We start from the raw sequence: 56,992 nt of genomic DNA on the forward strand, positions 1-56,992 counted from the left end.
GCGTGTGGTGACGAACGCTCGCACGCGCGGCGACACATTCCATGCGGGTTGCACGACATCGGCGAAGCTCAGTTCCGGCAGGCTCGGGCTCATGCGCGATCGTCCTCGTCGGGGTTATCGTGGTCAGCGTCGTGGTCAGCGGCCGCATCAGCTGCGTCGTCGTGACCGGGCGTGCCGTCTTCGTGCGCATCCTCGTCGAGCGATGCGTCGTAGTCATCGTCCTCATAGTACGTCTCGTCGAACTCGCCCGCAGCGTCGCGCCCAAGACCGAGCGCCGCCGACAGCACCTCGATGTCTTGCGGCACATCAGCGCGCCATTGCATCGTGCGGCCGGTTTGCGGATGAATCAGTCCGAGCCGCCACGCATGCAGCGCCTGACGCGCGAACCCGTCGGGCAGCGGCGTGACCGAGCGCTTGCCGCGAGCGCGTCCATACACGGGATCGCCGAGCAGCGGATGGCCGATGTGCGCGCAATGCACGCGAATCTGATGGGTGCGGCCGGTTTCCAGATCGCAGTGAATCGCCGTCACCGGCTGACGCTGCCAGATCGCCGAATCGACCCGGCGGAAATGCGTGCGCGCCGGCTTGCCCGAGGCGCCCGTCACCACCGCCATGCGCGTGCGTTCGCGCGGATCGCGGCCGATCGGCGCGTCGATCGTGCCTTCCTCGGGCATGTTGCCCCACACCAGCGCGAGGTAACGGCGCTTCACGGTGCGCGCCTGCAATTGCCGCACGAGGTCGGTCTGCGCCTCTAGCGTGCGCGCCACCACCATCAGGCCGGAGGTTTCCTTGTCGAGCCGGTGCACGATGCCCGCACGCGGCAGGCCGGCTGCGGCGTCGCCATAGCGGTACAGCAAGCCGTTGAGCACAGTGCCGCTCCAGTTGCCGGCCGCCGGATGCACCACCATGCCGGCCGGCTTGTTGATCACCACCAGCGTGTCGTCCTCATAGACGATCTCGAGCGGCACCGGCTCAGGCGTGAACGCGAGCTGCTCCGGCAGCAGATCGGGCACGAGCTCGATGGTCGCGCCAAGCGGCACTGGCTGACGAATCTTCGCCGGCTTGCCGTCGATGCGCACCCGCTCGGCTTCGATCCAGCTTTGCAGGCGGTTGCGCGAGAATTCGGGAAACACCCGCGCGAGCACCTTGTCGAGGCGCTCGCCCGCCAGCTCGTCGGGCACCACCGCGCTGCGCGGACTTTCGTCCGCCACCCGGCTCGCCACGCTCGGCACCATGGCCGGCGTGGCAGCGGCAAGAGCGTCGCTGGCGAGATCGTCGTCGATGGAATCGACGCCCAACGCGTCGGAGGGATCGGCGCTTACGCTATAATCTTCGTTGCTATTCCCGGTACCGGTTGCGGCGCCTGGAGTATTTGAGCTGGTCATTGAATCTGGGTCACCTGGACGTAAAGCTAGACTGGAAAATGCGAGCCTTGAACACCATCACTGAAGCGGCGATCAATTTGGCGGCCATCAAGAAGGCGGCCCGGAAAGTGGCCGGATACATTGCGTGTGCCGCGGCCGTCGTCGCTGTTGCGGCTTGCCACGGCCTGCCGGAAAAGACCGACGAAACGGCAACGTGGAATAACAACAAATTATATACGGAGGCAAACGACGCCTTGAGCGGTGGTGACTTCGGCAAATGCGCGAAGTATTTCGAAATGCTCGAGGGCCGCGACCCATTCGGCCATTTCGCGCAGCAGGCGCAGATCAACGTCGCGTACTGCAACTGGAAAGACAATGAAAACGCCGCCGCCGACCAGGCGATCGACCGCTTCATCCAGTTGCATCCGGATCATCCGGACATCGCTTATGCGTATTACCTGAAGGGCATGATCCACTTCAACGACGATCTCGGTCTGTTCGGCCGCTTTTCCGGCCAGGACATGAGCGAGCGCGATCCGAAGTCGCTGCGCGAGTCGTACGACGCGTTCAAGGTGGTGGTCGACCGCTACCCGAACAGCAAGTACGCACCGGACGCCGCGCAACGCATGCGCTATATCGTGAACGCGCTGGCGTCACACGAAGTCCACGCGGCGGACTACTACTACCGCCGTGGCGCCTATGTGGCCGCGATCAACCGCGCGCAACTGGCGTTGCGCGAGTACAAGAACGCCCCGGCGATCGAAGACGCGCTGCACATCATGATGCTGTCGTATGAAAAGCTGGGCCAGCAGCAACTGGCCGACGACACCAAGCGCGTGCTGGCCGGCACCTTCCCCGACAGCCCGTACATTACGGGTCATGCAAGGCCCGGTGCGCAGAAGTCGTGGTGGCAGTTCTAACGCGCGCCACGCACTGACGTTCAGTTGAAAAAAACGCCACGACTTTCATTCGGTCGTGGCGTTTTTGTTTGTGCGGACCCTGGGCCTTCGTCCGTTACTTTGTCGGCAAGAGACGGCTGAGCGCAACGGCCAGCCGCTTTGCCGCGTCGAAGTGCGCGCTCAGTCCCGCTCGAACAACGCGATCGACTCCACATGCGACGTGTGCGGGAACATGTTCACGACCCCCGCGCCGACCAGCCGATAGCCGGCCTCATGCACGAGCAGGCCTGCATCGCGAGCGAGCGTCGCCGGATTGCACGACACATAGACGATCCGCTTCGGCAGCGGCCCGGCGCCGCTCTGCGCGATCTCCGCCAGCGCCTTGGCAATGGCCAGCGCGCCTTCGCGCGGCGGGTCGACGAGGAATTTATCGAAGTGGCCGAGCGCGCGCAGGTCGTCGGCCGTGACTTCGAACAGATTGCGGCACGCGAACGACGTATGCGCCGCCACGCCGTTCAGCTCCGCATTGGCCAGCGCACGCGAGGTCAGCACTTCACTGCCTTCGATGCCGACCACTTCCTTCGCGATCCGCGCGAGCGGCAGCGTGAAGTTGCCGATCCCGCAGAACAGATCGAGCACGCGATCCGTGCGCGCCGGCGCCAGCAGCCGCAACGCGCGGCTGACCAGCACTCGGTTGATCTCGTGATTCACCTGGGTGAAGTCGGTCGGCTTGAACGGCATGCGGATGTTGTATTCCGGCAGCGTGTAGTCCAGTTGCACGTCGAGCGGATAGAACGGCGTGACCGTGTCCGGGCCGCCCGGCTGCAGCCAGAATTGCACCTTGTGCTCGTCGGCGAAATCACGCAGCACCTGTTCGTCGGCGGCATTGATCGGTTCGAGGTTGCGCAGCACCAGCGCCGTGACCGACGAGCCGACCGCCAGCTCGAGCTGCGGCATGCGGTCGTAGATCGACAGTTTGCGGACCATGAAACGCAGCGGCATCAGCATCGCCGACACATGCGGCGGCAGCACTTCGCAGGTTTTCATGTCGGCGATGTAGCTGCTCTTCTTCTCGTGAAAGCCGATCCGCATGCCGCCCTTTTCCGGCAGATAGCGCACAGTCAGGCGCGCCCGATAGCGATAACCCCAGGCCGGCCCGTGAATCGGCCGGAATACCGTTTCCGGGCGCAGCTTCGCCAGATGCTGCAGGTTGTCCTCGAGCACGCGCTGCTTGACGGCGACCTGGGCGCGGATGTCGAGATGCTGCATCGAACAGCCGCCGCAGATATCGAAGTAGCTGCATTTCGGCTTGGTGCGCATCACGCTTTCGCGGAACACCTGGACGACTTCGGCCTGCTCGAATTTCGGCTTGCTGCGATGCGTCGAGTAGCTGACGCGCTCGCCGGGCAATGCGCCTTCGACGAAAATCACCTTGCCGGGCGTGCCATCCTCGCTCACGGTGCGGCCAACGCCGCGCGCTTCCATATCGAGCGAGACGATCTCGATGACCGGTTCGTCGCCGGTGACGACGAGCGCTGGCGTGGGACGGGGCGCCTTGTGGTGCTTCGGGTGCTTCGGGTGCTTCGGGTGCTTCGGGTGCTTCGGCGGGCGACGATGGGGGGCAGTTCGGGACACCTGCGACTTCCTGACAAACTTGGGGGAAAGGCGAGATTGTAGACGAAGCACGGCGCTGGCCGACGATCCGGCGCGGCGCTTCGTCAGCGGCGGCAGCAGCGGGCCTGACAGCGGGCCAACGATGGACGGCTACTGATCGAACGCCGCCAGATACTCTGCCCATTGCGGCGCGGTTTCGAGCGCCAGCGCATTCTTGACGAGGTTGATCTCGTCAGCATACTCGGACGGCGAAAAGCCGCCTCGCATCAGCTGGAAGCGGCAATACAGCAGGTAAGTGTTGACGACGTCGGTCTCGCAATAGTTGCGGATTTCCTCGATACGGCCTTGCTGGTACGCCTGCCACACCTGACTGCCGTCCATGCCCATCTTGCCGGGAAAGCCGCACATCTTCGCGAGCGCGTCGAGCGGCGCGTTGGCGCGCGCCTGATACATCGCGAGCACGTCCATCAGATCCGTGTGACGCGCGTGATAGCGGCTGATGTAGTTGTTCCACTTGAACTCGCGGTCGTCCTCGCCGAGATCCCAGAAGCGATAAGCGGGAATGCCATTGACGAGCGCACGGTAGTTCAGCACCGGCAGGTCGAAGCCGCCGCCATTCCACGACACGAGCTGCGGCGTGTACTTCTCGATCACGCGATAGAACGATTGCACCAGCGCTGCCTCACCGTCTTCCAGCGTGCCGAGCGAGCGCACCCGGAAACCGTTGTTGTCGCGGAACACGCAGGAAATCGCCGCGATTCGCTGCAGGTGATGCGGCAGGAAATCGCTGCCGGTTTTTTCGCGACGCGCCGCGAACGCGTGCTCGGCGACTTCGGCGTCGGTGAGCGTGGCAGGCAAATCGTCGAGGCGGCGAATGCCGGCGACATCGGGAATCGTCTCGATGTCGAATACAAGAATCGGTGTCATCAGGTTATAGAACGGCGTCCTTGCGCACACCGTTTGAGGCGAAGAAGCGCTTGAGCCGCACCAGCGCTTCCTGTTGGATCTGGCGCACGCGCTCGCGCGTGAGGCCCATTTCATCGGCCAGCTCTTCGAGCGTGGCGGGCTCGATGTGATTCAGTCCGAAGCGGCGCTCAATCACATGACGATGCTTGTCCGACAGGCGCGCGAGCCACGCGCGGGTCAGCGTCTCCAGCTCGCGATGCTGCACCTCGGCATCCGGCGACTGGCTCTGATCGTCGGATAGCAGATCGAGCAGACTGCTCGCCGGATCGAGATCGAGCGGCGCGTCGAGCGACGCGGTGTGCTCGTTCAGCGCGAGAATGTCGGTGACTTCGTCGGTGGTCTTGCCGGTCAGATAGGCGATGTCGTCGATGCTGGCGTCGCGCCGCTCGGCCGCTTCGCCGGAATTCATCGAATTCTTTTCCAGATGGCGCTTCGCGCGCAGCACCTGATTGAGCTCACGAATCACGTGCACTGGCAAACGCACGGTGCGCGCCTGATTCATGATCGCGCGCTCGATACTCTGGCGGATCCACCACGTGGCGTAAGTCGAAAACCGGAAGCCGCGCGTCGGATCGAACTTTTCGATCGCGTGCATCAGGCCGAGGTTGCCCTCTTCGATCAGATCCAGCAACGGCACGCCGCGATTCAGATAACCCTTGGCAATGCTGACGACGAGCCGCAGATTGCGCTCGATCATCACCTGCCGCGCGTCGAACTCGCCGGCCTTGGCAAGACGCGAATACTTCTGCTCCTCGTCGACGGTGAGAAGCGGCTTCACGCTGATGCGGTTCAGGTAATGCTGAATGGTGTCGGCCGTCAGCTCGGCTTGCAACAGTGCGCGGAAGTCGTCCGCGTCCGGCGCGGCTTCGCCCGCGCCTTCGCGGACATCGCCGCCTTCATCCACGCCGCCCTGGCGCTCCTCGAGATCGCGCTCGTCCGCGATCTCGTCTTCCACTTCCGAAGCGCCGGTTTCGTCCACCGCGCCGGACGTGGCTTGGCTGATCGTCTCAGACTCGGCTTGCGGCGGGCGGCGCTTCGATTTCGGCATGGTCGTATCGCTTGGCTTATTGCGGCGGCAAATACTTCAGTGGGTCGACAGGCTTACCCTGCCGGCGAACTTCGAAATGCAACATCACACGGTCTGAATCGCTATTGCCCATCTCAGCGATCTTCTGCCCTTTCGTGACCGCGTCCCCCTCTTTTACCATCAAAGCGCGGTTGTGTGCATACGCGGTGAGATAAGTTGCGTCATGCTTGATGATAATGAGATTGCCGTAACCACGCAGCCCATTTCCAGCATAAACGACACGACCATCGGCAGAAGCCTTGACTGGATCGCCCGCGGCGCCGCCGATATTGACGCCCTTGTTGCTCGAATCGTTGAAGGTGCCAAGCAACGGTCCACGCACCGGCCACGAAAACGCCACGTTGCCCGATGCGTTGGCGCTCGAGTCGGTGACGGCGCCCGCATTGGCCGGCGGTGTCGGCGCCGCGTTGTTCACCGAGCCATACAACGGCGGTGCCGTCATGCCGCCCGTGGCCGGCGTGCCGCCGAGCGGCGCGCTTTGCACGCCAGCACCGCCGCCAATCGGCGCAGTCGACACGCCTGGTGTCAACGCCGCCGTGTTCGCACCCGGCGGCACCACGCGCAGCAACTGGTCGACCTCGATCTGATTCGGGTTGGTCAGATTGTTCCACGCCGAGATATCGCGGTAGTTCTGACCATTCTCCAATGCAATCCGGTACAGCGTATCGCCCGGCTTCACGCGATAGTAGCCCGGCGGCGGCGGTCCGAGCGGCGCAGCCGGCTGCGCGGCTTGCGTGCTGAGCACGCCGCCGCCCGAGCGGTCGACCACAGGCGCCTGGTCGAGTCGGGATGCACAGGCCGTCATCAACAGGGACAAGGCGAGCACGCACACGCTGCGCTGGGTTACGGACAGGGGGACATTCAAGCGGGTTCTTCGCATCGCGCGCAACATACTCATCGGTGTCAAATCACTCCGGATTTTAAAGGTACAAAGAAAACGCGATCAAGGCGCGACTCGCGCCACTGCGCGGGCCCGAGGCGCTCGACCAGCGTCAGCACCTGGTTCTGGCCGTCCTGCGAACCGACCGGCGCAACCAGACGGCCACCGATCGCGAGTTGTTCAAGCAAGGCTTGCGGAACGTCGAGCCCGGCGGCGGCGATCACGATCGCATCGAACGGCGCCGCCGATGGCAGGCCGAGACGGCCATCGCCGTAATGCAGCCGGATGTTCGGAATACGCAGCGGCCGCAGATTCGTCTTCGCGCGTTCGGACAAGGGCTTGATGCGTTCGATCGAATAGACTTCGCGCGCAACCTGGCTTAGCACTGCCGCCTGGTAGCCGCAGCCGGTACCGATTTCAAGCACGTTATTGAGCGCGCGGCCGGCCGCCGCCAGCTCGATCATCCGCGCTACCACCGAGGGCTTGGAGATCGTCTGGTGATGGCCGATCGGCAGCGCCGCATCTTCGTAGGCCTGGGCGGCGAGGCCCGGATCGACGAACATGTGGCGCGGCACCACCGACATCGCGTTCAACACGCGCTGATCGGCCACACCGTTCGCACGCAGGCGTTCGACCATGCGTTCGCGAACCCGTTCCGAAGTCAACGCCAACGCGCCATTCAACGCGACGTTCGGCGCGCCCGTACGGTCGCTCGCGCGGGCGGCTGGTTTGGCCGGTGAGGTCGATGACGGTGCGGTGCGCGCGCTCGGACCCGCCGTGTGCGTCACGGGTTTGGCCGACGCCTTGGGCAACGGCGCGGCTTGCGGCTTGGGCGGCGTGATTGCCTTGGGCTGGGCCTGGGGTTTAGCGTGATGTTTGATTTGCGGCGCGGCCTGCGGGCGCGCTTGCGTCTGGGTCTGCGCCTGGGTCTGCGCTTGGGTCTGGGCATTACCCGGCGTCTGCGCTTGCGGTTTGGCCGCCGCGCCGCTCGGCGCATGCTTCGCCGGCTGCTGACGCGCATTCAGTGCCGCGCTCGCGGCCAGTGCCGCCGCCCGCACTTCGCCTGGGCGCCCTTCGGGCCGGCGCGGTTCGCGCACCAGATCCTCGAGGCCGAGCGGGAAGCGCCTCGCGCGCTCGCTGGTCATGAAGCGCCGCTGCCGGCGCGCGCCCACTCGCGCGCCGCTGGCAGCATCTGCGTGTGGGTCAGGTCGAGCTGCAGCGGCGTGATCGACACGCGCCCATTCGCAACGGCGTGAAAATCGGTGCCTTCACTGGCGTCGCGTGCACCGCCCGACGGACCGATCCAGTAGATCGGCTCGCCGCGCGGATTGGTCTGGCGGATCACCGGCTGCGACGGATGCCGCTTGCCCAGACGCGTGATTTGCCAGCCGTCGAGTTGCTCGTACGGCAGGTTCGGAATATTGACGTTCAGCAATGGACGTCCGGGCAGCGGCTGCGCGAGGTAATGCGCGACGATTTCGGCGGCCACGCGGGCCGCGTCTTCGAGATGCACCCAGTCCTTGTCGACCAGCGAGAAGGCGATCGCCGGCAAGCCGAACATGATGCCTTCGGTGGCGGCTGCGACCGTGCCCGAATACAGCGTGTCGTCGCCCATGTTCTGACCGTTGTTGATGCCCGACACCACCAGGTCCGGCGTATGGTCGAGCATGCCCGTCAGCGCGATGTGCACCGAGTCGGTCGGCGTGCCGTTCACATAGTAGAAACCGTTGGCCGAGCGCAGGACCGAAAGCGGCCGCCACAGCGTCAGGGAATTCGACGCGGCGCTGCAATTCTGTTCGGGGGCCACCACGGTCACGTCTGCGATCGGCTTGAGCGCTTCGTAAAGCGCGGCAAGGCCCGGCGCCAGATAACCGTCGTCATTGCTGAGTAGGATTCGCATCTGGCGATTGTAACCGAGGAAAGATGGCACGCGAACGACACGGCGGCCGTGCGCGCGCCATGCGTAAAGCGCATGCGCCGGTTCGACGGCGCACGCGGCCCGGCTCGCGCGGCACCGATTCGCAAGATGCAAATCACGGATTGAAAACGCACGATCGTGCTGATTGCTTTACACTCAGCATGCTTGCGAACCCTGATCGATATGGAGACACGATGCGCGCGATTCGCTGTAATCAATACGGGCCGCCGGAGAGCCTCGCGGTCGAAAACCTGCCTGAGCTCGAGCCGTCGCCCGGCCACGTCGTGATCGACGTCAAAGCCGCAGCCGTCAACTTCCCCGACGTGCTGATCATCGAAAACAAATACCAGTTCAAACCACCGCTGCCCTTTACCCCTGGCTCGGAAGTCGCGGGGGTCGTGCGCGCGGTCGGCGCCGGTGTCACGCAATTCAAGGCCGGCGCACGCGTGGTCGCGTACACCGGTTCGGGCGGCTTTGCCGAGCAGGCGCTGGCGCCGGCCGCGGCATGCGTGCCATTGGCGGACGGCGTCGAATTCGACGTGGCGGCGGCATTCACACTGGCGTACGGCACCTCGCATCACGCGGTGGTCGACCGTGGCGCATTGCAGGCCGGCGAGACCATGTTGGTACTCGGTGCGGCCGGCGGCGTCGGACTGGCGGCGGTCGAGATCGGCAAGGCGCTCGGCGCACGGGTGATCGCGGCGGCGTCGAGCGACGCAAAGCTCGCCACCTGCGTGAGCCACGGCGCGGATGCCACCATCAACTACAGCACCGAAGACCTGCGCGAGCGCATCAAGGCGCTCACCGACGGCAAAGGCCCCGATGTGATCTACGATCCCGTCGGCGGCGTTTATGCGGAGCCGGCGTTTCGCAGCATCGGCTGGCGCGGCCGTTATCTGGTGGTCGGTTTCGCGAACGGAGAAATTCCGAAGTTGCCGCTCAATCTGGCGCTGCTCAAGGGCGCGAGTCTGGTCGGCGTATTCTGGGGCGATTTCGCAAAGCGCGAGCCGCAGCGCAATCACGCCGCATTCGAGCAGATGACCCGGTGGATCGGCGAAGGCAAGCTCAAGCCATACGTGTCCGCCCGCTATGCGCTCGAAGACACCGGCCGCGCATTGCGCGACATGGCCGAGCGTCGCGTGATCGGCAAAGTGGTCATTACCCCTTAGACGTTGCACAAAGTGCAAACGGCGTGCGGTTCGAAAAACCGCACGCCGTTTGCCTTTGATGAACTCGGGGTTCGCAGCACCTACAGCTTCTCGGTATCGGCTGTCCTCGGCTGCCACTTCATCAAGCGCCGCTCACCGATGCCGACAATCGCATCGAGAATCAATGCGAACGCGGTCAACACCAGAATCCCGGCGAACACCGTGTTGATATCGAACGTGCCCTCGGCTTGCAGGATCAGATAGCCGACGCCGCGCGCCGAGCCGAGATACTCGCCCACCACCGAGCCGACGAACGCGAGCCCCACCGACGTGTGCAAGCTGGAGAACACCCAGCTCATCGCGCTCGGCAGATAGACGAAGCGCAGCAACTGCTTGCGGTTCGCGCCGAGCATCCGCGCGTTCGCGAGCACGACCGGGCTGACTTCCTTCACGCCCTGATAGACATTGAAGAACACGATAAAGAACACCAGCGTGACGCCGAGAGCCACCTTCGACCAGATGCCGAGGCCGAACCACACGCCGAAGATCGGCGCGAGAATCACACGCGGCATCGAGTTGGCGGCCTTCACATACGGATCGAACAACGCGCTCGCGAGCGGCGCCAGCGCAAGCCACAGGCCGACGCCGAGTCCAATCGCCGTACCGAGCACGAACGCGAGCACGGTCTCGACCAGCGTGATCCACAGATGCAGATAGATCTCGCCGCTCGTGAACCACTCCCAGATTCGTTGCAGCACTTTCTGCGGCTCGCCGAAGAAGAACGCGGCCTTGTTCGGATCGTCGAAATAGAACGCCGGCAGCAGCGTCGGGCTGGTCAGCACGTACCAGAGCACGAAGCACAGCACGAGCAGCAGCCATTGCCAGATCACCAGATTCGCCCGCCTCGGGCGCAACGTTTTCCACATGACTCGGTTTGCCTTGGACAATCGACGCACGCGCTCGCTGACCGCGAATACGCGACACGACGCAATACGGTTAAACAGCGCGGTTAAACAACACGGTTAAACAGCGCAATCAAACGGCGCGATCAAACGGCGGTTAGCTGCTGCTGGTAGCCCTTGAGCACTTCATCGCGCAGCACGCTCCAGATCTGCGCGTGCAACTCGACGAAGCGCGGATGCGAGCGAATCTCCGCAACATCGCGCGGCCGCGGCAGATCGATCGTGAATTCGCCGATCGGACGCGTGCCCGGTCCCGCCGACAACACCACCACGCGGTCGGACATCGCGATCGCTTCATCGAGATCGTGCGTGATGAACAACACCGCTTTGCGCTTCGCGGCCCACAGATCGAGCAACTCGTTTTCCATCAACTGACGCGTCTGGATGTCGAGCGCCGAAAACGGCTCGTCCATCAGGATGATGTCGGGATCGAGAATCAGCGTCTGCGCCATCGCGACGCGCTTGCGCATGCCGCCCGATAGCTGATGCGGATAGCGATCGCCGAAGCCGCCGAGGCCGACGCGCTTCAGCCACTCGTCCGCCTTGAGGCGGGCAACGGCGGCCGGTACGCCGCGAAACGAAAGGCCGGCCATCACGTTATCGATGGCCGAGCGCCACGGCATCAATGCGTCCGCCTGGAACATGTAGCCGGCGCTCTGGTTGAGGCCGTCGAGCGTTTCGCCGAACACGCTGACCGTACCGGCCGACGGCGCCAGCAATCCGGCGCCGACGTTCAGCAGCGTGGACTTGCCGCAGCCGGTCGGGCCGACCACCGAGACGAACTCACCCGGTGCGATGCGCAACGTGGTGTCCTTGACCGCCGTGTAGCGCTGCGCGCGGTTCTCGCGCGCAGCGAACGTGCAGGTGATGTTTTCGAGTGCCAGGGCAGCAACGGTCATCGTTCGGCTCGCTTCGAAGATCGGGTTCGGGGTGGAAGGTCGTGACGGTGGCGGTCGGTGGCGTGAAAGCGGTCCGCACCGCCCTCACCTGAGCACGCCCGCGCTTTATGCCTTGACGGTGCTCAACGCTTTCTTGACGAAGTCGTTGGTCCACGCCTTCGACAAATCGATCGGCTTGCCCTGCATCTGTGGATCGAACGCCTGCAACGTTTTCAGCGAGGTCGCGGGACCGTCCGCGGGCATCAGGCCGTCGGGCGACATCGCTTCCCTCACATGCTGCCACGCGTCCAGATACACCGCGCGGTCGCCCAGCAGATAGCTTTCCGGCACCGTCTTGATCAGCTCGCTGCCGCTCGCCGCCTGCAACCACTTGAGCGCGCGCACCATCGCGTTGGTCAGCGCCTGTGTCGTATTCGGATTCTTCGCGATGAAGCTTTGCGATGCGTACAGGCAGCCTGCCGGCATATCGCCGCCGAATACGCCGCGCGTATCGGCGAGCGTGCGCGTGTCCGACACGACGCGAATCTCGCCCGTGCGTTCGAGCCTCGTGATGACCGGATCGAGATTGGCGATCGCGTCGATCTGCCCCGACTGCAGCGCGGCGATTGCACCGGCGCCCGCACCCACGCCGATGAACGCGACGTCTTTCGCGCTCAGTCCGGCCTTCGCCAGCACGAAGCTCGCCATGATCGAGGTCGACGAACCCGGTGCGGTCACGCCGATCTTCTTGCCCTTCAGATCGGCAATCGACTTGTAGTCCGGCACGGTCTTCTTCGACACCGCGAGCACGATCTGCGGCGCGCGTCCCTGCAGCACGAATTCGCGGAACATCTGCTTCTGCGCCTGCAACAGCAAGGTGTGTTCGAATGCGCCAGAGACCACGTCGGCGCTGCCGCCGACTGCCGCCTTCAAGGCTTGCGAGCCGCCGGCGAAATCGGAGATTTCGACCTCGAGCCCTTCGTCCTTGAAGTAGTTGCGGCGCTCGGCGATCGTGAGCGGCAGATAGTAGAACAGGTTCTTGCCGCCGACTGCGATTGCCACCTTGGTGGTCTCGGGTTTGCCCTGCGCGAAAGCAAGCGGTGTGGCCGCGAGCGTCGCGCCCGCGAGCGCGGCGCTACCGGCGAGAAAGGTTCTGCGTTGCATGGTTTGTCGGCTCCAATCTTTTGTTGTGCGGTCCTTTTGCAGCGGTCCTTTGCAGCGGTCCTTTGCAGCGGCCCTTTGCAGCGGTCCTTTTGCAGCAGCGCTAGCGCTGCTCTGTTGCTTGCCGCGATGCTCGTGGGTGCCGCGTTCGCATGCCGGTGCGCGTGACGGCTTGCGCCGCGATGTGCATACTGCACCGCGCGTTGCCTGCCTCAGACGATCTGTTGCGCGCGCAACCTTGCGATGTCGTCAGCATCATAACCTAGCGATTGCAGGACTTCATCGGTATGTTCACCCAGTTCAGGGCCGAGCCAGCGCGTCTCGCCTGGCGTCGCCGAGAGCTTCGGCGTGACCGACGGCAGGGTGATTTCCTGGCCGTCCCGCCACTTGAAGCGCTGGATCATCTGACGGGCGATGAACTGCGGATCGGTGAACATATCCGCCACGCTGTAGATGCGGCCCACCGGCACATCGGCCGCATTCAGCACGGCAAGGGCTTCGTCGATGGTGCGCGTGGCGAGCCATGCGGCGATCGCGCCGTCGATTTCCTGGGTGCGCGGCACACGGCCGTCGTTATGCGCGAGCGCCGGATCGTTCGCGAGATCGTCGCGTTCAATCGCCACCATCAGGCGCTTGAAGATCGGATCGCTATTGCCGCCGATCACGATGCTGCCGTCGCGACACGGATAGGTGTTCGACGGCACGATGCCCGGCAGCGACGCGCCGGTGCGCTCGCGCACCATGCCATACACGCCGTACTCGGGCACTACGCTTTCCATCATGTTGAAGACCGCCTCGTACAGCGCGACGTCGACGACCTGCCCCTTGCCGCCGTTCACCTGCTTGTGATGCAGCGCCATCAACGCGCCGATCACGCCATGCAGCGCGGCGATCGAATCACCGATCGAAATGCCGATGCGCGGCGGCGGCAAATCCGGATAGCCGGTGATATGCCGCAGGCCGCCCATCGATTCGGCGATCGCGCCGAAGCCGGGCCGGTCGCGATAGGGTCCGGTCTGGCCATAGCCGGACAGACGCACCATCACGAGACCAGGGTTTTCCGCGCACAGCACGTCGTAACCGAGGCCGAGCTTCTCCAGCAACCCGGGCCGGAAATTTTCGACGACGATGTCCGCCTCTTTGGCCAGACGCCGCACGATCTGCTTGCCCTCTTCGGCCTTCAGATTGATCGTCACGGACTTCTTGTTGCGCGCCTGCACGGCCCACCACAGCGACGTGCCGCCGACTTCCGGATAGAGCTTGCGCCATTTGCGCAGCGGGTCGCCGCCTTTGGGATCTTCGATCTTGATCACGTCGGCGCCGAACTCACCGAGAAAACGCGCGGCGAACGGGCCGGCGATCAGCGTGCCGAGTTCCAGCACCTTGACGCCGGCGAGCGGGCCGCGTTGATCGCGTTGATCGCGTTGACCTTCGGGCGCGGCGCTCGCGCCTGATTCAGGGGTGGCGCTCATGGGTCTCCTTTGTTCTGGTCCTGACGTACGCACTCGGGGTGCGCGGTCCTGAGGTAGGTCGCGGCATCGCGAGCCGGCGGCGTCCCTGGCCTAACCGTTGCCGCCGTGACGCGGGCAGCGCCGCGCGCTACATGGAACGGCGGTCGAGCATCGCGCGCGCGATCGTGCCGGCGTCGACATACTCGAGTTCGCCGCCCACCGGCACGCCGCGAGCGAGACGCGTGACGGCAAGGCCGCGCGCCTTGAGCGTCTGCCCGAGGTAATGCGCGGTGGCCTCGCCTTCGTTGGTGAAATTGGTCGCGAGCACGACTTCCTTGACGATCCCGTCCGACGCGCGCCTGACCAGCCGGTCGAAATGGATCTCCTTCGGGCCGATGCCGTCGAGCGGACTGAGCCGCCCCATCAACACGAAATAAAGACCGCGATAGGTCATGGTCTGCTCGAGCATGATCTGGTCGGCTGGCGTTTCGACGACGCACAGCAGCGTGGGATCGCGCTCTTCGTCGAGGCAGACCTCGCAGATCTGCGCTTCGGTAAAGGTGTTGCACTTCTCGCAGTGGCGCAGATGCTCGGTCGCGAACAGCAGCGAGCGGCCGAGCTTCTCGGCGCCATCACGGTCGTGCTGCATCAGGTGATACGCGATGCGTTGGGCCGACTTCGGCCCGACACCGGGTAGCGCGCGCAGCGCTTCGACGAGCGCCGACAAGGCGGAAGGTTGTTTCATGCGAATCGGCGTCGAAGTAGCTAGTGCCGTGTAGGCAGAAGGTGGTGCAGCGGGTTCGGTCGAGCTTCGGTGCAACTTCGGTAAAGCGTCTTTCAGTGCGACTGCGGCGCAACTGCATGCGCCTGATGGAAAGCTCGAACGAACTCGCGCGAACCGGAACGTATGGGATGCAGATGCAAGTGGCCCGCTGCATACAAGCCGCGCACCACTCGCGCTCTGGGCCGCGCGTTCCGGCGCGTTTGGGCACATTCCCGCGCGCTGCGTTCACGTCGCGGCAATCGCAGCCGCGGGGCCCGGCCGCATCAGGGCGCCATTACGGCGGCGTGGTTCAGAACGGCAGCTTGAAGCCCGGCGGCAGCGGCAGGCCCGAGGTCATGCCGCCCATCTTTTCCTGGGCGGTGGCTTCGGCCTTGCGCACGGCGTCGTTAAACGCGGCGGCGACGAGGTCTTCCAGCATGTCCTTGTCGTCGGCGAGCAGGCTCGGATCGATCGACACGCGACGGACGTCGTTCTTGCAGGTCATCGTCACCTTCACGAGACCGGCGCCCGACTGCCCCTCGACTTCGATCTGCGCGAGTTGCTCCTGCATCTTCTTCATGTTTTCCTGCATCTGCTGGGCTTGCTTCATCAGCCCGGCGAGTTGACCTTTCATCATGGACCTGCTCCTTCTAGATAGCGTGAAATCTGGAAATCGGGCGCGTGAGCGCGCGACGAATCAGTGGACCGAGTGGACCGACGACGCGCCGTTCGAGGCGGCGTCCGGGGTAATCGGGCGAATCGAGCCGGGCACGATGCTCGCGCCGAACTCGCGAATCAGCGACTGCACGAAAGGATCGGCGCCAATCTCGCGCTCCGCTTCGTGCTGACGCTGTGCGCGCATCGCAGCGTCGTGCGCGGCGGCGGTGCGGCGTGCCGGTCCGACTTCGACCAGCACGTCGACGCTCTGGCCGAGCCGCTCGGCGAGCGCGCTCTTCAGTTTAGCGACCTGCGACGCCTCCGCGTACTGCGGCACCGGCACATTCAGTTTGAGCGTGTTGCCTTCGAGCGCCATCAGTTCGCTGTTGAATGCAAGCTGATACGAAATGCCCTTGAGCGGCAGGTCGACGGCGAGCGCCGGCCAGTCACCCTTGAAACCGAGCGGGTCGAGCGGCACGGCGGGCGGCAGCGGACGCGAATCGATCACCGGCGCGGGCATCGGCTCGGCGGATCCGGCGCTCATGCGCAGCTCATCGGGACCGCGGTCGAACACGGGCATGTAGTTGTCGTCCGGCGGAGCGAAATAACCGTCGTCCGCTGCGGAGACCGGCAAGTAGTCGTCGGGCGGCATGTCGTCCCACGGCGGGAGCGACGAGCTATTTGGCTCCGTGGCGCCACGCTGCACCGCCGACGATGCCGCCTGCGAGCCTGGGGCGGCGTCCTGCTGCGACGCGCGGCGCGGCGCATCCGGCGTCGGCACCGGCACAACCACACGGGGCGCGGCCGGTTTCGGCATGGCCGGCGCGGCAGGCTTCGCTGCCGCCGCAGCAGTGGCGCGGCCACGCTCCGACGATACTTTCAGGCCGGCGCTGCGCAACACGTCGAGTGCAGCGCTCGCACCGCCTGCGCGACGCGGCGCGACCGCGTCCGCCGGCGGCGGCTCTTGCGACGTGACGACCGTTGCGGCCTGCGCGGCTTGCTCCGTGCGTGCCGGCGCGGCAGTGGCGGGCGCCGTGTGCGAAGAAGCAGGTACCGCGCCGCTCACAGGAGGCGTGGTGGAGATTTCGTTGGCAACCGGCTCGTTGTGGGCAATGTTGACGCTGACCGGGTCGGCGGGCGCGTCGTCCCAAGGGGCCAACGCGGGTGCCGGGTTTGCCGTGTCGAGCGTGGGCGCCGCAGCGGCAGGCATTGGAGCGGATGGCGTGTCATCGCCAACAGACGCACACGCGGACACCGAATTGATTGCGTCGACAACCGGTGCCGGCCTGTCCGCCGCGGACTCCGCTGGCGCAGACTGCGCAGCGCTTGCATCGGCGATTCGCTCGCTGGCAGGCATCGTGGGCTCGACAACCCCGCCGGCGCTCGCCGCTTCGCGCGAGTCTGCCGGCGTGGCCATCGAAGCAGCCGCCGCAGTACCCGCCGCGGGCGAACCCGACAACGCGCGCAACGCGGCCACCGTCGGCGTAGCCGCGCGCTTCGCAGCGCCCGCACCCGCCTGCCCAGCCGGACGCGTCGCGCCCGCCGCGCCGCCACCGCCGCCCGTCGGCGCCGGTTCGAACGCCAGCATCCGCAGCAGCGTCATCGTGAAGCCGGAGTATTCGTCCGGTGCAAGACCCAGTTCGCTTCGGCCGATCGTCGCGATCTGATAGAACAATTGCACCTGCTCGGCACTCAGCGCGTCGGCAAAGCGGCGCAGATCGCCAGCCTCCGGCCACTCGTCCAGCACCGACGACGGCGCGAACTGCGCCCACGCGACGCGATGCAGCAAGCTCGCCAGATCCTGCAAGGCCGTCGAAAACGACAGGCTGCGCAACGCCATCTCGTCGGCCACCGCCAGTACCGCGGCGCCATCGCCGTCGGCGAGCGCATCGAGCAGCCGGATCAGGTAGCTCTGATCGAGGGCGCCGAGCATGCCGCGCACTGCCTCTTCATTGACCTGATTGGCCGAATAGGCAATCGCCTGATCGGTCAACGACAGCGCGTCGCGCATCGAGCCGTCCGCTGCACGCGCGAGCAGGCGCAGCGCCTGGGCGTCGTAGGGCACCTGCTCCTCGCCGAGGATGCGCTCGAGGTGCGAGACGATATGGCCGGCCGGCATCTGCTTCAGATTGAACTGCAGACAGCGCGACAGCACCGTGACGGGAATCTTCTGCGGATCGGTCGTGGCGAGAATGAACTTGACGTGCGACGGCGGCTCTTCCAGCGTCTTCAACATCGCATTGAAGGCGTGGTTGGTCAGCATGTGCACTTCGTCGATCATGTAGACCTTGAAGCGCGCGTCCACCGGTGCATAGACCGCGCGCTCCAGCAGCGCCGCCATTTCGTCGACGCCGCGATTGCTCGCCGCGTCCATTTCCACATAGTCGACGAAACGCCCTTCGTCGATTTCACGGCACGCACGACAGACGCCGCACGGCGTGGACGTCACGCCGCTTTCGCAATTCAGCGCCTTCGCGAAGATGCGCGACAGCGTGGTCTTACCCACGCCGCGCGTACCGGTAAACAGATAGGCATGGTGCAGACGGCCGCCGTCGAGCGCGTGTGTGAGCGCGCGCACCACGTGCTCCTGTCCGACGAGCGAAGCGAAATCCTTCGGCCGCCATTTGCGTGCGAGAACTTGATAGGTCATGCGGAAATTGTATCAGTAACAATGGCGGTCAAAACCGAATCGGGACGGCACGCGCACGCGTCTCACCGTTTCATTGAAACAGACTAACGGACCGACAGAAAAAAATGCTGAAGCGCGCGAAATGCGACTGCAACGGAACCGCATTCACCAGAGACGGCGACGCCAAGGGTAAAACACGAGTTGGGAGAATGTGCGGCGCAGGCCGCAAAGAAACAGAAACGCGGAGAAAACGGAGAAAGGAAGGTGACGAGCCCGACCCTCGGCACTGGTGGAAAACGGCTGTGGCTGCTTCGTTCCCGACCTGACCAGGTTGACCATCCCTCCATGCGAGGAGGCCCGTCACGAAGCATTCTATCATCGCTCGGGCCATCGCGCGACTGTTAGTACGAGCAAAGCGATATCGACGCACCGAATCAGACTCTGCGCACCACTCTGCGCACCATATAGCCGGTACCCCGCGAGTGGGCGCAGCGGGGACTTGTGTTCATGGCGCCCGCCTCCAGATAAGCGCTGTCGCGGTGATCGAAACAGAGTGGCGGGCTCACCGGCAGTCATTGGCCCCACTGCCGGCCCCACAGCCTTGACGAGTACTATCGCCCCCGGCAACGCATAGCGAATTAAGCTAAACTGGCATTCGGACGACCCGCAAACGCGAGCCTTGCGCACCTTCCGGATAAGTCATTCACTTCTCCGGGCGTGTCGGCAAGACTTCGGATGCGGCAAAGCGAACGGAAGTTTCCTTAGGTTTTGACGTATCGTGGCGAGCAATTCAGGCGGGCCTCGAACCGATAGAGGTATTCATACAATGAGCGAACAAATCAAGCATATTAGCGACGCATCGTTCGAACAGGACGTCGTGAAATCCGATAAACCCGTGCTGCTCGATTTCTGGGCCGAATGGTGCGGTCCGTGCAAGATGATCGCGCCGATCCTCGACGAGGTCGCGAAGGATTACGCCGATCGTCTGCAAATCGCGAAGATCAATGTCGACGAGCATCAATCGACGCCGGTCAAGTTTGGCGTGCGCGGCATCCCCACGCTGATCCTGTTCAAGAACGGCGCCGTCGCCGCGCAGAAGGTCGGCGCATTGTCGAAGTCGCAACTCACCGCGTTCCTCGACGGCAACCTGTAAAGCAGCACGCTGTGAGCCTTCGGGGCGCGCAGCGCGTAGCACGAGCGTGTTGTCAGCCGGCAACACGCTCGACAAGAAAGATGACACGCCCCCGCACTGGCGGAAATTGGCGTGTGCTATGCTAGAATCCGCAAAACGTCGAAAAGACGTGTAAGTCCTTGAGCGGTTCCGCTCACTCTCCTCCCAGATTTCATTTCGTCGCACCTTCTCCTGCGGGTTTCTCCGTATGCATTTATCCGAGCTTAAGACTCTGCACGTGTCCGAATTGATCGAGATGGCCAATGGCCTCGAGATCGAAAGTGCGAACCGCCTGCGCAAGCAGGAACTGATGTTCGCCATTCTAAAAAAACGAGCCAAAACGGGCGACACGATCTTCGGCGACGGCACGCTCGAAGTGCTGCCAGATGGCTTCGGCTTCCTGCGTTCGCCGGAAACCTCGTACCTCGCCAGCACGGATGACATCTATATCAGCCCGTCGCAAATCCGCCGCTTCAACCTGCATACGGGCGACTCGATCGAAGGCGAAGTGCGTACACCGAAAGACGGCGAACGCTATTTCGCGCTGGTGAAGGTGGACAAGGTCAACGGCCAGCCGCCGGAGGCCTCGAAGCACAAGATCATGTTCGAAAACCTGACGCCGCTGCACCCGAACAAGGTGCTGCTGCTCGAACGTGAAATGCGCGGCGAAGAGAACGTCACGGGCCGCATCATCGACATGATCGCGCCGATCGGCAAAGGCCAGCGCGGACTGCTGGTCGCCTCGCCGAAGTCGGGCAAGACCGTGATGCTTCAGCACATCGCCCACGCGATCAAGCAGAACCATCCCGACGTCGTGCTGTTCGTGCTGCTGATCGACGAACGCCCGGAAGAAGTGACCGAAATGCAGCGCTCGGTGGCTGGCGAAGTGATCGCCTCCACGTTCGACGAACCGGCCGCGCGTCACGTGCAGGTCGCCGAAATGGTGATCGAAAAAGCCAAGCGCCTCGTCGAAATGAAGAACGACGTGGTGATCCTGCTCGACTCGATCACGCGTCTCGCACGCGCCTATAACACCGTCGTGCCGGCCTCGGGCAAGGTGCTGACGGGCGGTGTCGACGCCAATGCGCTGCAACGTCCGAAGCGCTTCTTCGGCGCGGCACGCAATATCGAAGAAGGCGGCTCGCTGACCATCATCGGCACCGCGCTGATCGAAACCGGCAGCCGCATGGACGACGTCATCTACGAAGAATTCAAGGGCACCGGCAACATGGAAGTGCACCTGGAGCGTCGCCTTGCGGAGAAGCGCGTCTACCCGTCGATCAACCTGAACAAGTCCGGCACGCGCCGCGAAGAACTGCTGATCAAGCCCGAAGTTCTGCAAAAGATCTGGGTGCTGCGCAAGTTCATCCACGACATGGACGAAGTCGAGTCGATGGAATTCCTGCTCGACAAAATCCGCCAGACGAAGAGCAATTCCGAGTTCTTCGACATGATGCGCCGGGGCGGTGGCGGCTAAGTCCTCGCGCTAGCGCAAGCGCATCAGCCGTATCGCACGCAAAACCGCTCGTCATCCACGAGCGGTTTTTTTTCGTCCGTTGAGTGTGCTGCGCTCCTTGCGTGGGCTGCGCTCCGAATCCGGCGGCATCTGCCCGCAGCACATCAGGAAGTCCGCTAACCTGCACGTGAACGTACACGTTGCAGTACAATCCAACTGGTCCATTTGTGTGCCACCGCTTATGTCGAAGAACTCACCCACCCTGCTGACCGTGCGTGACGCCGCCGAACGCCTCGGCGTCACGCCGCGCACGCTGAAGTACTACGAGGAACGCGGCCTTGTCTCGCCCACGCGCAGCGAAGGCCGCTATCGGCTCTACGACGAAGACGACCTGAAGCGCTTCGGGCGCATCCTGCGTTTGCGCTCGCTCGGCTTTTCCCTGCAGGGCATCACTGAAATGCTGAAGCGGCCGCTCGAACCTGTCGGCGGTCGTCATCGCTTCTCGACCGAGTCGCTGCAGCAGATCCGCGACGCGATCGCGCAGCAGGTCGAGGCGCTTGACGCCCGCATCGCAACGATGCGCCGCGAACTCAAGGAAGCGCAGAAGTTGCGCGCCGAACTGAGCCCCGACCTCGACTACCTCGAACGACGCCTCGCCGGCGAGAATGCCGACGCGCTGCTCGAACAACGCCGTAACGCGCTGGCCGCGACGGCCGCCCCGCCGCTGGCCAAACGCCACCGGAAAACCCGCACGACCAAGCCCGGCGAATCGTCGCCCGGCGAATCGTCATGATCACTGCGTCGTCTCGCACCGCATGGCTCAGCGTCGAAAGGCTGCGCGGCGATTTTTTTCCCTGGGTGCTGGCGGCCATCACCGGCCTCGACTATTTCGACAATTCGATCTTCTCGTTCTTCGCGAGCTACATCGCCGGCGGCATCAACGCATCGCCCGACGAACTGGTGTGGGCCTCGAGCGCCTACGCGGTGGCGGCGGTGCTCGGCATCCTGCAACAGCAATGGTGGATCGAACGCTTCGGCTACCGGCGCTATGTGGCCGGTAGCATGCTGCTCTATTGCGTCGGCGCCGTGGCCGCCGCGCTATCCGGATCGTCGCTCGAACTCGCGCTGGCGCGCGGCTTCCAGGGCTACTTCATCGGCCCGATGATGGGCACCTGCCGCATCCTGATCCAGATGAGCTTCACGCCGCAGCGGCGGCCGGCGGCCACGCGCGCGTTCTTGCTGCTGATCGTTCTGAGCAGCGCGCTCGCGCCTCTGATCGGTGGTCAACTGGTCGCGCATTTCGACTGGCGCGCATTATTTGCGTGCACCGCGCCGGTGGGTGTGCTGTTTGCGGCGCTGGCGCTGCTCGCGTTGCCCGAAACCGGCAACCGCTTGCCCGAGGAGCGCGGATCGGCGCATTTCTGGCCGTACCTCGTCTTCGCGTTCGCTCAAGGCGCGCTGCAAATCGTGATGCAGCAGGTGCGCTTCCAGCTGTTCAGCGCATCGCCGGGGCTGATTCTGCTGACGGTCGCCGGCCTCGTCACGCTGGGCTGGTTCATCTACCAGCAGTGGCACCATCCCGCGCCGCTCATGCGCCTGCATGCGCTGCGCGAGAAAGTCTTCCAGGCCGGGCTCGTGCTGTACATGTTCTACTACTTCATCTCGACCGTGTTCAGCTATCTGATCTCGCGCTTTCTCGAGAGCGGCCTCGGCTTTCCGGTTGAGAACACCGGACGGCTGGTCGGCGTGACGTCGCTGATTTCCGCGAGCGCGCTGTTCGTCTATCTGCGTTATGCGAAGTTGCTGCCGCGCAAGAAGTGGATCATCGTGCCGGGCTTTGCGGTGGCCGCGTTCGCCGCGGCATGGATGACACGCATGTCGCCGGGCGTCGGTGAAGCGGCGCTGATCGTGCCGTTGCTGTTACGCGGACTGCTGTTACTGTTCATCGTGTTGCCAGTCGCCAATCTGACCTTCAGAATCTTTCCCATCGAAGAGTTCGCGCACGGTTACCGGCTGAAAAACATCGTGCGGCAGTTGACGATCTCGTTCGCCACGGCCTCGGTGATCATCGTGGAGCAGCATCGGCAGGCGCTGCATCAAACGCGCCTCGCGGAGTTCGTGAATCCGTACAATCCGGTGTTCCAGAACTCGCTCGCCACGCTGACGCATGGCTTTGTAGCCGCGGGCCGCACGGCATCCGACGCGCATTCGCTGGCGATCGTCGAGATCAGCAGGACAGTCGCGCAGCAGGCCAGCTTTCTGGCTTCGCTGGACGGCTTCTATTTTCTGATCGGCATCGCGATATGCGGCGGGCTGTTTGCCGCGTGGCAAAAACAGATCGACTAGGGGTTTCATCAGGTCATGCTCTCGAAACTCACTCAATGGCTGGGCGCGCGCCGCCGCCAGCGCGCGCTGCGCGACTACCCGATCGACGACGCGCTGTGGCAGGCCACGCTCGCCGGCCTGCCGTTTTTCGCGCACCTCGACGCGCCGGACCTTGCGCGTCTGCGCGAACTGACCAGCCTGTTCATCGCGCAAAAGGAGTTTTCGACCGCTCACGATCTCGAACTGACCGATGCGATGACCGTCGCGATTGCCGCACAGGCGTGTCTGCCGGTGCTGAACCTGAGTCTCGACCTGTATCGCGGCTGGGTCGGCGTGATCGTCTATCCGGGCGAATTCGTGATCCGCAAGACCGTCGAGGACGAAGACGGCGTCGTGCACGAGGTCGAACACGACGCCAGCGGCGAAGCATGGGAAGGCGGGCCGGTGGTGCTGTCGTGGGAAGACGCGCAGATGACCGACGGCACCGACGCCTATAACGTCGTGATTCACGAGTTCGCGCACAAGATCGACATGCTGAACGGCGAAGCGGACGGCCACCCGCCGCTGATCCGCCGCTGGCATGCGCCGCTCGACTCGCGCGCATGGGCCGACGTGTTCGATCAGGCATACGACCAATTCTGCGCCCGGGTCGACGCGGTTGCGCAGCGCCGCTGGGCGCGTTTCGAACGCGAATCGCTGATCGATCCGTACGCGGCGGATCATCCTTCGGAATTTTTTGCTGTGTGCAGCGAGGCGCTGTTCGTCAAGCCACACGCGTTCGAGGCGCAGTATCCGGAGCTGTATCGGTTGCTGGCGCGCTACTACCGCCAGGATCCGGCTCGCGTCGGGTTGACGTTCACGCCCGCCTGACACACACGCCCGGTGCTCCGCACTGCTGGCAAAAAGCTGGCGGAAAATTCGTCAAGCGACTGATTTTCTGGCATAATCGCGTTTTTTCGACCATAGGCAAGTGGCTCGCGCCTAGATGCGGTCCGTCCATCGCGGCCGCACGCGGGTTGGCTACCGCCAGATTAAAGGAAAGACCATGAAAGAAGGCATTCACCCGGATTACCGCGAAGTCCTGTTCGTCGATATGTCGAACGACTTCAAGTTCGTGACGCGCTCGACCATCCAGACGCGCGAAACGGCCGAATTCAACGGCAAGACCTACCCGCTCGCGAAGATCGAAGTCTCGTCGGAATCGCATCCGTTCTACACCGGCCAGCAAAAGATCATGGACACCGCAGGCCGCGTCGAGAAGTTCAACAAGAAGTTCGGTGCGCGCGCTACCGGCAAGGCAGCAGCGAAGTAATACCTGCGGCGTCGCTGGCCGAGGCCAGCAGCGAAGCAGCAAACAAGGGCAGCGCGAGCTGCCCTTTTTTGTCGCCGCACGCGGTATCGACGGCATGGCCGCGAACCGTGCCGCGAGCGCGCCGCGCGGTGTCGCGCGGTGTCGTATTGCAAGCTTTCGCAAACACGTTGCAGGCCGTTACCGGCCGTGACGTGCGTCACACGGCATGACTACAATGCCGGATGCTCAAGAAGAGCCATTGCGGCCGGACATGTCGTCCGGTCCCGGCTGCACCGCTTATCCAATTTCCACATACCGCATGAGACCTGTCGTTCGCCTCACTGCCTCAGCGACCAGTGCGTTGCCGCGCTGGCTGCTGCTCACCATCTGTATCGTCTACGCATCGTTCGGGCTATTTGGCCGCGACCCGTGGAAGAACGAGGACGCAGCCGGCTTCGGTGTGATGTGGACCATGGCGAACGGCGGCGTCCACGACTGGCTGCTGCCCAATCTGGTCGGCAAATACGTGACCGAAGACGGCCCGCTCGGCTACTGGCTCGGCGCCAGCGCGATCCGCGCGCTCGCGCCGTGGGTCGATGCGAGCAACGCGTCGCGCGTGTTCACCGGCCTGCTCTTTTGCGCGGGCTGCGCGTTCGTCTGGTATGCCGCCTATCTGCTCGGCCGGCGCGCCGAAGTGCAACCGTTCAAATATGCGTTCGGCGGCGAGCCGGAGCCGCGCGACTACGGCCGCACGCTTGCCGACGGTGCGTTGCTGATCCTGCTCGCCTGCTTCGGTCTCGCCGAACGCGGCCACGAAACCACGCCGCAACTGGCGCAGTTCGTCTGCATCGCGATGCTCGTGTACGGGCTCGTGCGCATGATCGACAAGCCGATCCAGGGCGCGCTGATCTGGGGCCTCGCGCTTGGCCTCGTCACGCTGGCGAGCAGCCCGGTGCTGGTCGGCGCGCTGCTGCTCGGCACGCTGGCGATGGCGTTGATCGTGCGCGAAACGCGCTCGCGCTGGCTGCTGCTGGCGGGCCTGCCGGTGGCGCTCGCGCTCGCGGTGTCGTGGCCGATCGCCGCGCTCGCCGTGTTTCCCGACGACGCCGTCTGGTACCTGAATCAATGGGTGCGCGTCAGCCTGAGTGCGTTCGCGGGGCCGCCCAGCTCGGTCGCGGCGTACGCGCTGAAAAACCTGCCGCTCTTCACGTGGCCGGCGTGGCCGCTGGCGGTCTGGGCGTGGTTCAGCTGGTCGGGTCTGCGGCGCGCGCCGCACGTGGCCATTCCGCTGTCGGTGATCGGGCCGCTGCTGGTGCTGGTGATCCTGCAGAGCCATCAGTCGAACCGGCTTTACATGCTGTTGCTGCCGCCGCTCGCGGTGCTGGCCACCTTCGCGCTGCCGACGCTCAAACGCGGCGCGATCAACGCGATCGACTGGTTCGCTCTGCTGAGCTTCACGATCCTCGGCAGCTTCGTCTGGCTGGTGTATGTGGCCGGCTTGACCGGCTTCCCGCATCCACTCGCGCGCAACCTCGCGCGGCTCGCACCGGGCTTCGCGCCGCAGTTCAAGATCCTGTCGTTCGTGTGCGCGGTCGCCGTGACGGTGTGCTGGTTCATGCTGGTGCGCTGGCGTCTCGCGCGCCATCCAAAAGTGCTGTGGCGCAGCGTGGTGCTTTCGAGCGCCGGCACGACGCTGATGTGGGTGCTGCTGATGACGCTGTGGTTGCCGGTCGTCAACTACAGCCGGACCTACAAGGACGTCGCCCAGCAGATCGCGAGCCATCTGCCTGACGACTACACGTGCATTTCGCCGGTACGGCTTGGGAATGCGCAGATCGCGACCTTCGCGTATTTCGGCGACATGCGCTTCTCGTTCGACGAAGACTGCGACGTGATCCTGCGCCAGGACACGCAGGAGTATGGCGCGCCGAGCGCGATGCCGGACTACATCTGGAAGCTGGTGTGGGAAGGCCGCCGCGCGGCCGACCGCGACGAACGCTTCCGCCTCTACGAGCGCATCGATCGTCCCAAGCCGCCGGCCGTCAAACGCCGCGGCTGGCACAAGAAGCTCGACTGACCATGTTCGCCGATGTACGGAAGATCGCCGCGCTCGCATGGCCCGTATTGATCGGCCAACTGGCGATCATCGCTTTCGGTGTGATCGACACCGCGATGGTCGGCCGCTATTCGGCCATCGATCTGGCTGCGCTCGGGCTCGGCTCATCGATCTATATTTCGGTCTACATCGGTCTGACCGGCATTCTGACCGCGCTGCAACCGATCACCGCGCAGCTCTACGGCGCGGGCCGCTACACGCAGATCGGCGAGGAAGTTCGCCAGGCATTGTGGCTCGCACTGGCGCTGACCGTGATCGGCTTCCTGATCCTGTTCTTTCCGGGGCCCGCGCTGCACCTCGCACGCGTGCCCGAGGCGCTGCACGAGCGCACGGTCGCGTACCTGCGGATTCTGGCCTTCGGCCTGCCGGCCGGGCTCGCTTTCCGGGTTTATGGCTCGGTCACGAATGCCGTCGGTCAACCTCGGCTCGTGATGATCCTGCAGATCGGCGCGCTGCTGCTCAAGTTTCCGCTCAACACGTGGTTCATCTTCGGCGGGCTCGGCATGCCCGCGCTCGGCGGTCCCGGTTGCGCGCTCGCCAGCACGGCGATCAACTGGGGGCTTGCCGTGCTCGGCATGCTGCTGTTGACGCGCGTCGACGTATTCAAGCCGTTCGCGATCTTCGCGCACTTCTGCTGGCCGGTCTGGCGGCGCCAGGTCGCGCAGTTGCGGCTGGGCATTCCGATGGGCCTGTCGTATCTGATCGAAGTCACGTCCTACACGTTCATGGCGCTCTTCATCGCGCGCTTCGGCACGACCACGCTCGCCGGCCATCAGATCGCCGGCAATATCGGCGCGGTGCTGTACATGACGCCGCTGTCGATCGGCATCGCCGCGTCGACGCTGGTGGCCCAGGCGCTCGGCGCGCATCGTCCGGAAGCGGCGCGCACGCTGTCGCGTCACGGCATCGTAATGGCCGTCGCGATCGCCTGCTGTTATGGCGCGATCGTGCTGACGCTGCGGCCGTACATCATCAAAGGCTACACACCGGATGCGCAGGTCGTCGCGGCGGCGCTGCCGCTGGTGTTGATCGTCGCGTGCTACCACCTGTTCGACGCATTGCAGATCACCACCGCGTTCGTGCTGCGGGCGTACAAGGTGGCAGTCGTGCCGACCGCCATCTACGCGGTTGCGTTGTGGGGCGTGGGGCTCGGCGGCGGCTACCTGCTCGGCTTCAATGTGACCGGCGTGACGCCGGTATGGCTGACCGGCGCGCGTGGATTCTGGGTCGCCAATACGGCGAGCCTCGCGATCGCCGGTGCCGGGCTGCTGATGTACTGGAAGACGGTGAGCCAGCGGTATCTGCGCGCCGACGCGGCGGTGCCGGTGGATTCGGCGGCTTGAACGAGGTCAGCTGGCCGCACGACTGCGACGTGGCCGACTTGCTTGCTGAACCCGGTGTTAGATGCCCGATCACTGACGGGTTGTCGAAGCCTTGGCAAATGCTTGACCGTTAGTTGCATTCGAACCGGAGAGAAAAGCGGCACCGCGAGGCGACCGCTTGCGTTGTCCTGCCAGCGCGGATCTCAAGCCGCGACCACTTCCTGCGCCACCTCGACTCCCCTCGTCCGCTGCGCCGAGTCAGCCGCCTGATCATGCCGCTCGAAAATCTCGCGGGCGGTAAACAGCGCGTTCAGCGCGGCCGGGAAGCCCGCATAGAGCGCCATCTGCATGAACACCTCGACGATCTCCTCGCGCGTGCAGCCGACGTTCAACGCCGCTTCGATGTGCACCTTCAGTTGCGGCTGCGCGCAGCCGAGTGTCGCGAGCGAAGCGATCGTCGCGATTTCGCGCGTGCGCAGATCGAGCTGCGGCCGGCTGTAAATATCGCCGAAGCCGAATTCGATCAGCAGCCGGCCGAAATCCGGCGCGATCGGTGCGAGCGCGGCAATCACCTGCTCGCCGGCCGAGCCGTCGATCTCCTTCAGTTTGTCCCAGCCCCGCGTGTAACGGTCTGTGTGTGCGTAGTCCATGGTGAGTCCTCGTCCGAATGTGAAGAAGGGGTTGTGTCGCTCTGTCGTGCCGGATGGTCCGCGGCGGTGTTCTGCCCCGCCGCTTCGTAGTACGCGATCTTGTCGACGATCGCGCCGAGATTGCTCTGCAACCCGGCGATCCGCGCCAGCACCGCATCCCGATGCGCGACCAGCAAGTCGCGGCGCGCACCCATCGTCGGCTCGCCTTGCGCGCGCAGCGCCGCGAACGCCTGCATCCCGGCGATCGGCATGCCGGTCGCCTTCAGACGCATCACGAACTGCAGCCAGTCGAGATCGGCCGGCGAATACAGGCGATGCCCCGCCTGCGTGCGCCCGACCGACCGGATCAGGCCAGCCTGTTCGTAGTAACGCAGCGTATGCGTGGAGACGCCGATCGCTTCGGCGACCTGCCCGATGGTGAGTGCGGTTGAGATTTTCGACATGACGGACTCAGGTTAGGACTTCGAGTGCACTCTAAGTCAAGCGCCTGTCGCTGTCATTTATCCACATGCTGATTTTCCATGGCGCGCGACATGGATAGATAAACTCGCAAGAACCTGATACCAATGCAAAAGAATCAAACAAAAAGATTTAAATATTGTTCATGCTGATTTACTTGTCATGAATCGATCGGTATAAATCGTCCGCATTCGCAAATGGGGCGCACGAATTGTTCTATCCTTAAGCGCAGCGCTGGCCACAGGATGCGCCATGCGTTCCCGGCTTGATTGCTTTGCCCTCGATGGAGTGCTTGCCATGCTGAAGAAGCTTTTGATGCTTTGCGTTGCCTTGGCGCTGTCGCTGTCGGCCGCATTTGCGGCGGCCGTCGAAGTGAATTCCGCCGATCAGGCGGCGCTCGAATCGGTCAAGGGTATCGGACCGGTGCATGCAAAGGCGATCATCGACGAACGCACCAAAAATGGCCCGTTCAAGGACGCCGATGATCTCGCCGCACGCGTCAAGGGGCTCGGCAGCGCCGCCGACCGGCGCCAAGACTGCCACGAAGTCCAGCAGCACGGCAGGCACCAAGGCGGCGCCCGCAGCCGCGCCTGCCGCAACCACCGCGCCGGCCACGACCGCGGCCACGACGCCAGCGGCGCCTGCCGAAGCGGCCAGCGCGAAAGCGTCGCAGTCGAAGAAGAAGAGCAAGGCCGCGGCGTCCGAAGCAGCAGCTTCTGCGCCGGCCGAAGCATCCGGCACCAAGGCCTCGAAGAAGAAGGCGAAAAAGAGCAAGGCTGCTTCGGACGCCGCCTCTGGCGCGTAACGACGCGCCTCGATGTGTAGCAATGCCCGCAGGGGTGGGTGACGGCATCGCGAGAACCCCGTGCTACGCGCATGATCCATGTGTCATGCACATAGCGAGGCCGCCCCGCCGCCCGCCTTCTTTCCCATTGCGCCGCGCAACCGTGCGGCGTGTTCACCCCGCCGACCCGTCGAGCACGTGTCAGCATTCAAGAGAGAGCATCATGAGCCTACTCGATACTATCGGTTCCCTGTTCGGCAAATCCCCAGAAAGCGGCAGCCAGCAAGCGCTGGTCGCAGCCGCTCTCGAGTTCGTCAATAACCAGCCGGGCGGCCTGAACGGCCTGATCGACCGCTTCAAGGAAAAGGGCCTCGGCGATGTGGTGTCGTCGTGGGTCAGCAACGGCGAGAACCAGCCGATCACGCCCGATGCGCTGCACAGCGTGCTCGGCTCGGAAGCCGTCACCAACCTCGCGGCGAAGGCCGGCGTGCAACCGGACCAGGTCACGGGGCTGCTGTCGCAGATTCTGCCGCATGTGGTCAACGCCGCGACGCCCGACGGTGAAGTGCCGGCCGAAGGCAAGCTGAACCCCACCACCGTGCTCGGCGCGCTCGGCGGCCTGTCGGCGCTGCTCGGCAATAAGGGCAACGCGTAAAGACGCGGGCAGCCCCATTCCGGCGAATTGGCCGGCGCGACAAAAAAAGCGGCAACGAAGCTGACTTCGTTGCCGCTTTTCAATTTCTGGCGGAACGGCTCGACCACCGCCGCTCCCCACCGCATGGAACGCGCTGCGCTCAATGCACGACGCGGTCGAACACCAGATTGCCGTCTTCCATTTCCACCGGAATCACATCCTTCGGACCGAACTTGCCGGCCAGAATCAGCTTGGCGATCGGGTTCTCGATCTCCTGCTGGATCGCACGCTTCAACGGCCGCGCACCGAACAGCGGATCGTAGCCAACCTTGCCGATGTGCTCGAGCGCCGCGTCCGACACCACCAGTTGCATGTCGAGCTTCGCGAGCCGCTCATGCAGACGCTGCAGCTGGATTCGCGCGATCGACTGGATGTTCGAACGGTCGAGCGCATGGAACACCACGACGTCGTCGATCCGGTTCAGGAACTCGGGCCGGAAGTGCAGCTTCACCTCCTCCCAGACCGCGTCCTTGACCGCTTCCTGCGGCTCGCCGACCATCGACTGGATCACCTGCGACCCAAGGTTCGAGGTCATTACGATCACCGTGTTCTTGAAGTCCACGGTACGCCCCTGGCCGTCGGTCATGCGGCCGTCGTCGAGCACTTGCAGCAGCACGTTGAACACGTCAGGATGCGCCTTCTCGATTTCGTCGAGCAGGATCACGCTATACGGCTTGCGGCGTACGGCTTCGGTCAGGTAACCGCCCTCTTCGTAGCCGACATAGCCCGGCGGCGCGCCGATCAGACGCGCGACGCTGTGCTTCTCCATGAATTCGCTCATGTCGATACGGATCAGATGATCTTCCGAATCGAACAGGAACGCCGCCAGCGCCTTGCAGAGCTCGGTCTTGCCCACGCCGGTCGGTCCGAGGAACAGGAACGAACCGTACGGACGGTTGGGATCCGACAAACCCGCACGCGAGCGGCGAATCGCATCGGCCACCGCGTTGATCGCTTCGTCCTGACCGACCACGCGGTCGTGCAGTTTGGCCTCGATCTGCAGCAGCTTTTCGCGTTCGCCCTGCATCATCCGCGAGACCGGAATGCCGGTGGAACGCGACACGACTTCCGCGATTTCTTCCGCGCCGACCTGGGTGCGCAACAGACGCGGACGCTTCGGACTGTTCTGCTCCTCGGCCTCGGCCCGGGTCACTTCCTTCAGTTGCGCCTCGAGTCCCGGCAGTTTGCCGTATTGCAACTCGGCGACCTTCTCGAGCTTGCCTTCACGCTGCAGGCGCGTGATTTCCGCACGCGTTTTCTCGATCTCTTCCTTCAGCTGCGCGCTGCCCTGCACCGCGGCTTTTTCGGCGGTCCAGATTTCCTCCAGGTCCGAATATTCGCGATTGAGCCGATCGATTTCTTCCTCGATCAGTTGCAGACGTTTTTGCGACGCTTCGTCCTTCTCTTTCTTCACGGCTTCGCGTTCGATCTTCAACTGGATCAAACGGCGGTCGAGCCGGTCCATCGCTTCGGGCTTCGAATCGATTTCCATCTTGATCTTCGACGCGGCTTCGTCGATCAGGTCGATCGCCTTGTCCGGCAGGAAACGATCCGTGATGTAGCGATGCGATAGTTCAGCCGCCGCGACGATGGCCGGGTCGGTGATGTCCACGCCATGATGCAGTTCATACCTTTCCTGCAAGCCGCGCAGGATTGCGATCGTCGCATCCACCGACGGTTCGTCGACCTGCACCTTCTGGAAACGGCGTTCGAGCGCGGCGTCCTTTTCGATGTACTTGCGATATTCGTCGAGCGTGGTGGCGCCGACGCAATGCAGTTCGCCGCGCGAGAGCGCCGGCTTGAGCATGTTGCCCGCGTCCATCGCGCCTTCGGCCTTGCCGGCGCCGACCATCGTGTGGATTTCATCGATGAAGACGATGGTCTGCCCTTCGTCTTTGGCGATATCGTTCAGCACGGCCTTCAGCCGCTCTTCGAACTCGCCGCGATATTTGGCGCCGGCCAAGAGCGCGGCCATGTCGAGCGACAGCACGCGCTTGCCCTTCAGCGTTTCCGGCACTTCGCCGTTGACGATGCGCTGCGCGAGCCCTTCGACGATCGCGGTCTTGCCCACGCCCGGCTCGCCGATCAGCACCGGATTGTTCTTGGTACGGCGTTGCAGGATCTGGATCGAACGACGGATTTCGTCGTCGCGGCCGATCACCGGGTCGAGCTTGCCGGCCCGCGCACGCTCGGTCAGGTCGACCGTGTACTTCTTCAGCGCTTCGCGCTGGCTCTCGGCGTCCTGGCTATGCACCTGCGAGCCGCCGCGCACCGCCGCGATCGCGCTTTCCAGCGACTTGCGCGACAGGCCGTGCTGGCGCGCGAGACGCCCGGCCTCGCCCTTGTCGTCCGCGACCGCGAGCAGGAACATCTCGCTCGCGATGAACGTGTCGTTGAGGTTTTGCGCTTCCTTGTCCGCCTGATTCAGCAAGCCGGTCAGTTCGCGGCCGATCTGCACGTTGCCGTCAGTGCCCTGCACTTGCGGCAAGCGCGTCATCGCATCGCCGAGCGCCGTTTGCAGTGCCTGGACGTGCACGCCTGCGCGCGACAGCAACGAGCGCGCCGAGCCATCCTGCTGGGCGACGAGCGCGGACAGCACATGCACCGGTTCAATGTATTGATTGTCGTGGCCGACGGCCAGACTCTGCGCATCCGCCAGCGCTTCCTGGAATTTAGTGGTGAGTTTGTCGATTCTCATCAAGAGACCTCCAATTTCGATTACCACCAAAATGAGGAGCTTTAAGCGGGTTTCAAGCCTCTTTTTGTACTCAACGGCAACTATTTAACATTTGAGCGAAACGAGCGTCCCGGCCCGAATTTACTGGACCGGCACGCCATCGCCGGCGGTTGGCGCGGTCGCGACCGGTACGATCGGAATCACGCCGTCCAGTCCCAGCAGCGCGGCCAGCGGGCCGTGCGGCGTCGCGACGTCGCCGATGGTGTACCGGTCGAGTTCGGCAAGGAACGCGTCGCGCGCCGCCTCCAGTGCGACGCGCAGGCGGCACTGCGCCGTGATCACGCAGGAGCGGCTCTGGCCATGCCGGTCAGGCAGGCAAGCGACCAGCGCGAAATCGCTTTCCGTCACCCGCACGACCTCGCCCACGGTCAGCGTGCGGGTTTGCTCGGCGATTCGAAGGCCGCCATTGCGCCCGCGCACGGTTTCGACCCAGCCGCGCTCGCCGAGTTGTTGGACCACTTTCATCAAATGATTGCGGGAGATGCCGTAAGCGTGCGAGATATCCTGGATCGTCGACAATCCCTTGCCTCGCACAGTCAGGTACACCAGAACGCGTAGTGAGTAATCGGTGTAATCGGTGAGTCTCATGGATGCAGGTGTCACGATGAGCGCAGGCCGCGATCCAGGAGAAAACCGCGTCGATGCAAGGGTTGCCGAGGGCCGCCGCTTCGCCATAAGATGCAGGCTTGACGCATGTTTGTCCATATTGCGTCGTCAAGCCAGGCGGCAGATGTCTTCCGGTAGCAATGGTAACGTTTCCCGCATAGGCCATTCTTACGAAAAGCAGGGTATTTGTGGCCCTCCTCCTTTTGTATACCTGCGATTCGAGGTCATTTCCGCTGCCACGGCACCATTTGGCCGGCCGCGATCCAACGCTGCATTTTTATGGAATCTGCATGAATCCCTCCTTTCCTGCCGCGCCGGTGGTCGAGCGCGCCGCCGAGCCGACCGAGGCCAATGTTCGTGACCTCGTGTACGCGTTTTACGATCGCGTGCGCGCCGATCCGCTGCTCGGCCCGGTCTTCGAAGCGACGCTTGCGGGCCGCTGGGACGACCATCTGCCGAAGATGTGCACGTTCTGGGGCAGCCTCGTGCTCGGCGCGAAGCAGTACCGCGGCAATGTGCAGCAGGCGCATCAGCCGCTCGACGGGATCGAGCCGCAGCACTTCAGCCGCTGGCTGTATCTGTTTCTGGATACGGTCGAGTCGCGCTATCAGCCCGCCGCCGCGATCCGCTTCATGGAACCGGCGCTGCGGATCGCGCAGAGCCTGCAGTTGAGCCGCTTCGGCTGGGATTACAAGATTCCGGCGGAACAGCAGGCGCTACTCGAGCGCGTGGCGCCGCGGCGTGCGCGTGACGACGACGCCCGTCACCCGGCACGTCCGGCTGGCGAGCCGTTTCCGACACCGATCATTGGCCGCGCACGCGACGAATGAGGTTGAACGCAGCGCGTTGGGTGCGCCTTGGGTGAGTGCGCCTCGGGTGAGTGCGCCTCGGGTGAGTGCGCCTCGGGTGCGCCCGGGTGCGCTTTCACCTTTCAACGCCGCCTGCCGGCGCGACAACCACGCGACGCGCGCCTACTTCTTCGTTTGATTCCCTGCTTCGACGCCCCATCGCGCGAGCGCGGCGTCGTCGGTGACGCGGGCATCGACCCAGCGCTCGCCGGCCTCGGTCTTCTCTTTCTTCCAGAACGGCGCCTGGGTCTTCAGATAGTCCATCACGAATTCGCACGACGCAAAGGCATCGCCGCGATGCGCGGCCGTCGTCGCAACCAGCACGATCTGGTCGAGCGGATACAGCTTGCCGACGCGATGGATGATCAGCACGTCGATGCCCGGCCAACGCTCGCACGCACTCGCGACGATCGCCTCCAGCGACTTCTCCGTCATGCCCGGATAGTGTTCGAGCTCCATCGTCTCGACCGTGCTGTCATCGTTCAGATCGCGCACGGTGCCGACGAAACAGGCGACCGCGCCGATCCTCGGATTGCGCGTGCGTAACGCGGCCACCTCGGTGGTGAGATCGAAGTCTTCGGTCTGGACGCGGACGGGCATCGGCGGCTCCTGGGTGATCGGGTGATCGGGTGATCGGGTGATCGGGTGATCGGGTGATCGGGTGATCGGGTGATCGTGCGATTGAGCGATTGAGTGCCGCCTAGCCGCCAGTGACGGGCGGAAAGAACGCGACTTCGCAGCCTTCGGTGATCCGGGTACCGGCGTCGGTCATCACGTGATTGCAGGCCATGCGCAGCGCGCGGCCCTCAGCGAGGGTGTCGGCCCAGATTCCGCCGCGTACGCGCAGCCATGCGCGCACATCGCCGACGGTCGCGATGCCGTCCGGCAGATCGACGGTTTCGTCGGCCGTGTTGAGCGCTTCACGCACGCTCGCAAAATAGCGAAGTTCAATCTTCATGGGATGCCACCGGCTGTTGCCGGCCTCAGTTCAGCAGTTCGGAAAAGGGTATGAAACGCACGGTTTCGCCGGCGCTGATCGCGTGGTTCGGCGGATTGTCGATCAGCCCGTCGCCCCACACCGTCGAGGTCAGCACGGCCGAGCTCTGGTTCGCAAACAGATCGAGGCCGCCGGTTGCGTTGATGCGCGCACGCAGAAATTCGTTGCGGCGATCCGCCTTGCTCTGGGTGAAATCCGCGCGCAGCGATAGCGTGCCCGGCGCGACGGTCTGCACGCCGGCGAGGCGCAGCACGAACGGTCGCACGAACAGCAGGAAGGTCACGAAGCTGGAGACCGGGTTGCCCGGCAGACCGATGAAAAAGGTTTCCGTCTCTGCGGATGCCGGGGCCGGGGCCGGGGCCGTTGCCGTTGCCGTTGCCGTTGCCGGGGCCGTTGCCGCTGCCGCCGCCACATCAGCGCCGTCGTGCGCCGCGGCGCGGCGCACTGCGCCAAACGCGAGCGGCTTGCCCGGTTTCATCGCGATCTGCCACATCGACAGACGCCCTTGCGCCTCCACAGCCGGCTTGACGTGATCTTCCTCGCCAACCGACACACCGCCGCAAGTCAGGATCAGATCGTGTGCCGCGGCGGCTTCGCGCAGCGCCGCGCGGGTCGCGTCGAGCCGGTCGGCGACGATGCCGTAGTCGGTCACGTCGCAGCCGAGCTTTTCCAGCAGTCCACGCAACGTGAAGCGATTCGAGTTATAGATCGCGCCGGGTTTCAGCGGCTCGCCCGGCATGGTCAGCTCGTCGCCGGTGAAAAACACGGCGACCTTGACGCGCCGGCGCACTTCGAGCGCGGCACAGCCAACCGACGCGGCGAGCCCCAACGCCTGTGGTGTCAACCGTGTGCCCGCCGGCAGGATGACCGAGCCGCTGCGGATGTCCGCGCCTTGCGCGGTGATCCATTCGCCCTCTTGCGGACGATGGAGGATCGAGACTGTGTCGCCCGTGGCTTCGGCTTGCTCCTGCATCACGACCGCATCCGCGCCGGGCGGCACCGTTGCGCCGGTGAAGATGCGCGCCGCCGTGCCGGGCATCAACGGCGTGGGCGCGTGGCCGGCCGGAATGCGCTGCGAGACCGGCAACCGGGTATTGCCTTCGCTTGCGAGGTCCGCCGTGCGGATCGCGTAGCCGTCCATCGCGCTGATGTTCATCGGCGGGACGTCGAGCGGCGACGTGACGTCGGCCGATAGCACGCGGTTCAGCGCGTCCAGCGTCGGAATCGATTCGGTGCCGGCGATCGGGTGCGCGGCGCCAAGCAGGGTCGCCAACGCTTCGGCAGTGGCGAGCATCGGAGCGCGGGGCGTTGGGGTGGACATCTCAGGTTTCGAAGCCGCAGGGTAAAAGAACATTGTAGCGGTCGATGCCATCAGCCTGGGCGGCGTGACGTGAGGAGAATTTTTTGTTCTTTTCGACGCTTGCCGCGACCACTTCGCGGCAAGCGCTTTTTGTGCAGCGGATGCATGGGATGCATCGCCCATAGCGGCGGCGCGCATCGTGCGATGTCGCGTGAGCCGCCGGCCCACGCAACCGGACCCAACCGGACCCAACCGGACCCAACCGGACCCAATCGGACCCAATCGGACCAACTGGCCCAACTGATCCCTTACTCGCCCGTATGCGCGACGATGAAGTCCTTCACGCGCTGCGCGTTTGCCGGCAGCACTTCGAAGCGCTGCGGCAGCGACTCCAGACCCGCGAACGCAGCCGGCCGCCCCGGTTCGCGCAACAACGCTTCGTGGATCGTTTCGCCGAACTTGATCGGTTGCGCGGTTTCCAGCACGATCATCGGAATGCCCGGCTGCAGATGCTCGCGCGCCACCTTCAGGCCGTCGGCCGTGTGGGTGTCGATCATCGTGCCGTAACGCTCGAACACGTCGCGGATCGTATCCAGGCGGGTCTCGTGGCTGCTGCGCCCCGACACGAAACCGAATTCCTTCACGCGCGCAAAGTCGCCGCTCGCCGCGAGGTCGAAACCGCCCTTTTCCTCGACGTCGCGGAACAGTTGCAGCACGCGCGCCGGATCGCGGCCCAGCAGATCGAACACGAAGCGCTCGAAGTTCGACGCCTTCGAAATGTCCATGCTCGGGCTGCTCGTGTGGTACGTCTCGGCCGCCTTGCGCACCCGGTAGATGCCGGTGCGGAAGAACTCGTCGAGCACGTCGTTTTCGTTCGTCGCGACCACCAGCTTCTCGATCGGCAGCCCCATCATGCGCGCGATGTGACCCGCGCACACGTTGCCGAAGTTGCCGGACGGCACCGTGAACGACACGCGCTCGTCGTTCGACTTCGTCGCAGCGAAGTAGCCCTTGAAGTAATACACGACCTGCGCGACGACGCGCGCCCAGTTGATCGAGTTGACCGTGCCGATCTTGTACTTCGCCTTGAAAGCGTGATCGTTGGACACGGCCTTGACGATGTCCTGGCAGTCGTCGAACACGCCCTCGACCGCGAGGTTGAAAATGTTCGGGTCCTGCAGGCTGTACATCTGCGCGGTCTGGAACGCGCTCATCTTCTTGTGCGGCGACAGCATGAACACGCGGATGCCCTGCTTGCCGCGCATCGCGTATTCGGCCGCGCTGCCGGTGTCGCCCGAAGTCGCGCCGAGAATGTTCAGCGTCTCGCCGTGCCGGGCCAGCGCATATTCGAACAGGTTGCCGATCAACTGCATTGCCATGTCCTTGAACGCGAGCGTCGGACCGTTCGACAGTTCCAGCAGCGAAAGCGGCGCACCGCTCTCGACGCCCAGCGTTTTCAGCGGCGTGATCTGCGCGGCGCTTTCGCCATCGCGCACGTGGCAATACGTGGCGGCCGTGTAGGTCTTGCGCGTCAGCGCGCGCAGGTCTTCGGCGGGAATGTCGTCGCTGAATTTCGAGAGGATCTCGAACGCGAGGTCCGCATACGGCAGCGCGCGCCAGCGCGTCAGCTCGTCGGCGGTGACGCGCGGGTATTCGGCGGGCAGGTACAGGCCGCCGTCTTTCGCGAGACCACCCAGCAGGATGTCGGAAAAGGTATGGCGCTCGCCGGCTCCGGCGCCGCGCGTGGAGAGGTAGTTCATAGTTCGGCCTAGTTCAGCGCTTCCATGCGCAGCTTCGTGACTTGCGAGACAACGGTCTGCAACGCTTCGATCGATTTGATCGCCGCGTTGACCTGCTTTTCGACCGTGACGTGCGTGATCAGGATGATGTCGGTTTCGCCCTTGCCGTTCGCGTCGACCTGCTCCGATTCCTTCTGCAGCAGCGCGTCGATCGAGATGCCGGTGTCGGCCAGAATGCGTGTGATGTCAGCCAGCACGCCGGTCACGTCCGCCACCCGCAGACGCAGGTAGTAGCCGCTCGTCACCTCGTCGATCGGCAGGATCGGCGTGTTCGACAGGCTGTCCGGCTGGAACGCCAGATGCGGCACGCGATGCTCGGGATCGGCCGTGTGCAGGCGCGTCACGTCGACCAGATCGGCCACCACCGCGGACGCCGTCGGCTCCGCGCCCGCGCCCTTGCCGTAGTACAGGGTGGCGCCGACCGCGTCGCCATGCACGACCACCGCGTTCATCGCGCCTTCCACATTGGCCAGCAGGCGCTTTTCCGGAATCAGCGTGGGGTGCACGCGCAACTCGATGCCGCGCTCGGCGCGACGCGTGATGCCGAGCAGCTTGATGCGATAGCCGAGTTCCTCGGCGTACTTGATGTCGATCGCGGCAAGCTTGCTGATGCCTTCGACGTACCCGCGCTCGAACTGCACCGGCACGCCGAACGCGATTGCGCTCATGATCGTCAACTTGTGCGCGGCGTCCACGCCTTCGATGTCGAAGGTCGGATCGGCTTCGGCGTAACCCAGTTCCTGCGCGGCCTTCAGCGCGGTCGCGAAATCGAGCCCGCGATCGCGCATCTCCGACAGGATGTAGTTCGTGGTGCCGTTGATGATGCCCGCGATGTACTGGATGCGATTGGCCGTGAGGCCTTCGCGCAGCGCCTTGATGATCGGAATGCCGCCCGCCACCGCCGCCTCGAACGCGACCATCACGCCGTTGGCGTGCGCCGCTTCGAAGATCTCCGTGCCGTGCACGGCGAGCAGCGCCTTGTTGGCGGTGACCACATGCTTGCGATTGTTGATCGCGCGCAGCACGAGCTCGCGCGCCACGCCGGTGCCGCCGATCATTTCGGCCACGATATCGATCGACGGATCGTCGACCACCGCGTTGAAGTCATCGGTCAGCGCCACGGTGCCGGCTGCGCTGCCGAGCGCCGCGGTCGCCTTGGCGGGGTTGCGCACGGCGATGCGCGCAATCTCGATGCCGCGGCCCGCGCGGCGTTTGATTTCTTCCTGATTGCGGCGCAGTACCGTGAAGGTGCCGCTGCCTACCGTGCCGAAGCCCAGCAGTCCAACTTTGATCGGTTCCATGCAGCGTGTGTTTTCGAATAGATGATTGAAAGGAAACGGGTGTCGGGTCTGGCGCGCACTGCGGTGTCGGCCGCGCCGTGCGCTCCATTGTGCGCTAGGCCGTGTGGCGTTTGCGGTAGCCGTCGAGGAAACGCGCGATCCGGTTGATCGAATCCGCGAGATCGTCCACGTTCGGCAGGAACACGACGCGGAAGTGATCCGGCGTTTTCCAGTTGAAACCGGTGCCCTGCACGAGCAGCACGCGCTCCGCCAGCAGCAGATCGAGGATGAACTGCTGGTCGTTCTGGATCGGATACACCTTCGGATCGAGGCGCGGGAACATGTACAGCGCCGCTTCGGGCTTCACGCAGCTTACGCCGGGGATGGCCGTCAGCATCTCATACGCGAGTTCGCGCTGTTTGTACAGGCGCCCGCTCGGCAGGATCAGGTCGTTGATGCTCTGATAGCCGCCGAGCGCGGTCTGGATCGCGTATTGACCGGGCACGTTCGGGCACAGCCGCATCGACGCGAGAATGCCGAGCCCTTCGAAGTAGTCCTTGCCGTGGCGGCGGTTCTCGCCGGTCAGGCCCGAGATGAACATCCAGCCGGCGCGATAGCCGCACGACCGGTAGCTCTTCGAGAGGCTGTTGAACGTGACGGTGAGCACGTCTTCGGAGAGCGCCGCCATCGACGTATGGGTCTTGCCGTCGTAGACGATCTTGTCGTAGACCTCGTCGGCGAAGATCACGAGGCCGTGCTGGCGCGCGATTTCGATCAGGCCGAGCAGCAGTTCGTCCGAATACAGCGCGCCGGTCGGATTGTTCGGGTTGATCACGACGAGCGCACGCGTGTTCGGCGTGATCTTCGCGCGGATATCGTCGAGGTCGGGCATCCAGCTGTTCGATTCGTCGCAGACGTAGTGCACCGGCGTGCCGCCCGCGAGGCTCACGCCGGCGGTCCACAGCGGGTAGTCGGGCGCGGGCAGCAGCACTTCGTCGCCGTCGTTGAGCAAGCCTTGCAGCGCCATCACGATCAGCTCGGAGGCGCCGTTGCCGATGTAGATGTCGTCCAGCTCGACGCCCTGCACGCCCTTTTGCTGGGTGTAATGCATGATCGCCTTGCGCGCGGCGAACACACCTTTCGAATCCGAGTACCCGGACGAGCCCGGCAGGTTCAGGATCATGTCCTGAATGATTTCGTCCGGCGCATCGAAGCCGAACGGCGCGAGGTTGCCGATGTTCAGCTTGATGATGCGGTGGCCTTCTTCTTCGAGCCGCTTCGCATGTTCGAGGACGGGCCCGCGAATGTCATAGCAGACATTCAACAATTTGTTGGATTTGAGAATCGGTTTCACGACGGGCACTTCATCCTGGTTGATGGCTTGAGCGAATCGGCACGGGCTGACAACGTCCGGGCCGGGCAAATTCGCCGATACGGGGAGTTCGGGCGCGGCAGGGCCAGCAATGGCCACCGGACGCCGGTTCGGCATCCTGGTTCTACGTCCTGGTTCAATGTCCTCTCTGGGCCGCCCGGGTCAGGCCGCCCTGCGAGCGGCCGCTGCTTGTTGCAGTCGCCGCGTGCGGGAGTTGCTTTCGAAGCCTTTCCTGCCCGCGCGGCGCCCGACTGCGGCGGATTACGCCAGACTCGCGCCCGCTCGCGCCGGTTTTGCAGCGAAACGGATAAAAACGGATAAAACTTGGGGCAAATCCCGGCAAAATCTGGGGAAAAAAGCCGACGAAAGCGAGCCGGACCAATGCAGGTAGCCGGTGGGCCGCGCCGCTGCGCTGGGGCGCCGCTTGTGGCGGCACAGGAGCGAGGGGCGCCGCAAGGCGGCTAAAAAGTTATAATTTAGCGGATTTTGGCCGACTTCCGCAATGCACCAACCGCATCGGCAAGCCTTTTCGGCCGCTTTCGTGTCCCACTCGCGTGAATCGCCCCGGTTGCGTTCCACCAACCGGGCCGCTGACACGCATGATGTCGCACGACGACTTCGGAAAACCAATTTGAAATTACATCAGGATTCCAGCGGCGCTCTCAACACGGTTACTGGCTACGGCGCCGACTATGTCGAAATCAATCTGGTGCGCCATTCGGGCAGCATTCTCGTATTGCCGGACGCACCGGTCATCGCCTGGCCTGTCTCGTCTTTCGACCAGTTGACTCCAGAGCACTTCGCGATGCTGATCGACGCCGCGCCCGAAGTGGTCGTGTTCGGCAGCGGCGAGCGGCTGCGTTTTCCGCATCCGCGTCTGACCGCGATGCTGACCGCACAGCGCATCGGCGTCGAAACGATGGATTTCAAGGCCGCCTGCCGCACGTACAACATTCTGATGGCCGAGGGCCGCAAGGTCGCGGCCGCGTTGCTGATCGAGGCGTAGCACTGCCGCTGTAGCCCTTGCACGGACGGAGCGGCCGGCGCATGGGGGCGCGCCGCCACCGGTGAACCGCTCGCGACGCGTCGCGGAGCGCGCACCCTGGCCGCAGCACGGCCGATCACGTACACTGCGCGCCAGCGTTGCCGTAGCGGCGCAAATCGGGGAGCTCGCGTCGCGCCGTACCGTCTTGCACGCGGCAGCCGCCGCGCGGGCGAAGGCCACCGAAGGCCAGCGAACGCCGCCTGTGCCGTTGCGGTCCGCTGCGAGCGGCCGGCCGCCGGAGAATCCCGCGCCGCGCCGCGCGGTTGGCCGGCCCGCGGTGGCCGCCCCGCAAATCGCCGCCCGGCATGATCGGTCGGCATTTCCAGACAACACCGCTTCGCCGCCCACGCGGTGTCGCCAACAAGGTTGAAATAATGAACGATACGCCGTCGAGGCTACCGCTCAATCGCACCACCATCCTGCTGCTAGTGCTGGCCCTCGCCGTGATCTGGTTCGTGCCGCTCGGCTGGCGCCACCTGCTGCCGAGCGACGAAGGCCGCTACGCCGAAATGGCGCGCGAGATGTTCGTTACGGGCGACTGGATCACGCCGCGCTACAACGCGTACAAGTATTTCGAGAAGCCGCCGCTGCAAACCTGGGCGAACGCGCTCACGTTCGCATGGTTCGGCATCGGCGAATGGCAGGCGCGGCTCTATACCGCGCTGACGGGCTTCGCCGGCGTGCTGCTGATCGGCTTCACCGGCGCGCGTGTGTTCAACCCGGCGACCGGCGTGTTCGCCGCGATCGTGCTGGCGTGCTCGCCGTACTGGAACCTGATGGGCCACTTCAACACGCTCGACATGGCCCTGTCGTTCTGGATGGCGTTGACGCTGTGCGCGCTGCTGCTCGCGCAGCGCCCCAACCTGCCGAGCTCGCGCGTGCGCGGCTGGATGTGGCTGTGCTGGGGCTCGATGGCGCTGGCGGTACTGTCCAAGGGACTGGTCGGCGTGATCCTGCCGGGCGCCGTGCTGGTGCTCTATACGCTGATCGTGCGCGACTGGGCGTTGTGGAAGCGCCTGCACCTGGTCGGCGGGCTGATCGTGTTCTTCGTGATCATCACGCCGTGGTTCGTGCTCGTGCAGCAGCGCAACCCGGAATTCCTGAACTTCTTCTTCATCGTCCAGCAGTTCAAGCGCTATCTGACGCCCGAGCAGAACCGTCCCGGCCCCTTCTACTACTTCGTGCCGGTGTTGCTGGTCGGCTTTCTGCCATGGCTCTCGGTGACGCTGCAAAGCGTGCGCCACGCGTGGCGCCTGCCGCGTCAGCCGAACGGCTTCGCGCCCGTGACGCTGATGCTGGTGTGGATCGGCTTCATCTTCCTGTTTTTCAGCGCGTCGCACTCGAAGCTGCTGTCTTACACGCTGCCGATCGCCCCGCCGATCGCGCTGCTGATCGGCATGTATCTGCCGCTCGTCACGCGTGACCAGTTGCGCCGGCACCTGACGGGCTATGCGCTGTTTCTCGTGGTCGCCGCGTTCGCCGCGCTGTTCATGACGCGCTTCGGCAGCGCGCGCAATCCGGCCGAACTGTATGCCGAGTACCGCACCTGGGTGCTGGCCGCGCTCGGGGTCGCCTTCGTGCTGACGCTCTTCGCGCTGTGGCTGAACCGCCGCAGCCGGGCCGGCAGTCTCGCCGCGATCGTCAGCTTCGGCGCGGCGTGGCTGCTGCTCGGCACGATCGCCGGCACGGGTCACGACGTGTTCGGCCGGCTCAGCTCCGGCGCGCCGCTCGCGCCGGCGATCAGGGCGCAGCTCGCGAAGTTGCCCGCCGATACGCCGTTCTACTCGGTCGGCGTGCTCGACCACACGCTGCCGTTCTACATCGGCCACACGATGATCATGGTCGCGCATCCCGATGAACTGGCGTTCGGCGTGTCCGTCGAACCGCAGAAATGGGTGCCGTCCATGGACGCGTGGATCGAACGCTGGAAGGCCGACCGCTACGCGCTCGCGCTGATTCCGCCACCGACCTACGAGCGGCTCGTCACGCAAGGCCTGCCAATGCAGGTCATCGCACGCGATCCGCGCCGGGTGGTGGTGATGAAGCCGCTTCCAGCGGCTGACGTGCCGGCAGCCGTGGAAAAATCACAACAATGACCCCATCTCAGGATCTGATCGTTCGATGAACCCGATTTCCCTCTTTTGCATCCTCGCAGGCGTGACACTGAACGCCGGCGCCCAATTGCTGCTCAAAGCCGGCACCAATGCCGTTGGACACTTCGAATTCACCCGTGCGAACATCCTGCCCATCGGCTTCAGGCTCGCTACCCAGCCACCCATCATCGGCGGACTGGCGTGCTACGTGATTAGCGTGGCCGTCTGGATTATTGGACTATCGCGGGTGGACGTCTCGATCGCGTATCCGATGCTGTCGCTCGGCTACGTCGTCAACGCGTTCGCGGCGTGGTACCTGTTTGGCGAAGTGCTGTCGCTGCAGAGGCTGATCGGCATCGGCATCATCCTGGTGGGCGTGTTCGTGCTGGCGCGCAGTTAGCGCAGTTGGCGCAGTTGCATTTGACAGTCCTCGGCAACGCATCGCCGGCGACGTTTCATTACCGTTTATTGCCTGCCCCGGTCCCGCGTGACGCAGCCGGTACAAGATATCGGCGCGAACCCCGGGCGGTCGGTGCTAAGCAAAAGGTAAGGTCGACCGCGGTATGCTGTGCGGTTGGGCATTTTTGCCGCAGCTTGGGTTTGCGCGTACTTTGTGGTTTACTTCGCGCCCTTCGGGTTGCGCCCCTTTCAATCGAGCGAAGCATTCATGAGCCAGTCAACAGTCCCGTTTTTGCCGTTTGTCAGACCCGAGATCGATGAAGAAACGATTCAGGGTGTCGTCGATGTGTTGCGTTCCGGCTGGATCACCACCGGCCCGCAAAATCAGAAATTCGAGGCGGCGCTCTCCGAGTTCTGCGGCGGCCGGCCGGTGCGCACGTTCAATTCCGGCACGGCAACGCTCGAGATCGGCTTGCGCATCGCCGGCGTGGGCGTGGGCGACGAAGTCATCACGACGCCCGCGTCGTGGGTCTCGACCAGCAATGTGATCCTCGAAACCGGCGCGACGCCGGTGTTCGCCGACATCGATCCGGTCACGCGCAACATCGACCTCGATCTGCTCGAAAAAGCCATCACGCCGCGCACCAAGGCGTTGATTCCGGTTTATCTGGCCGGCCTGCCGGTCGACATGGACCGGCTGTACGCGATCGCCCGCGCGCACAAGCTGCGCGTGATCGAAGACGCCGCGCAGGCATTCGGCTCGACGTGGAACGGCGAGCGCATCGGCAAGCTCGGCGACATCGTGTCGTTCAGCTTTCACGCGAACAAGAACCTGACCTCGATCGAGGGCGGCGCGCTGGTGCTGAACAACGAGGAAGAAGCCGTGCTGGCCCAGAAGTACCGGCTGCAGGGCATCACCCGCACGGGTTTCGACGGCATGGACTGCGACGTGCTGGGCGGCAAGTTCAACCTGACCGACGTCGCCGCACGCGTCGGCCTCGGCCAGCTGCCGCAGCTCGCGCGCTTCACCGCGCAGCGCAGGCAGCTCGCACGCGCCTACTTCGCGGGCCTCGAAGGCGGCGCGGCCGTGAAGCTCGGCGTCGGCCTGCCGTCTGCCGACTTCGAAAACAGCAACTGGCACATGTTCCAGATCACGCTGCCGCTCGAAAAACTGTCGATCGACCGCGCCGGCTTCATGGGCGAGTTGAAGGAACGCGGCATCGGCTCGGGCGTGCACTACCCGGCGATCCACCTGTTCTCGCTGTACCGTGCGCGCGGGTTCAAGGAAGGCATGTTCCCGCATGCGGAGCGCTTCGGCGCCAGCACCGTCACGCTGCCGCTCTTCACGCTGATGAACGAAGGCGACGTGGAGCGCGTGTGCCGCGCGGTCAATGAAATTTGCGAACAATACGGAAAATAAGCGGAAATGAGTTATTCGGAATATCGCGCCGTCACACCGGAAGTGTCGATCATCATCCCGGTGTACAACGAGGAAGCCGGGCTGGCCGCGCTGTTCGCGCGCCTCTATCCGGCGCTCGACGCGCTCGGCACCGGTTATGAAGTGATCTTCATCAACGATGGCAGCCGCGACAAATCCGCCGCGCTGCTCGCCGAGCAATTCCGCGCACGACCCGACACGACCCGCGTGATCCTGCTGAACGGCAACTACGGCCAGCACATGGCGATTCTTGCCGGCTTCGAGCAATCGCGCGGCGACATCGTCATCACGCTCGACGCCGACCTGCAGAATCCGCCGGAAGAAATCGGCAAGCTGGTCTCGAAGATGCGCGAAGGCTTCGACTACGTGGGCACGATCCGTCTGCAACGCCAGGACAGCCTGTGGCGGCGCAAGGCCTCGCGCGCGATGAACCAGCTGCGCGAGCGCATCACCCGCATCAAGATGACTGACCAGGGATGCATGTTGCGCGCGTACAGCCGGCACATCATCGACACGATCAATCGCTGCGGCGAGATCAACACGTTCATTCCGGCGCTCGCCTACACGTTCGCGCAGAATCCGGTCGAGATCGAAGTCGCGCACGAGGAGCGTTTCGCCGGCGAATCGAAGTACTCGCTGTATTCGCTGATCCGCCTGAACTTCGACCTCGTCACCGGTTTCTCGGTGGTGCCGCTGCAATGGCTGTCGTTCATCGGCGTGATCCTGTCGCTCGGCTCCGCGGCACTGTTCGTGCTGCTGCTGATTCGCCGCTTCATCATCGGCGCGGAAGTGCAAGGTGTGTTCACGCTGTTCGCCATCACCTTCTTCCTGCTCGGCGTGATCATCTTCGCGCTTGGCTTGCTCGGCGAATACATCGGCCGGATTTATCAGCAGGTGCGTGCGCGTCCGCGTTATCTGGTGCAGACCATTCTCGAGCAGCGCAACGGCGCCGCCGCGACCGAAGCGCCGCGCGAGGCGGTGCTGCAGGAGGCGCAGACGGTACAGAGCGCGCGGCTCGCCGACCAGGGCCCGACGCCATGAAGCCGCGCGCCGTCGTATTCGCGTATCACAACGTCGGCGTGCGCTGCCTGCAGGTGCTGCTCGCGCGTGGCGTCGACGTGGCGCTGGTCGTCACCCACGAGGACAACCCGAGCGAGAACATCTGGTTCGGCAGCGTGGCCTCGGTGGCGGCCGAACACAGCATCCCCGTGCTCACGCCGGACGATCCGAAAAGCCCGGCACTGCGCGCCGCGCTCAGCGTTGCGCGGCCGGACTTCATTTTCTCGTTCTACTACCGCCACATGTTGCCGGTCGACCTGCTCGCGCTCGCGGCACGGGGCGCCTACAACATGCACGGCTCGCTGCTGCCGAAATACCGCGGCCGCGTGCCGACCAATTGGGCGGTGCTCCACGGCGAAACGGAAACCGGCGCGACGCTGCACGAAATGGCCGCCAAGCCTGACGCGGGCGCGATCATCGCGCAAACGGCGGTGCCGATCCTGCCCGACGACACCGCCGCGCAGGTGTTCGACAAGGTCACGGTAGCCGCCGAGCAGACCCTGTGGCGCGTGCTGCCGGCGTTGCTGGCGGGCGAAGCGCCGCATCTGCCGAACGACCTCGCGCACGGCAGCTACTACGGCGGGCGCAAGCCGGAGGACGGTCGCATCGACTGGACCCGGCCGGCGCAGCAGGTCTACAACCTGATCCGCGCGGTCGCGCCGCCCTATCCCGGCGCGTTCACCGACCTCGACGGCCGGCGTTTCATCATCGCCCGCGCACGTCTTGCGGCACGCGGCGCGCTGCGCCCGGATTTGCCGCCGGGCCTGCACGTAAGCGATAATGCCGTTTTCGCAATCTGCGGCGACGGCCGCAGCATCGCCATCCACGAATTGCGGCACCAGCACGACGGCAGCGAGACTGTCGTGACCCCCGCCGAATTCGCCCAGCTCATTCAAACTCCCCGACATTCATGAAAACCGAAGGTTTCGCTAAAAAAGTCCTGATTCTGGGTGTGAACGGCTTCATCGGCCATCACCTGTCCAAACGCATTCTCGAAACAACCGATTGGGAAGTCTTCGGGATGGACATGCAGACCGAACGTCTGGGCGACCTCGTCAATCATGAGCGGATGCACTTCTTCGAAGGCGACATCACGATCAACAAGGAGTGGGTCGAATATCACATCAAGAAGTGCGATGTGATCCTGCCGCTGGTTGCGATCGCCACCCCCGCCACCTACGTGAAGCAGCCCCTGCGCGTGTTCGAGCTGGACTTCGAAGCGAACCTGCCGATCGTGCGTTCGGCCGTCAAGTACGGCAAGCACCTGGTGTTCCCGTCGACCTCCGAGGTCTACGGCATGTGCACGGACGAGCAGTTCGATCCGGAAGCATCGCAACTGTCGTACGGTCCGATCAACAAGCCGCGCTGGATCTACGCGTGCTCGAAGCAGCTGATGGACCGCGTGATCTGGGGTTACGGCATGGAAGGCCTGAACTTCACGCTGTTCCGTCCGTTCAACTGGATCGGCCCGGGTCTCGATTCGATCTATACGCCGAAGGAAGGCAGCTCGCGGGTGGTCACGCAGTTCCTCGGCCACATCGTGCGCGGCGAGAATATCAGCCTCGTGGACGGCGGCGCGCAAAAGCGCGCGTTCACGGACATCGACGACGGCATCGGCGCGCTGATGAAGATCATCGAGAACAAGAACGGCGTGGCGACGGGCAAAATCTACAACATCGGCAATCCGACCAACAACTTCTCGGTGCGTGAACTCGCGCACAAGATGCTCGCGCTCGCCGCCGAATTCCCGGAATACGCGGAAACGGCCAAGCAGGTGCAGCTCGTCGAAACGTCGTCGGGTGCGTACTACGGCGCGGGCTATCAGGACGTGCAGAACCGCGTGCCAAAGATCGACAACACGATGCAGGAACTCGGCTGGGCGCCGAAGTCGACGTTCGACGAAGCGCTGCGCAAGATTTTCGAAGCGTATCGCGGCCATGTCGCCGACGCTCGCGCGCTCGTCGAACAGCAATAAGAGCTGATCCTTGGCTCGTATCGTCCTGAAGATCGACGTCGACACGCTGCGCGGCACTCGCGAAGGCGTGCCGAATCTCGCGCGCATCTTCGACCGCTTCAAGGCACGCGCCACGTTCCTGTTCAGCCTCGGGCCCGACCACACCGGTTGGGCGATGCGTCGCGTGTTGCGGCCGGGCTTTCTGAAGAAGGTGTCGCGCACCTCGGTGGTCGAACACTACGGCATCCGGCAACTGATGTATGGCGTGCTGCTGCCCGGCCCGGACATCGGCGTGAAGGCAACGGCCGAGATGCGCGCGATCCACGAGGCCGGCTTCGAGTGCGGCATTCATACGTGGGACCACGTGTACTGGCAGGACAACGTGCGCTCGAAAGATCGCGCGTGGACCGCGGCGCAGATGCAGAAGAGCCACGACCGTTTCGTCGAGGTGTTCGGCGCGCCGCCCGTTACGCACGGCGCGGCGGGATGGCAGATGAACGGCCACGCGTTCGAGCAGATCGACGCGTGGGGCATGCACTACGCGTCCGACGGCCGGGGCCACTCGCCGTATCTGCCGGTGGTCGGCGGCCGTACGCTCGCGCACGTGCAGATGCCCACCACGCTGCCCACGCTCGACGAAGTGCTCGGCGTGGACGGGGTCGATCTGCACAACGTCGCCGCATGGATGCTCAAGCACACCGACAACAATCCGCACGACCAGGTATTCACGCTGCATGCGGAACTCGAAGGGCAAAAGCTCGCGCCGATTTTCGAGCAGCTGCTCACAGGCTGGCGCGCGCAAGGCCACACGTTCGCGACGATGGGCGATTACTACGCCACGCTAGACCGCAGCACGCTGCCATCGTACCCTGTTACGTGGGGCGAAATTCCAGGGCGCTCCGGCGAACTGATCGTCCAACCCTGACTGACCGACCAGCAGCCCGCCTTGCCCGACCCGGCCCGGCCGCCGCGCAGCAGCCGCGCACAGGTCGAGTTCCCCACCCTCGATGCCAGGCCGACGCCGCAGCAGCCACGCGGCGCCGACCATAACAACCGGAGAACCTCGTGCCCATCGCAGTCGACCAACCCATCCCCGACTTCACCGCTCCCGCTACCGGTGGCGAGATCACGCTGTCCAAGCTGCGGGGCAAGAAGGTGGTGCTGTATTTTTATCCGAAGGACAACACGCCGGGCTGCACGACCGAAGGTCTGCAATTCCGCGATCTGTATCCGAAGTTCAAAAAGGCCGGTGCGGAAATCCTCGGCGTGTCGCGCGACAGCCTGCGCTCGCATGACAATTTCAAGGCCAAGCTCGAACTGCCCTTCCCGCTGATCTCCGATCCGGAAGAAAATCTGTGCGCGCTCTTCAGCGTCATCAAAATGAAGAAAATGTATGGCAAAGAAGTACGGGGAATTGAGCGCTCCACATTCCTCATCGACGCCGAAGGCGTGTTGCGCGAGGAGTGGCGTGGCGTGAAAGTGCCCGGCCACGTCGACGATATCCTGGAGGCTGTACAAGCGCTTTGAGGCGCGTTATATTGGGTTGCAATGAGTGCCTGTCCACCCCGAACGTTTCCCCGCTGCGCCAGACTCGACGGCCGTTTTATCGGTCCCGTGCGGGTCGCCAGGTGCAACGCGAGCACTATAGGCGAGCCGCTTGCCCCGTACGCCGGGGCGGCGGCTTTTTCAATTGCGCGCTGCCGTTCGTTCATTCGGCCGCGCGCTTCCGTCAAGGAGCCGATCGAAGACCAGGCGAACCGGCATCTCTAGACCGAATGCGCGCCTCCGGGCGCAAACTGCGTGCGCATCCACGGCACCGGCAGAATGCGACAGGCGGCGCACGATATGTGACCCGATTAATTCGAGGGAAACCATGCCTTTGCCTACCCCCCCGAGCAAGCTCGGCAATCTCCTGCCGCCTGACGAATACAAGGCCAAAGCCGCCACGCCAGCGCGTTCCGCCGCGAAAAAGCAGGCGGCCGTTGGGGAATCCACAGAGTCGGCCGATTTCGGCCCCGCCAGTGTCGCCGCGCCGATGACGCACGCCGCCAACGCCGCGACCACGTTGCGGCCGGTGCCGGCTGCATCGCCCGCTGCTGTCCAATCCGCCGCGCAACCCGCCCCAGCGCGCGGCCGCAAAACGAAGCAGACCGCCGCATTGTTGCAGCCGGTTCCGACCGCCCGTCCGCACGCCGAACCGGCTGTACCCGAGGATCAACCCGCGCCGGCCATCGCACGCGGGCTGCGTGCGAAAGAACCGCGGGCCAGCGTAACGGCCACCGCGGCCGCCGTGCCCGCCACGCGCGGCGCCGGCAAGAAGCGCGGCGCCGCCGCCGAACCGATCGAAGTGCAGAAGCTCTTCGTGCTCGACACGAACGTGCTGATGCACGATCCGAGCTGCCTGTTCCGTTTCGAGGAACACGACGTCTATCTGCCGATGATGACGTTGGAAGAACTCGACAACCACAAGAAGGGCATGTCGGAAGTCGCGCGTAACGCTCGCCAGGTGAGCCGCACGCTGGACGCGCTGGTGGCGAACGCCGGCAACATATCCGACGGTATATCGCTCGCACGTCTGGGTAGCCGCGAGGCATCCGGACGCCTGTACTTCCAGACCCGCCTCACCGCGATCGAGCGCGTGGAAGGTCTGCCGGAAGGCAAAGCCGACAACCAGATCCTCGGTGTGGTGCGCGCGCTGCAGCGCGACCGGGCGGATCGCCAGGTCGTGCTGGTGTCGAAAGACATCAACATGCGCATCAAGGCGCACGCGCTCGGCCTGCCCGCCGAAGATTACTTCAACGACCAGGTGCTCGAAGACAGCGATCTGCTGTACACGGGCATCCGCACGCTGCCGCAGGACTTCTGGACCCGGCACGCGAAGGGCATGGAAAGCTGGCAGGACACCAAAACCGGCACCACGTATTACCGCGTGACGGGTCCGCTTTGCGCATCGATGCTGGTCAACGAATTCGTCTATCTGGAGCCGCAGAACGGCGAGCCGGCGTTTCATGCGCTGGTGCGCGAGCTGAACGGCAAGACGGCGCTGCTGCAAACGCTGCGCGACTACGGCCACCACAAGAACAACGTGTGGGGTATCACGGCGCGCAATCGCGAGCAGAACTTCGCGCTGAACCTGCTGATGAATCCGGAAATCGACTTCGTCACCTTGCTTGGCCAGGCCGGCACCGGCAAGACGCTGGTCGCGCTCGCCGCCGGTCTCGCGCAGGTACTCGACGACAAGCGCTACAACGAGATCATCGTGACGCGTGCGACGGTGCCGGTCGGTGAAGACATCGGCTTCCTGCCGGGTACGGAAGAGGAAAAAATGCAGCCGTGGATGGGTGCATTCGACGACAACCTCGAAGTCCTGCAGAAAACCGACGACGCCGCCGGCGAATGGGGCCGCGCCGCAACCCAGGAGCTGATCCGCTCGCGCCTGAAGATCAAGAGCATGAACTTCATGCGCGGCCGCACATTCGTGGACAAGTATCTGATCATCGACGAAGCGCAGAACCTGACGCCGAAGCAGATGAAGACGCTGGTCACGCGTGCGGGTCCCGGCACGAAGATCATTTGCCTGGGCAATATCGCGCAGATCGACACGCCTTACCTGACTGAAGGCAGTTCCGGGCTGACCTACGTGGTCGACCGCTTCAAGGGCTGGGCGCACAGCGGACACGTGACGCTGGCGCGGGGCGAGCGTTCGCGCCTCGCTGACTACGCGTCGGAAATTCTCTAGGTCTCAACCAGTCAGCTTCATCTTCAAAAAGCCGCGCCCGGAAAGTTCCGGGCGCGGCTTTTTTATTCGCCCGACGTTTCCAGCGGGCAACACTTAGTGCACGAACTTCAAGTAATTTATCAACAATTCTTGCCTGAGCCATATTCTGCGGGCTACCATCCCGACATCATCTGTCAGTCAATGAGCGCTTGACGCTCGCCTCGTCCTCATGCGCCGACTCGCATTCCCGCTGCTGACCGTTCTGCTGCTCGCCGCCTGCGCTGGCGCGCCGCAAAAGACGTCGCGCGGGTCGAGCAGCTCGGTCGTGGCGGCGAACGGCGGGTATCATGCGCCGCCGCCCGGCTTGCCCCATTTTGTCGATCACAGCATCGGCCGCGAGGAAATCTCGATTCAGGCAATGAGTCTGGTCGGCGTCCCATACCGTTGGGGCGGCAATACGCCAGATAGCGGGTTTGATTGCAGCGGTCTGGTTCGCTATGTCGTGCTGCGCGCCGCATCGGTTGATCTACCGCGCACTACCGCCGACATGAGCGGGCATGGCCAGTCGATCGAACCGGACGAAATCGCACCGGGCGATCTGATCTTTTTCAACACGACAGGACGCGCGCATTCGCATGTCGGCATTTACGTCGGCAAGCTGCGCTTCGTCAACGCGCCGTCGACTGGCGGGACCGTGCGGCTCGACTATCTGACCAATCCTTACTGGGCGAGGCGTTTCGACGGGATTCGCCGGGTGGCCGGACCGGCCGCGACACCGGCGCCGTTCGATACGCCGAGCTATCAGGCGGCGGCGCCACAGCCGGAACATGGCGTACCGGTGGCGCAGACAGCGCCAACCTATACGGGGGAGACGGCGACGGTTGGACCGAGTGCGGCGACTTCCGCGGCGAGCGTCGCGCTACGGTCACCGGCTTATGCGGCCGGGTCGTCGCAATCGCAGTGGCAATCACAGTGGCAGTCACAGTCGCAACCGGAGCCGCAAGCGCAGCCACAACCGCAAGCGCAACAGCCGAACCGCGTTGCGGCGGCACCTCGTGCGCCGTCGGCGACGGCGGCTCAGTCAGTCGCGTCGACGACCGTCAGCAGGGCTAGCGCGCCGATGGCGCAAGCTGACCCCTTCGAACCGCCGCCGCCGGGCATAAGCGCGGCGCAGATGCAGGCCCGCGCCGCAGGGGCAACAGCACCGACGCCAGTTCCGGCCGCTCAAGCCAACGCGTATGACGCCGGCGTCGGTTCACCAGCGCAACCCGCCACGGTCACGCGCATCGGCAGGCAGACCGCGGCCGCTGGCACCCCCGACGCGATCGACGCGGCTGCCGATGCGTTCGAGCCGCCGCCATCCGCTTCGGTGGCCGCGCGTCAGGCCCGGCAGGGCCAGCAAGCCGACACAAACGGCGGCGTGCGGATAATGCGAGCCTCGAGCGCATCGCGTGGCATGCCCGCCCCCACTCAAACCAACGACGACCCCATCGCCCGCTTCGCGAACGGCAACTTCTGACTTGGCGAGCGGTAACGGCTCACGCAAGCCGGCCGCATCCTGCGCTGACGCGCCGGGCAAACGGAGCGGGCATGCGCGCCGGCACAGTGCCCTGACTTCCGGCGCCGCACCAAAGCCGGTTGCCCGGCACAGCAAGGCCGATGATCTGCTATCGTCATCGATATTCTTTTGACGGCGGGAGTTGGCGATGGATCTCGGGCTGAAAGACAAGGTGGTGTTGATCACCGGCGGCAGCAAAGGGATCGGGTTCGCGTGCGCGCGAGCGTTCGGGCAGGAAGGCGCGAAAGTCGCGATCGTCTCGCGCGACCCCGCCAATCTAGCGCGCGCATACGAGCAGTTGAAACAGGAAGGCCTGCAGGTGCACCGGACTCGCGCCGATCTGCATGAACCGCATAGCGCCGTCGATATCGTCGAGGAAGTCAGCACCGCGATGGGCCCGATCGACGTGCTGATCAACAGCGCCGGCGCGGCGCGCCGCTATGACCCGGAGACGCTCGATGCCGACGCGTTCAAGGCCACCATGGAAGCGAAGTATTTCCCCTACATTTATCCACAGCAGGAAGTTCTGCGCCGCATGGCTGAGCGCGCGAAGCGCGGCGGCGGCGAGCCCGGCACGATCGTCAATATCATCGGCATGGGCGGCAAGATCGCGAGCGATATCCATATCGCCGGCGGCGCCGCGAATGCCGCACTGATGCTCGCCACCGTGGGTCTCGCCCACTACTACGCCCGCTACGGCATCCGCATCAACGCAATCAACCCGGGCCCGACGCTCACCGAGCGCGTCGAGGAAGCGGTCAGGCTCGAAGCGACGCTGCAAGGTATCGAAAGCGCGGAGGCGCTGGCGCGCGGGCAGGCGAAAACGCCGCTCGGACGCTATGCAAAACCGGAGGAAATTGCCGACGTCGCGCTGTTTCTGGCGAGTCGCCGCGCGAGCTATGTGACGGGCGCGATTGTCCCGATGGATGGCGCGAGCGCGCCGCTGATCTGAGCGGCGCGCTGTCGAGCCGGTGTGCTGTCGAGCCGGTGTGCTGTCGAGCCGGTGTGCTGTCGAGCCGGTGTGCTGTCGGCCGGTGTGCTGTCGAGCCGGTGTGCTATGGGCGACGTGTCAGGGCTTGCTGCATTGAAATCTGCACGTCAGAAACCGACGTCTGCGCCAGTGCCATCGACACGCCGGGCTGCGCCCGTCGCGCTTACAGGAAGCGGTGGCCGAACCACCAGCCACCCGCGGAGAGCACCGCGGAAGCTGGAATCGTCAGAACCCACGCCCACACGATATTGCCGGCCACGCCCCAGCGCACCGCGCTGAGCTTCTGCGTCGCGCCGACCCCGACGATCGCGCCGGTAATCGTATGCGTGGTGGAGACTGGAATGCCGAGCCACGATGCGCTAAACAGCGTAATCGCCCCGCCCGCCTCCGCACAAAAGCCGCCGACCGGCTTGAGCTTGGTGATCTTCTGGCCCATCGTGCGAACGATCCGCCAGCCGCCGAACAGCGTGCCCAGACCCATCGACAGATAGCAGCCGCCGATCACCCACAGCGGCGGCGCGGCCGCCGCCGACGATGCAAAACCAGTCGCGATCAGCAACATCCAGATGATGCCGATGGTTTTCTGCGCGTCGTTGCCACCGTGGCCGAGGCTATACAGGCCCGCGGACAATAGTTGCAGACGCCGGAAGCGCCGGTCGACCTTGCTGGGCGGCGTGCGGAAGTAGAGCCACGACACCGCCAGCATGAAAAACGACCCGAGCACGAAGCCGAGCAGCGGCGAAACGAAGATGAACGCCACCGTCTTCACCAGGCCGTCCATATTCAGCGAACTCCAACCCGACTTGGCGAGCGCCGCGCCCACCAGCCCGCCGATCAACGCGTGCGACGAACTGGACGGAATGCCGTAGTGCCAGGTGATGATGTTCCAGGCGATCGCGCCGACCAGCGCGCCGAAAATCACGTAATGGTCGACGATAGTCGGGTCGATCGTGCCTTTGCCGACCGTCGCGGCCACTTTCAGGTGAAACACGAAATACGCGATGACGTTGAACGCCGCCGCGAAGGCCACCGCCTGTTGCGGTTTCAGCACACCGGTGGACACAACCGTGGCGATCGAGTTCGCCGCGTCGTGAAAGCCGTTCATGAAGTCGAAGACGAGCGCGACGACGACCAGGCCGGCGACGACCCAGAG

50 protein-coding genes, 1 other RNA gene and 1 pseudogene (2 of these 52 only partly in view) are annotated in these 56,992 nt (G+C 64.3%); 25 read left to right on the top strand and 27 right to left on the bottom strand.

Features of this window, described 5'->3' with window-relative positions:
• Window positions 1–93 carry the 5' end (the start) of a peptidoglycan editing factor PgeF gene (pgeF, locus tag BN2475_RS25110; protein WP_094782176.1) on the bottom strand. It extends 771 nt beyond the left edge of the window, so 93 of the gene's 864 nt are visible here — the first part of the coding sequence; the start codon lies at window positions 91–93; the stop codon falls past the left edge of the window.
• On the bottom strand, window positions 90–1,385 hold the full coding sequence (locus BN2475_RS25115) for an RluA family pseudouridine synthase (protein WP_094782177.1): 1,296 nt from the start codon (window positions 1,383–1,385) through the stop codon (window positions 90–92). The genes pgeF and BN2475_RS25115 overlap by 4 nt, the downstream gene beginning before the upstream one ends.
• A gap of 38 nt (window positions 1,386–1,423) precedes the next feature.
• Between BN2475_RS25115 and BN2475_RS25120 the strand changes: the two genes are divergently transcribed.
• Entirely contained in the window at window positions 1,424–2,284 is an 861-nt protein-coding gene (locus tag BN2475_RS25120; protein WP_094782178.1) for an outer membrane protein assembly factor BamD, read from the top strand.
• A 159-nt stretch (window positions 2,285–2,443) separates the two neighbouring features.
• On the opposite strand, the gene rlmD is transcribed toward BN2475_RS25120, so the two are convergent.
• From rlmD to surE, 6 genes are all read right to left on the bottom strand, one after another.
• Window positions 2,444–3,898 (bottom strand): 23S rRNA (uracil(1939)-C(5))-methyltransferase RlmD, encoded by a 1,455-nt coding sequence (gene rlmD / locus BN2475_RS25125; protein WP_094782179.1) that lies wholly within the window; start codon window positions 3,896–3,898, stop codon window positions 2,444–2,446.
• A 129-nt stretch (window positions 3,899–4,027) separates the two neighbouring features.
• Entirely contained in the window at window positions 4,028–4,804 is a 777-nt protein-coding gene (locus BN2475_RS25130) for a 3'-5' exonuclease (protein ID WP_094782180.1), read from the bottom strand.
• A 4-nt stretch (window positions 4,805–4,808) separates the two neighbouring features.
• Entirely contained in the window at window positions 4,809–5,891 is a 1,083-nt protein-coding gene (rpoS, locus tag BN2475_RS25135; protein ID WP_094782181.1) for an RNA polymerase sigma factor RpoS, read from the bottom strand.
• 16 nt (window positions 5,892–5,907) lie between these two features.
• Window positions 5,908–6,828: a peptidoglycan DD-metalloendopeptidase family protein gene (locus tag BN2475_RS25140; protein WP_094782182.1), complete on the bottom strand. Its 921-nt coding sequence runs from the start codon at window positions 6,826–6,828 to the stop codon at window positions 5,908–5,910.
• A 5-nt stretch (window positions 6,829–6,833) separates the two neighbouring features.
• Window positions 6,834–7,955 carry a protein-L-isoaspartate(D-aspartate) O-methyltransferase gene (locus BN2475_RS25145; protein ID WP_094782232.1) on the bottom strand — a complete coding sequence of 374 codons (1,122 nt, stop codon included), beginning with the start codon at window positions 7,953–7,955 and terminating at the stop codon, window positions 6,834–6,836.
• Window positions 7,952–8,710 (bottom strand): 5'/3'-nucleotidase SurE, encoded by a 759-nt coding sequence (gene surE / locus BN2475_RS25150; RefSeq protein ID WP_094782233.1) that lies wholly within the window; start codon window positions 8,708–8,710, stop codon window positions 7,952–7,954. The genes BN2475_RS25145 and surE overlap by 4 nt, the downstream gene beginning before the upstream one ends.
• Window positions 8,711–8,922: 212 nt before the next feature.
• Between surE and BN2475_RS25155 the strand changes: the two genes are divergently transcribed.
• A complete protein-coding gene (locus BN2475_RS25155; protein WP_094782183.1) occupies window positions 8,923–9,897 on the top strand; it encodes an NADPH:quinone oxidoreductase family protein in 975 nt (324 codons plus the stop codon).
• Between the two features lie 80 nt (window positions 9,898–9,977).
• On the opposite strand, the gene BN2475_RS25160 is transcribed toward BN2475_RS25155, so the two are convergent.
• The 8 genes from BN2475_RS25160 to ffs all read right to left on the bottom strand — a co-directional run bounded on the left by BN2475_RS25160 (window position 9,978) and on the right by ffs (window position 18,739).
• Window positions 9,978–10,802, bottom strand: coding sequence for an ABC transporter permease (locus BN2475_RS25160; protein WP_094782184.1), 825 nt, complete (start codon window positions 10,800–10,802; stop codon window positions 9,978–9,980).
• A gap of 122 nt (window positions 10,803–10,924) precedes the next feature.
• Window positions 10,925–11,737 (bottom strand): ABC transporter ATP-binding protein, encoded by an 813-nt coding sequence (locus BN2475_RS25165; RefSeq protein WP_094782185.1) that lies wholly within the window; start codon window positions 11,735–11,737, stop codon window positions 10,925–10,927.
• Between the two features lie 105 nt (window positions 11,738–11,842).
• Window positions 11,843–12,880 (bottom strand): ABC transporter substrate-binding protein, encoded by a 1,038-nt coding sequence (locus BN2475_RS25170; protein ID WP_094782186.1) that lies wholly within the window; start codon window positions 12,878–12,880, stop codon window positions 11,843–11,845.
• Between the two features lie 209 nt (window positions 12,881–13,089).
• On the bottom strand, window positions 13,090–14,349 hold the full coding sequence (locus BN2475_RS25175; protein ID WP_094782187.1) for a CaiB/BaiF CoA transferase family protein: 1,260 nt from the start codon (window positions 14,347–14,349) through the stop codon (window positions 13,090–13,092).
• Between the two features lie 127 nt (window positions 14,350–14,476).
• The gene (gene recR, locus BN2475_RS25180) at window positions 14,477–15,073 is read right to left on the bottom strand and encodes a recombination mediator RecR (RefSeq protein WP_094782188.1); all 597 of its coding nucleotides are present in this window, start codon (window positions 15,071–15,073) and stop codon (window positions 14,477–14,479) included.
• A gap of 328 nt (window positions 15,074–15,401) precedes the next feature.
• Complete coding sequence (locus BN2475_RS25185) at window positions 15,402–15,728, bottom strand: YbaB/EbfC family nucleoid-associated protein (RefSeq protein WP_006048866.1); 327 nt, start codon at window positions 15,726–15,728, stop codon at window positions 15,402–15,404.
• A 60-nt stretch (window positions 15,729–15,788) separates the two neighbouring features.
• Window positions 15,789–18,398: a DNA polymerase III subunit gamma/tau gene (locus tag BN2475_RS25190; RefSeq protein WP_094782189.1), complete on the bottom strand. Its 2,610-nt coding sequence runs from the start codon at window positions 18,396–18,398 to the stop codon at window positions 15,789–15,791.
• 242 nt (window positions 18,399–18,640) lie between these two features.
• An RNA gene (gene ffs / locus BN2475_RS25195) (signal recognition particle sRNA small type) lies at window positions 18,641–18,739 on the bottom strand.
• Window positions 18,740–19,203: 464 nt separating this feature from the next.
• Between ffs and trxA the strand changes: the two genes are divergently transcribed.
• The 8 genes from trxA (at window position 19,204) to BN2475_RS25240 (ending at window position 28,079) form a co-directional block, all read left to right on the top strand.
• A complete protein-coding gene (gene trxA, locus BN2475_RS25200) occupies window positions 19,204–19,530 on the top strand; it encodes a thioredoxin TrxA (RefSeq protein ID WP_006048864.1) in 327 nt (108 codons plus the stop codon).
• Between the two features lie 226 nt (window positions 19,531–19,756).
• Entirely contained in the window at window positions 19,757–21,025 is a 1,269-nt protein-coding gene (rho, locus tag BN2475_RS25205; RefSeq protein WP_094782190.1) for a transcription termination factor Rho, read from the top strand.
• Between the two features lie 220 nt (window positions 21,026–21,245).
• Window positions 21,246–21,797: a MerR family transcriptional regulator gene (locus BN2475_RS25210; RefSeq protein ID WP_094782191.1), complete on the top strand. Its 552-nt coding sequence runs from the start codon at window positions 21,246–21,248 to the stop codon at window positions 21,795–21,797.
• On the top strand, window positions 21,794–23,350 hold the full coding sequence (locus tag BN2475_RS25215; RefSeq protein WP_094782192.1) for an MFS transporter: 1,557 nt from the start codon (window positions 21,794–21,796) through the stop codon (window positions 23,348–23,350). The genes BN2475_RS25210 and BN2475_RS25215 overlap by 4 nt, the downstream gene beginning before the upstream one ends.
• A 15-nt stretch (window positions 23,351–23,365) precedes the next feature.
• Window positions 23,366–24,199: a M90 family metallopeptidase gene (locus tag BN2475_RS25220; protein WP_094782193.1), complete on the top strand. Its 834-nt coding sequence runs from the start codon at window positions 23,366–23,368 to the stop codon at window positions 24,197–24,199.
• Window positions 24,200–24,374: 175 nt separating this feature from the next.
• Entirely contained in the window at window positions 24,375–24,641 is a 267-nt protein-coding gene (locus BN2475_RS25225) for a type B 50S ribosomal protein L31 (RefSeq protein WP_094782234.1), read from the top strand.
• Window positions 24,642–24,939: 298 nt separating this feature from the next.
• Window positions 24,940–26,697, top strand: a complete 1,758-nt coding sequence (locus BN2475_RS25235; RefSeq protein ID WP_094782195.1) for an ArnT family glycosyltransferase — start codon at window positions 24,940–24,942, stop codon at window positions 26,695–26,697.
• A gap of 2 nt (window positions 26,698–26,699) precedes the next feature.
• Window positions 26,700–28,079: an MATE family efflux transporter gene (locus BN2475_RS25240; RefSeq protein WP_094782196.1), complete on the top strand. Its 1,380-nt coding sequence runs from the start codon at window positions 26,700–26,702 to the stop codon at window positions 28,077–28,079.
• A 182-nt stretch (window positions 28,080–28,261) separates the two neighbouring features.
• Here BN2475_RS25240 and BN2475_RS25245 read toward each other — a convergent pair whose 3' ends face one another.
• Together BN2475_RS25245 and BN2475_RS25250 are read right to left on the bottom strand one after the other, a co-directional pair.
• Entirely contained in the window at window positions 28,262–28,708 is a 447-nt protein-coding gene (locus BN2475_RS25245; RefSeq protein WP_094782197.1) for a carboxymuconolactone decarboxylase family protein, read from the bottom strand.
• Entirely contained in the window at window positions 28,660–29,151 is a 492-nt protein-coding gene (locus BN2475_RS25250) for a MerR family transcriptional regulator (RefSeq protein WP_094782198.1), read from the bottom strand. The genes BN2475_RS25245 and BN2475_RS25250 overlap by 49 nt, the downstream gene beginning before the upstream one ends.
• 313 nt (window positions 29,152–29,464) lie before the next feature.
• Here BN2475_RS25250 and BN2475_RS25255 point away from each other — a divergent pair.
• Both BN2475_RS25255 and BN2475_RS25260 read left to right on the top strand, forming a co-directional pair.
• A pseudogene (locus BN2475_RS25255) lies at window positions 29,465–29,972 on the top strand (ComEA family DNA-binding protein).
• Between the two features lie 202 nt (window positions 29,973–30,174).
• The gene (locus BN2475_RS25260) at window positions 30,175–30,606 is read left to right on the top strand and encodes a YidB family protein (protein WP_094782199.1); all 432 of its coding nucleotides are present in this window, start codon (window positions 30,175–30,177) and stop codon (window positions 30,604–30,606) included.
• Between the two features lie 139 nt (window positions 30,607–30,745).
• On the opposite strand, the gene clpB is transcribed toward BN2475_RS25260, so the two are convergent.
• Both clpB and BN2475_RS25270 read right to left on the bottom strand, forming a co-directional pair.
• Window positions 30,746–33,343, bottom strand: a complete 2,598-nt coding sequence (clpB, locus tag BN2475_RS25265) for an ATP-dependent chaperone ClpB (protein ID WP_094782200.1) — start codon at window positions 33,341–33,343, stop codon at window positions 30,746–30,748.
• Window positions 33,344–33,463: 120 nt separating this feature from the next.
• Entirely contained in the window at window positions 33,464–33,970 is a 507-nt protein-coding gene (locus BN2475_RS25270) for an Rrf2 family transcriptional regulator (RefSeq protein WP_094782201.1), read from the bottom strand.
• 308 nt (window positions 33,971–34,278) lie between these two features.
• Here BN2475_RS25270 and BN2475_RS25275 point away from each other — a divergent pair, with 308 nt between their 5' ends.
• Complete coding sequence (locus BN2475_RS25275) at window positions 34,279–34,818, top strand: group III truncated hemoglobin (RefSeq protein WP_094782235.1); 540 nt, start codon at window positions 34,279–34,281, stop codon at window positions 34,816–34,818.
• Window positions 34,819–34,959: 141 nt separating this feature from the next.
• Here the strand turns inward: BN2475_RS25275 and BN2475_RS25280 are convergent, their stop codons facing one another.
• The 6 genes from BN2475_RS25280 to BN2475_RS25305 all read right to left on the bottom strand — a co-directional run bounded on the left by BN2475_RS25280 (window position 34,960) and on the right by BN2475_RS25305 (window position 41,575).
• A complete protein-coding gene (locus BN2475_RS25280) occupies window positions 34,960–35,436 on the bottom strand; it encodes a molybdenum cofactor biosynthesis protein MoaE (protein ID WP_094782202.1) in 477 nt (158 codons plus the stop codon).
• 100 nt (window positions 35,437–35,536) lie between these two features.
• A complete protein-coding gene (gene moaD / locus BN2475_RS25285; RefSeq protein ID WP_094782203.1) occupies window positions 35,537–35,794 on the bottom strand; it encodes a molybdopterin converting factor subunit 1 in 258 nt (85 codons plus the stop codon).
• 25 nt (window positions 35,795–35,819) lie between these two features.
• A complete protein-coding gene (locus tag BN2475_RS25290) occupies window positions 35,820–37,127 on the bottom strand; it encodes a molybdopterin molybdotransferase MoeA (protein WP_094782204.1) in 1,308 nt (435 codons plus the stop codon).
• A gap of 314 nt (window positions 37,128–37,441) precedes the next feature.
• Window positions 37,442–38,893, bottom strand: a complete 1,452-nt coding sequence (gene thrC, locus BN2475_RS25295; protein ID WP_094782205.1) for a threonine synthase — start codon at window positions 38,891–38,893, stop codon at window positions 37,442–37,444.
• Between the two features lie 8 nt (window positions 38,894–38,901).
• The gene (locus tag BN2475_RS25300; RefSeq protein ID WP_094782206.1) at window positions 38,902–40,233 is read right to left on the bottom strand and encodes a homoserine dehydrogenase; all 1,332 of its coding nucleotides are present in this window, start codon (window positions 40,231–40,233) and stop codon (window positions 38,902–38,904) included.
• A gap of 94 nt (window positions 40,234–40,327) precedes the next feature.
• On the bottom strand, window positions 40,328–41,575 hold the full coding sequence (locus tag BN2475_RS25305) for a pyridoxal phosphate-dependent aminotransferase (protein WP_094782236.1): 1,248 nt from the start codon (window positions 41,573–41,575) through the stop codon (window positions 40,328–40,330).
• Window positions 41,576–42,215: 640 nt separating this feature from the next.
• Here BN2475_RS25305 and BN2475_RS25310 point away from each other — a divergent pair.
• The 12 genes from BN2475_RS25310 (at window position 42,216) to BN2475_RS25370 (ending at window position 55,800) form a co-directional block, all read left to right on the top strand.
• A complete protein-coding gene (locus BN2475_RS25310; RefSeq protein WP_094782207.1) occupies window positions 42,216–42,590 on the top strand; it encodes an Mth938-like domain-containing protein in 375 nt (124 codons plus the stop codon).
• A 413-nt stretch (window positions 42,591–43,003) separates the two neighbouring features.
• A complete protein-coding gene (locus BN2475_RS25320) occupies window positions 43,004–44,725 on the top strand; it encodes an ArnT family glycosyltransferase (protein ID WP_094782209.1) in 1,722 nt (573 codons plus the stop codon).
• A 25-nt stretch (window positions 44,726–44,750) separates the two neighbouring features.
• The gene (locus BN2475_RS25325) at window positions 44,751–45,122 is read left to right on the top strand and encodes a DMT family transporter (RefSeq protein WP_094782210.1); all 372 of its coding nucleotides are present in this window, start codon (window positions 44,751–44,753) and stop codon (window positions 45,120–45,122) included.
• Window positions 45,123–45,389: 267 nt separating this feature from the next.
• Entirely contained in the window at window positions 45,390–46,541 is a 1,152-nt protein-coding gene (locus BN2475_RS25330) for a DegT/DnrJ/EryC1/StrS family aminotransferase (protein ID WP_094782211.1), read from the top strand.
• Between the two features lie 6 nt (window positions 46,542–46,547).
• Complete coding sequence (locus tag BN2475_RS25335; protein ID WP_094782212.1) at window positions 46,548–47,600, top strand: glycosyltransferase; 1,053 nt, start codon at window positions 46,548–46,550, stop codon at window positions 47,598–47,600.
• Window positions 47,597–48,532, top strand: a complete 936-nt coding sequence (locus BN2475_RS25340) for a formyltransferase (RefSeq protein WP_094782213.1) — start codon at window positions 47,597–47,599, stop codon at window positions 48,530–48,532. Before BN2475_RS25335 ends, BN2475_RS25340 begins: the two co-directional genes overlap by 4 nt.
• Window positions 48,529–49,593, top strand: coding sequence for a bifunctional UDP-4-keto-pentose/UDP-xylose synthase (locus BN2475_RS25345; RefSeq protein WP_094782214.1), 1,065 nt, complete (start codon window positions 48,529–48,531; stop codon window positions 49,591–49,593). The genes BN2475_RS25340 and BN2475_RS25345 overlap by 4 nt, the downstream gene beginning before the upstream one ends.
• A 10-nt stretch (window positions 49,594–49,603) precedes the next feature.
• Window positions 49,604–50,497 (top strand): polysaccharide deacetylase family protein, encoded by an 894-nt coding sequence (locus tag BN2475_RS25350; RefSeq protein WP_094782215.1) that lies wholly within the window; start codon window positions 49,604–49,606, stop codon window positions 50,495–50,497.
• A 140-nt stretch (window positions 50,498–50,637) separates the two neighbouring features.
• Window positions 50,638–51,099 carry a peroxiredoxin gene (locus BN2475_RS25355; RefSeq protein WP_094782216.1) on the top strand — a complete coding sequence of 154 codons (462 nt, stop codon included), beginning with the start codon at window positions 50,638–50,640 and terminating at the stop codon, window positions 51,097–51,099.
• A gap of 346 nt (window positions 51,100–51,445) precedes the next feature.
• Window positions 51,446–53,311: a PhoH family protein gene (locus BN2475_RS25360; RefSeq protein WP_094782217.1), complete on the top strand. Its 1,866-nt coding sequence runs from the start codon at window positions 51,446–51,448 to the stop codon at window positions 53,309–53,311.
• A gap of 208 nt (window positions 53,312–53,519) precedes the next feature.
• Window positions 53,520–54,809, top strand: coding sequence for an NlpC/P60 family protein (locus BN2475_RS25365; protein WP_094782218.1), 1,290 nt, complete (start codon window positions 53,520–53,522; stop codon window positions 54,807–54,809).
• A gap of 187 nt (window positions 54,810–54,996) precedes the next feature.
• Window positions 54,997–55,800 (top strand): SDR family oxidoreductase, encoded by an 804-nt coding sequence (locus BN2475_RS25370; protein WP_094782219.1) that lies wholly within the window; start codon window positions 54,997–54,999, stop codon window positions 55,798–55,800.
• A gap of 202 nt (window positions 55,801–56,002) precedes the next feature.
• On the opposite strand, the gene BN2475_RS25375 is transcribed toward BN2475_RS25370, so the two are convergent.
• On the bottom strand, window positions 56,003–56,992 hold the 3' portion of the coding sequence (locus tag BN2475_RS25375) for an inorganic phosphate transporter (protein ID WP_094782220.1). It continues 21 nt past the right edge of the window; 990 of the gene's 1,011 nt are visible here — the last part of the coding sequence; its start codon lies off the right edge, out of view; it ends in the stop codon at window positions 56,003–56,005.

Source organism: Paraburkholderia ribeironis (assembly GCF_900019265.1).
In the GTDB taxonomy this organism is placed as follows: domain Bacteria; phylum Pseudomonadota; class Gammaproteobacteria; order Burkholderiales; family Burkholderiaceae; genus Paraburkholderia; species Paraburkholderia ribeironis.

What these genes read in the sequence shown, in the direction of transcription:
- BN2475_RS25270 (WP_094782201.1), bottom strand. Translation starts at nt 33,970, where the DNA reads ATGAGACTCACCGATTACACCGATTACTCACTACGCGTTCTGGTGTAC.
- thrC (WP_094782205.1), bottom strand. Translation starts at nt 38,893, where the DNA reads ATGAACTACCTCTCCACGCGCGGCGCCGGAGCCGGCGAGCGCCATACC.
- recR (WP_094782188.1), bottom strand. Translation starts at nt 15,073, where the DNA reads ATGAAACAACCTTCCGCCTTGTCGGCGCTCGTCGAAGCGCTGCGCGCG.
- BN2475_RS25225 (WP_094782234.1), top strand. Translation starts at nt 24,375, where the DNA reads ATGAAAGAAGGCATTCACCCGGATTACCGCGAAGTCCTGTTCGTCGAT.
- BN2475_RS25190 (WP_094782189.1), bottom strand. Translation starts at nt 18,398, where the DNA reads ATGACCTATCAAGTTCTCGCACGCAAATGGCGGCCGAAGGATTTCGCT.
- BN2475_RS25170 (WP_094782186.1), bottom strand. Translation starts at nt 12,880, where the DNA reads ATGCAACGCAGAACCTTTCTCGCCGGTAGCGCCGCGCTCGCGGGCGCG.
- BN2475_RS25235 (WP_094782195.1), top strand. Translation starts at nt 24,940, where the DNA reads ATGAGACCTGTCGTTCGCCTCACTGCCTCAGCGACCAGTGCGTTGCCG.
- BN2475_RS25280 (WP_094782202.1), bottom strand. Translation starts at nt 35,436, where the DNA reads ATGCCCGTCCGCGTCCAGACCGAAGACTTCGATCTCACCACCGAGGTG.
- BN2475_RS25250 (WP_094782198.1), bottom strand. Translation starts at nt 29,151, where the DNA reads ATGTCGAAAATCTCAACCGCACTCACCATCGGGCAGGTCGCCGAAGCG.
- rpoS (WP_094782181.1), bottom strand. Translation starts at nt 5,891, where the DNA reads ATGCCGAAATCGAAGCGCCGCCCGCCGCAAGCCGAGTCTGAGACGATC.
- BN2475_RS25335 (WP_094782212.1), top strand. Translation starts at nt 46,548, where the DNA reads ATGAGTTATTCGGAATATCGCGCCGTCACACCGGAAGTGTCGATCATC.
- rho (WP_094782190.1), top strand. Translation starts at nt 19,757, where the DNA reads ATGCATTTATCCGAGCTTAAGACTCTGCACGTGTCCGAATTGATCGAG.
- BN2475_RS25220 (WP_094782193.1), top strand. Translation starts at nt 23,366, where the DNA reads ATGCTCTCGAAACTCACTCAATGGCTGGGCGCGCGCCGCCGCCAGCGC.
- BN2475_RS25345 (WP_094782214.1), top strand. Translation starts at nt 48,529, where the DNA reads ATGAAAACCGAAGGTTTCGCTAAAAAAGTCCTGATTCTGGGTGTGAAC.
- BN2475_RS25120 (WP_094782178.1), top strand. Translation starts at nt 1,424, where the DNA reads ATGCGAGCCTTGAACACCATCACTGAAGCGGCGATCAATTTGGCGGCC.
- BN2475_RS25330 (WP_094782211.1), top strand. Translation starts at nt 45,390, where the DNA reads ATGAGCCAGTCAACAGTCCCGTTTTTGCCGTTTGTCAGACCCGAGATC.
- BN2475_RS25325 (WP_094782210.1), top strand. Translation starts at nt 44,751, where the DNA reads ATGAACCCGATTTCCCTCTTTTGCATCCTCGCAGGCGTGACACTGAAC.
- BN2475_RS25365 (WP_094782218.1), top strand. Translation starts at nt 53,520, where the DNA reads ATGCGCCGACTCGCATTCCCGCTGCTGACCGTTCTGCTGCTCGCCGCC.
- BN2475_RS25160 (WP_094782184.1), bottom strand. Translation starts at nt 10,802, where the DNA reads ATGTGGAAAACGTTGCGCCCGAGGCGGGCGAATCTGGTGATCTGGCAA.
- moaD (WP_094782203.1), bottom strand. Translation starts at nt 35,794, where the DNA reads ATGAAGATTGAACTTCGCTATTTTGCGAGCGTGCGTGAAGCGCTCAAC.
- BN2475_RS25155 (WP_094782183.1), top strand. Translation starts at nt 8,923, where the DNA reads ATGCGCGCGATTCGCTGTAATCAATACGGGCCGCCGGAGAGCCTCGCG.
- BN2475_RS25290 (WP_094782204.1), bottom strand. Translation starts at nt 37,127, where the DNA reads ATGCTCGCCACTGCCGAAGCGTTGGCGACCCTGCTTGGCGCCGCGCAC.
- BN2475_RS25210 (WP_094782191.1), top strand. Translation starts at nt 21,246, where the DNA reads ATGTCGAAGAACTCACCCACCCTGCTGACCGTGCGTGACGCCGCCGAA.
- BN2475_RS25140 (WP_094782182.1), bottom strand. Translation starts at nt 6,828, where the DNA reads ATGAGTATGTTGCGCGCGATGCGAAGAACCCGCTTGAATGTCCCCCTG.
- BN2475_RS25320 (WP_094782209.1), top strand. Translation starts at nt 43,004, where the DNA reads ATGAACGATACGCCGTCGAGGCTACCGCTCAATCGCACCACCATCCTG.
- BN2475_RS25165 (WP_094782185.1), bottom strand. Translation starts at nt 11,737, where the DNA reads ATGACCGTTGCTGCCCTGGCACTCGAAAACATCACCTGCACGTTCGCT.
- BN2475_RS25145 (WP_094782232.1), bottom strand. Translation starts at nt 7,955, where the DNA reads ATGACCAGCGAGCGCGCGAGGCGCTTCCCGCTCGGCCTCGAGGATCTG.
- BN2475_RS25300 (WP_094782206.1), bottom strand. Translation starts at nt 40,233, where the DNA reads ATGGAACCGATCAAAGTTGGACTGCTGGGCTTCGGCACGGTAGGCAGC.
- trxA (WP_006048864.1), top strand. Translation starts at nt 19,204, where the DNA reads ATGAGCGAACAAATCAAGCATATTAGCGACGCATCGTTCGAACAGGAC.
- clpB (WP_094782200.1), bottom strand. Translation starts at nt 33,343, where the DNA reads ATGAGAATCGACAAACTCACCACTAAATTCCAGGAAGCGCTGGCGGAT.
- BN2475_RS25240 (WP_094782196.1), top strand. Translation starts at nt 26,700, where the DNA reads ATGTTCGCCGATGTACGGAAGATCGCCGCGCTCGCATGGCCCGTATTG.
- BN2475_RS25260 (WP_094782199.1), top strand. Translation starts at nt 30,175, where the DNA reads ATGAGCCTACTCGATACTATCGGTTCCCTGTTCGGCAAATCCCCAGAA.
- BN2475_RS25185 (WP_006048866.1), bottom strand. Translation starts at nt 15,728, where the DNA reads ATGATGAAAGGTCAACTCGCCGGGCTGATGAAGCAAGCCCAGCAGATG.
- BN2475_RS25245 (WP_094782197.1), bottom strand. Translation starts at nt 28,708, where the DNA reads ATGGACTACGCACACACAGACCGTTACACGCGGGGCTGGGACAAACTG.
- BN2475_RS25215 (WP_094782192.1), top strand. Translation starts at nt 21,794, where the DNA reads ATGATCACTGCGTCGTCTCGCACCGCATGGCTCAGCGTCGAAAGGCTG.
- BN2475_RS25130 (WP_094782180.1), bottom strand. Translation starts at nt 4,804, where the DNA reads ATGACACCGATTCTTGTATTCGACATCGAGACGATTCCCGATGTCGCC.
- BN2475_RS25175 (WP_094782187.1), bottom strand. Translation starts at nt 14,349, where the DNA reads ATGAGCGCCACCCCTGAATCAGGCGCGAGCGCCGCGCCCGAAGGTCAA.
- BN2475_RS25370 (WP_094782219.1), top strand. Translation starts at nt 54,997, where the DNA reads ATGGATCTCGGGCTGAAAGACAAGGTGGTGTTGATCACCGGCGGCAGC.
- BN2475_RS25115 (WP_094782177.1), bottom strand. Translation starts at nt 1,385, where the DNA reads ATGACCAGCTCAAATACTCCAGGCGCCGCAACCGGTACCGGGAATAGC.
- BN2475_RS25340 (WP_094782213.1), top strand. Translation starts at nt 47,597, where the DNA reads ATGAAGCCGCGCGCCGTCGTATTCGCGTATCACAACGTCGGCGTGCGC.
- BN2475_RS25275 (WP_094782235.1), top strand. Translation starts at nt 34,279, where the DNA reads ATGAATCCCTCCTTTCCTGCCGCGCCGGTGGTCGAGCGCGCCGCCGAG.
- surE (WP_094782233.1), bottom strand. Translation starts at nt 8,710, where the DNA reads ATGCGAATCCTACTCAGCAATGACGACGGTTATCTGGCGCCGGGCCTT.
- BN2475_RS25360 (WP_094782217.1), top strand. Translation starts at nt 51,446, where the DNA reads ATGCCTTTGCCTACCCCCCCGAGCAAGCTCGGCAATCTCCTGCCGCCT.